63 protein-coding genes (1 of these 63 only partly in view) are annotated in these 56,598 nt (G+C 44.1%); 48 read left to right on the forward strand and 15 right to left on the reverse strand.

The window, feature by feature from the left end:
* Nucleotides 1-24: 24 nt before the first annotated feature.
* From meaB to CVN76_RS11290, 7 genes are all read left to right on the forward strand, one after another.
* Nucleotides 25-1,065 carry a methylmalonyl Co-A mutase-associated GTPase MeaB gene (gene meaB / locus CVN76_RS11260; RefSeq protein ID WP_100531586.1) on the forward strand — a complete coding sequence of 347 codons (1,041 nt, stop codon included), beginning with the start codon at nt 25-27 and terminating at the stop codon, nt 1,063-1,065.
* 210 nt (nt 1,066-1,275) lie between these two features.
* Nucleotides 1,276-1,713: a BrxA/BrxB family bacilliredoxin gene (locus CVN76_RS11265; RefSeq protein ID WP_061144385.1), complete on the forward strand. Its 438-nt coding sequence runs from the start codon at nt 1,276-1,278 to the stop codon at nt 1,711-1,713.
* Nucleotides 1,714-2,352: 639 nt separating this feature from the next.
* The gene (locus CVN76_RS11270) at nt 2,353-3,156 is read left to right on the forward strand and encodes a transporter substrate-binding domain-containing protein (RefSeq protein ID WP_442857569.1); all 804 of its coding nucleotides are present in this window, start codon (nt 2,353-2,355) and stop codon (nt 3,154-3,156) included.
* A 127-nt stretch (nt 3,157-3,283) separates the two neighbouring features.
* Nucleotides 3,284-3,943 carry an amino acid ABC transporter permease gene (locus CVN76_RS11275; protein WP_061144441.1) on the forward strand — a complete coding sequence of 220 codons (660 nt, stop codon included), beginning with the start codon at nt 3,284-3,286 and terminating at the stop codon, nt 3,941-3,943.
* A complete protein-coding gene (locus CVN76_RS11280; protein ID WP_100531320.1) occupies nt 3,936-4,658 on the forward strand; it encodes an amino acid ABC transporter ATP-binding protein in 723 nt (240 codons plus the stop codon). The genes CVN76_RS11275 and CVN76_RS11280 overlap by 8 nt, the downstream gene beginning before the upstream one ends.
* Before the next feature lie 191 nt (nt 4,659-4,849).
* Nucleotides 4,850-5,839, forward strand: a complete 990-nt coding sequence (locus CVN76_RS11285; protein ID WP_100531321.1) for an aromatic acid exporter family protein — start codon at nt 4,850-4,852, stop codon at nt 5,837-5,839.
* A 31-nt stretch (nt 5,840-5,870) separates the two neighbouring features.
* Nucleotides 5,871-6,386: a L,D-transpeptidase gene (locus CVN76_RS11290; protein ID WP_100531322.1), complete on the forward strand. Its 516-nt coding sequence runs from the start codon at nt 5,871-5,873 to the stop codon at nt 6,384-6,386.
* Nucleotides 6,387-6,426: 40 nt separating this feature from the next.
* On the opposite strand, the gene prli42 is transcribed toward CVN76_RS11290, so the two are convergent.
* On the reverse strand, nt 6,427-6,522 hold the full coding sequence (gene prli42 / locus CVN76_RS32095) for a stressosome-associated protein Prli42 (RefSeq protein ID WP_155645590.1): 96 nt from the start codon (nt 6,520-6,522) through the stop codon (nt 6,427-6,429).
* 157 nt (nt 6,523-6,679) lie between these two features.
* Here prli42 and mce point away from each other — a divergent pair, with 157 nt between their 5' ends.
* The 5 genes from mce (at nt 6,680) to gndA (ending at nt 13,165) form a co-directional block, all read left to right on the forward strand.
* Entirely contained in the window at nt 6,680-7,105 is a 426-nt protein-coding gene (gene mce, locus CVN76_RS11295) for a methylmalonyl-CoA epimerase (RefSeq protein WP_100531323.1), read from the forward strand.
* Nucleotides 7,102-8,655, forward strand: coding sequence for an acyl-CoA carboxylase subunit beta (locus CVN76_RS11300; protein WP_100531324.1), 1,554 nt, complete (start codon nt 7,102-7,104; stop codon nt 8,653-8,655). The genes mce and CVN76_RS11300 overlap by 4 nt, the downstream gene beginning before the upstream one ends.
* A 196-nt stretch (nt 8,656-8,851) precedes the next feature.
* On the forward strand, nt 8,852-9,970 hold the full coding sequence (locus CVN76_RS11305; protein ID WP_061144378.1) for a tripeptidase T: 1,119 nt from the start codon (nt 8,852-8,854) through the stop codon (nt 9,968-9,970).
* A 466-nt stretch (nt 9,971-10,436) separates the two neighbouring features.
* Nucleotides 10,437-11,711, forward strand: coding sequence for a DNA polymerase IV (locus tag CVN76_RS11310; protein WP_100531325.1), 1,275 nt, complete (start codon nt 10,437-10,439; stop codon nt 11,709-11,711).
* 41 nt (nt 11,712-11,752) lie between these two features.
* Complete coding sequence (gene gndA / locus CVN76_RS11315; RefSeq protein WP_100531587.1) at nt 11,753-13,165, forward strand: NADP-dependent phosphogluconate dehydrogenase; 1,413 nt, start codon at nt 11,753-11,755, stop codon at nt 13,163-13,165.
* 96 nt (nt 13,166-13,261) lie between these two features.
* Here gndA and CVN76_RS11320 read toward each other — a convergent pair whose 3' ends face one another.
* Nucleotides 13,262-13,435, reverse strand: a complete 174-nt coding sequence (locus CVN76_RS11320) for a hypothetical protein (protein ID WP_034308217.1) — start codon at nt 13,433-13,435, stop codon at nt 13,262-13,264.
* Nucleotides 13,436-13,999: 564 nt separating this feature from the next.
* Between CVN76_RS11320 and CVN76_RS11325 the strand changes: the two genes are divergently transcribed.
* Complete coding sequence (locus tag CVN76_RS11325) at nt 14,000-14,224, forward strand: hypothetical protein (RefSeq protein WP_100531326.1); 225 nt, start codon at nt 14,000-14,002, stop codon at nt 14,222-14,224.
* Between the two features lie 45 nt (nt 14,225-14,269).
* On the opposite strand, the gene zwf is transcribed toward CVN76_RS11325, so the two are convergent.
* A complete protein-coding gene (zwf, locus tag CVN76_RS11330; RefSeq protein ID WP_100531327.1) occupies nt 14,270-15,769 on the reverse strand; it encodes a glucose-6-phosphate dehydrogenase in 1,500 nt (499 codons plus the stop codon).
* A gap of 229 nt (nt 15,770-15,998) precedes the next feature.
* Between zwf and rnz the strand changes: the two genes are divergently transcribed.
* From rnz to CVN76_RS11355, 5 genes are all read left to right on the forward strand, one after another.
* Complete coding sequence (rnz, locus tag CVN76_RS11335; RefSeq protein WP_100531328.1) at nt 15,999-16,940, forward strand: ribonuclease Z; 942 nt, start codon at nt 15,999-16,001, stop codon at nt 16,938-16,940.
* 64 nt (nt 16,941-17,004) lie between these two features.
* Nucleotides 17,005-17,823 carry a squalene/phytoene synthase family protein gene (locus CVN76_RS11340; protein ID WP_100531329.1) on the forward strand — a complete coding sequence of 273 codons (819 nt, stop codon included), beginning with the start codon at nt 17,005-17,007 and terminating at the stop codon, nt 17,821-17,823.
* A 211-nt stretch (nt 17,824-18,034) separates the two neighbouring features.
* On the forward strand, nt 18,035-19,030 hold the full coding sequence (locus CVN76_RS11345; protein WP_100531330.1) for an ABC transporter substrate-binding protein: 996 nt from the start codon (nt 18,035-18,037) through the stop codon (nt 19,028-19,030).
* A gap of 32 nt (nt 19,031-19,062) precedes the next feature.
* Nucleotides 19,063-20,094: an ABC transporter permease gene (locus CVN76_RS11350; RefSeq protein ID WP_100531331.1), complete on the forward strand. Its 1,032-nt coding sequence runs from the start codon at nt 19,063-19,065 to the stop codon at nt 20,092-20,094.
* Nucleotides 20,069-20,863 carry an ABC transporter ATP-binding protein gene (locus CVN76_RS11355; RefSeq protein ID WP_100531332.1) on the forward strand — a complete coding sequence of 265 codons (795 nt, stop codon included), beginning with the start codon at nt 20,069-20,071 and terminating at the stop codon, nt 20,861-20,863. Before CVN76_RS11350 ends, CVN76_RS11355 begins: the two co-directional genes overlap by 26 nt.
* 98 nt (nt 20,864-20,961) lie before the next feature.
* Here CVN76_RS11355 and CVN76_RS11360 read toward each other — a convergent pair whose 3' ends face one another.
* A complete protein-coding gene (locus tag CVN76_RS11360; RefSeq protein ID WP_100531333.1) occupies nt 20,962-21,516 on the reverse strand; it encodes a MerR family transcriptional regulator in 555 nt (184 codons plus the stop codon).
* A 232-nt stretch (nt 21,517-21,748) separates the two neighbouring features.
* Here CVN76_RS11360 and CVN76_RS11365 point away from each other — a divergent pair, with 232 nt between their 5' ends.
* Complete coding sequence (locus CVN76_RS11365) at nt 21,749-22,180, forward strand: VOC family protein (protein ID WP_100531334.1); 432 nt, start codon at nt 21,749-21,751, stop codon at nt 22,178-22,180.
* Nucleotides 22,181-22,284: 104 nt separating this feature from the next.
* Here the strand turns inward: CVN76_RS11365 and proC are convergent, their stop codons facing one another.
* Nucleotides 22,285-23,130, reverse strand: a complete 846-nt coding sequence (gene proC, locus CVN76_RS11370) for a pyrroline-5-carboxylate reductase (RefSeq protein WP_100531588.1) — start codon at nt 23,128-23,130, stop codon at nt 22,285-22,287.
* A 499-nt stretch (nt 23,131-23,629) separates the two neighbouring features.
* Between proC and CVN76_RS11375 the strand changes: the two genes are divergently transcribed.
* Together CVN76_RS11375 and CVN76_RS11380 are read left to right on the forward strand one after the other, a co-directional pair.
* Nucleotides 23,630-24,598: an MBL fold metallo-hydrolase gene (locus CVN76_RS11375; RefSeq protein WP_100531335.1), complete on the forward strand. Its 969-nt coding sequence runs from the start codon at nt 23,630-23,632 to the stop codon at nt 24,596-24,598.
* A 24-nt stretch (nt 24,599-24,622) separates the two neighbouring features.
* On the forward strand, nt 24,623-25,414 hold the full coding sequence (locus CVN76_RS11380; RefSeq protein WP_100531336.1) for an SDR family NAD(P)-dependent oxidoreductase: 792 nt from the start codon (nt 24,623-24,625) through the stop codon (nt 25,412-25,414).
* A gap of 444 nt (nt 25,415-25,858) precedes the next feature.
* Here the strand turns inward: CVN76_RS11380 and CVN76_RS11385 are convergent, their stop codons facing one another.
* Complete coding sequence (locus CVN76_RS11385) at nt 25,859-26,257, reverse strand: GyrI-like domain-containing protein (protein WP_100531337.1); 399 nt, start codon at nt 26,255-26,257, stop codon at nt 25,859-25,861.
* Between the two features lie 211 nt (nt 26,258-26,468).
* Here CVN76_RS11385 and CVN76_RS11390 point away from each other — a divergent pair, with 211 nt between their 5' ends.
* A complete protein-coding gene (locus CVN76_RS11390; protein ID WP_100531338.1) occupies nt 26,469-26,993 on the forward strand; it encodes a hypothetical protein in 525 nt (174 codons plus the stop codon).
* Nucleotides 26,994-27,205: 212 nt separating this feature from the next.
* Here CVN76_RS11390 and CVN76_RS11395 read toward each other — a convergent pair whose 3' ends face one another.
* The gene (locus CVN76_RS11395) at nt 27,206-27,865 is read right to left on the reverse strand and encodes a C40 family peptidase (RefSeq protein ID WP_100531339.1); all 660 of its coding nucleotides are present in this window, start codon (nt 27,863-27,865) and stop codon (nt 27,206-27,208) included.
* Between the two features lie 423 nt (nt 27,866-28,288).
* Here CVN76_RS11395 and CVN76_RS11400 point away from each other — a divergent pair, with 423 nt between their 5' ends.
* From CVN76_RS11400 to CVN76_RS11410, 3 genes are all read left to right on the forward strand, one after another.
* A complete protein-coding gene (locus tag CVN76_RS11400; protein WP_100531340.1) occupies nt 28,289-29,551 on the forward strand; it encodes a Y-family DNA polymerase in 1,263 nt (420 codons plus the stop codon).
* A gap of 29 nt (nt 29,552-29,580) precedes the next feature.
* Entirely contained in the window at nt 29,581-29,916 is a 336-nt protein-coding gene (locus CVN76_RS11405) for a YolD-like family protein (RefSeq protein ID WP_100531341.1), read from the forward strand.
* 153 nt (nt 29,917-30,069) lie between these two features.
* Nucleotides 30,070-30,393, forward strand: a complete 324-nt coding sequence (locus tag CVN76_RS11410; RefSeq protein WP_061144360.1) for an iron-sulfur cluster biosynthesis family protein — start codon at nt 30,070-30,072, stop codon at nt 30,391-30,393.
* A gap of 19 nt (nt 30,394-30,412) precedes the next feature.
* Here CVN76_RS11410 and CVN76_RS11415 read toward each other — a convergent pair whose 3' ends face one another.
* Nucleotides 30,413-31,342: an alpha/beta hydrolase gene (locus CVN76_RS11415; RefSeq protein ID WP_100531342.1), complete on the reverse strand. Its 930-nt coding sequence runs from the start codon at nt 31,340-31,342 to the stop codon at nt 30,413-30,415.
* A gap of 132 nt (nt 31,343-31,474) precedes the next feature.
* Between CVN76_RS11415 and CVN76_RS11420 the strand changes: the two genes are divergently transcribed.
* On the forward strand, nt 31,475-31,732 hold the full coding sequence (locus CVN76_RS11420) for a YqkE family protein (protein ID WP_061144358.1): 258 nt from the start codon (nt 31,475-31,477) through the stop codon (nt 31,730-31,732).
* A 171-nt stretch (nt 31,733-31,903) separates the two neighbouring features.
* Nucleotides 31,904-32,341, forward strand: coding sequence for a MarR family winged helix-turn-helix transcriptional regulator (locus tag CVN76_RS11425; RefSeq protein ID WP_100531343.1), 438 nt, complete (start codon nt 31,904-31,906; stop codon nt 32,339-32,341).
* 59 nt (nt 32,342-32,400) lie between these two features.
* Here the strand turns inward: CVN76_RS11425 and CVN76_RS11430 are convergent, their stop codons facing one another.
* From CVN76_RS11430 to mciZ, 3 genes are all read right to left on the reverse strand, one after another.
* Nucleotides 32,401-32,826 (reverse strand): Ohr family peroxiredoxin, encoded by a 426-nt coding sequence (locus CVN76_RS11430; protein WP_061144356.1) that lies wholly within the window; start codon nt 32,824-32,826, stop codon nt 32,401-32,403.
* Between the two features lie 253 nt (nt 32,827-33,079).
* Entirely contained in the window at nt 33,080-33,988 is a 909-nt protein-coding gene (locus CVN76_RS11435; RefSeq protein ID WP_100531344.1) for an aldo/keto reductase, read from the reverse strand.
* Nucleotides 33,989-34,046: 58 nt separating this feature from the next.
* The gene (mciZ, locus tag CVN76_RS11440) at nt 34,047-34,208 is read right to left on the reverse strand and encodes a Z-ring formation inhibitor MciZ (RefSeq protein WP_081092573.1); all 162 of its coding nucleotides are present in this window, start codon (nt 34,206-34,208) and stop codon (nt 34,047-34,049) included.
* A gap of 75 nt (nt 34,209-34,283) precedes the next feature.
* On the opposite strand from mciZ, the gene CVN76_RS11445 reads away from it, so the two are divergent.
* Together CVN76_RS11445 and CVN76_RS11450 are read left to right on the forward strand one after the other, a co-directional pair.
* Nucleotides 34,284-34,835: an NUDIX hydrolase gene (locus CVN76_RS11445; RefSeq protein ID WP_100531345.1), complete on the forward strand. Its 552-nt coding sequence runs from the start codon at nt 34,284-34,286 to the stop codon at nt 34,833-34,835.
* Nucleotides 34,836-36,014, forward strand: coding sequence for an endonuclease Q family protein (locus CVN76_RS11450; RefSeq protein WP_100531346.1), 1,179 nt, complete (start codon nt 34,836-34,838; stop codon nt 36,012-36,014).
* A 218-nt stretch (nt 36,015-36,232) separates the two neighbouring features.
* On the opposite strand, the gene CVN76_RS11455 is transcribed toward CVN76_RS11450, so the two are convergent.
* A complete protein-coding gene (locus tag CVN76_RS11455; protein ID WP_100531347.1) occupies nt 36,233-36,796 on the reverse strand; it encodes a GNAT family N-acetyltransferase in 564 nt (187 codons plus the stop codon).
* A 138-nt stretch (nt 36,797-36,934) separates the two neighbouring features.
* Here CVN76_RS11455 and spoIIM point away from each other — a divergent pair, with 138 nt between their 5' ends.
* From spoIIM to lysA, 17 genes are all read left to right on the forward strand, one after another.
* On the forward strand, nt 36,935-37,582 hold the full coding sequence (gene spoIIM / locus CVN76_RS11460) for a stage II sporulation protein M (RefSeq protein WP_100531348.1): 648 nt from the start codon (nt 36,935-36,937) through the stop codon (nt 37,580-37,582).
* Nucleotides 37,583-37,701: 119 nt separating this feature from the next.
* The gene (gene fur / locus CVN76_RS11465; RefSeq protein ID WP_061144437.1) at nt 37,702-38,160 is read left to right on the forward strand and encodes a ferric iron uptake transcriptional regulator; all 459 of its coding nucleotides are present in this window, start codon (nt 37,702-37,704) and stop codon (nt 38,158-38,160) included.
* 182 nt (nt 38,161-38,342) lie between these two features.
* Nucleotides 38,343-38,573: a YqzK family protein gene (locus CVN76_RS11470; protein ID WP_370662551.1), complete on the forward strand. Its 231-nt coding sequence runs from the start codon at nt 38,343-38,345 to the stop codon at nt 38,571-38,573.
* 2 nt (nt 38,574-38,575) lie between these two features.
* Nucleotides 38,576-39,469, forward strand: coding sequence for a site-specific tyrosine recombinase XerD (gene xerD / locus CVN76_RS11475; protein ID WP_100531349.1), 894 nt, complete (start codon nt 38,576-38,578; stop codon nt 39,467-39,469).
* 297 nt (nt 39,470-39,766) lie between these two features.
* Nucleotides 39,767-40,954, forward strand: a complete 1,188-nt coding sequence (deoB, locus tag CVN76_RS11480) for a phosphopentomutase (RefSeq protein WP_100531350.1) — start codon at nt 39,767-39,769, stop codon at nt 40,952-40,954.
* 15 nt (nt 40,955-40,969) lie between these two features.
* Nucleotides 40,970-41,782 (forward strand): purine-nucleoside phosphorylase, encoded by an 813-nt coding sequence (locus CVN76_RS11485; protein ID WP_100531351.1) that lies wholly within the window; start codon nt 40,970-40,972, stop codon nt 41,780-41,782.
* A 64-nt stretch (nt 41,783-41,846) separates the two neighbouring features.
* The gene (locus CVN76_RS11490; RefSeq protein WP_100531352.1) at nt 41,847-43,151 is read left to right on the forward strand and encodes a pyrimidine-nucleoside phosphorylase; all 1,305 of its coding nucleotides are present in this window, start codon (nt 41,847-41,849) and stop codon (nt 43,149-43,151) included.
* A gap of 493 nt (nt 43,152-43,644) precedes the next feature.
* Entirely contained in the window at nt 43,645-44,811 is a 1,167-nt protein-coding gene (locus CVN76_RS11495; protein WP_100531353.1) for a D-alanyl-D-alanine carboxypeptidase family protein, read from the forward strand.
* A gap of 129 nt (nt 44,812-44,940) precedes the next feature.
* Nucleotides 44,941-45,291 carry an anti-sigma F factor antagonist gene (gene spoIIAA / locus CVN76_RS11500; protein WP_061144345.1) on the forward strand — a complete coding sequence of 117 codons (351 nt, stop codon included), beginning with the start codon at nt 44,941-44,943 and terminating at the stop codon, nt 45,289-45,291.
* A 1-nt stretch (nt 45,292) separates the two neighbouring features.
* Complete coding sequence (gene spoIIAB, locus CVN76_RS11505) at nt 45,293-45,733, forward strand: anti-sigma F factor (RefSeq protein WP_057914309.1); 441 nt, start codon at nt 45,293-45,295, stop codon at nt 45,731-45,733.
* 13 nt (nt 45,734-45,746) lie between these two features.
* Nucleotides 45,747-46,514, forward strand: coding sequence for an RNA polymerase sporulation sigma factor SigF (sigF, locus tag CVN76_RS11510; protein WP_100531354.1), 768 nt, complete (start codon nt 45,747-45,749; stop codon nt 46,512-46,514).
* 308 nt (nt 46,515-46,822) lie between these two features.
* Nucleotides 46,823-48,112 carry an NCS2 family permease gene (locus CVN76_RS11515; protein ID WP_100531589.1) on the forward strand — a complete coding sequence of 430 codons (1,290 nt, stop codon included), beginning with the start codon at nt 46,823-46,825 and terminating at the stop codon, nt 48,110-48,112.
* A gap of 137 nt (nt 48,113-48,249) precedes the next feature.
* Nucleotides 48,250-48,873, forward strand: a complete 624-nt coding sequence (locus CVN76_RS11520) for a stage V sporulation protein AA (RefSeq protein ID WP_100531355.1) — start codon at nt 48,250-48,252, stop codon at nt 48,871-48,873.
* Entirely contained in the window at nt 48,863-49,285 is a 423-nt protein-coding gene (locus tag CVN76_RS11525) for a stage V sporulation protein AB (RefSeq protein ID WP_100531356.1), read from the forward strand. Before CVN76_RS11520 ends, CVN76_RS11525 begins: the two co-directional genes overlap by 11 nt.
* A 40-nt stretch (nt 49,286-49,325) precedes the next feature.
* Nucleotides 49,326-49,931, forward strand: a complete 606-nt coding sequence (locus CVN76_RS11530; RefSeq protein ID WP_100531357.1) for a stage V sporulation protein AE — start codon at nt 49,326-49,328, stop codon at nt 49,929-49,931.
* The gene (locus CVN76_RS11535; protein ID WP_232732183.1) at nt 49,888-51,372 is read left to right on the forward strand and encodes a spore germination protein; all 1,485 of its coding nucleotides are present in this window, start codon (nt 49,888-49,890) and stop codon (nt 51,370-51,372) included. Before CVN76_RS11530 ends, CVN76_RS11535 begins: the two co-directional genes overlap by 44 nt.
* 289 nt (nt 51,373-51,661) lie before the next feature.
* Nucleotides 51,662-52,990, forward strand: a complete 1,329-nt coding sequence (lysA, locus tag CVN76_RS11540; RefSeq protein WP_100531359.1) for a diaminopimelate decarboxylase — start codon at nt 51,662-51,664, stop codon at nt 52,988-52,990.
* Nucleotides 52,991-53,073: 83 nt separating this feature from the next.
* On the opposite strand, the gene CVN76_RS11545 is transcribed toward lysA, so the two are convergent.
* Complete coding sequence (locus tag CVN76_RS11545; protein WP_232732185.1) at nt 53,074-53,943, reverse strand: DUF1002 domain-containing protein; 870 nt, start codon at nt 53,941-53,943, stop codon at nt 53,074-53,076.
* A 557-nt stretch (nt 53,944-54,500) separates the two neighbouring features.
* On the opposite strand from CVN76_RS11545, the gene CVN76_RS11550 reads away from it, so the two are divergent.
* Nucleotides 54,501-54,845 (forward strand): GNAT family N-acetyltransferase, encoded by a 345-nt coding sequence (locus CVN76_RS11550; protein WP_100531360.1) that lies wholly within the window; start codon nt 54,501-54,503, stop codon nt 54,843-54,845.
* A gap of 28 nt (nt 54,846-54,873) precedes the next feature.
* Here CVN76_RS11550 and CVN76_RS11555 read toward each other — a convergent pair whose 3' ends face one another.
* Nucleotides 54,874-55,410: a DUF309 domain-containing protein gene (locus CVN76_RS11555; protein ID WP_100531361.1), complete on the reverse strand. Its 537-nt coding sequence runs from the start codon at nt 55,408-55,410 to the stop codon at nt 54,874-54,876.
* Between the two features lie 159 nt (nt 55,411-55,569).
* The gene (locus CVN76_RS11560) at nt 55,570-55,662 is read right to left on the reverse strand and encodes a YjcZ family sporulation protein (RefSeq protein ID WP_072273196.1); all 93 of its coding nucleotides are present in this window, start codon (nt 55,660-55,662) and stop codon (nt 55,570-55,572) included.
* A 217-nt stretch (nt 55,663-55,879) separates the two neighbouring features.
* Between CVN76_RS11560 and CVN76_RS11565 the strand changes: the two genes are divergently transcribed.
* Nucleotides 55,880-56,598, forward strand: partial view of a segregation/condensation protein A gene (locus tag CVN76_RS11565; protein WP_100531362.1) — the 5' portion only. It continues 49 nt past the right edge of the window; only the first 719 of its 768 coding nucleotides appear in the window; it begins with the start codon at nt 55,880-55,882; its stop codon lies off the right edge, out of view.

Raw genomic sequence — 56,598 nt, forward strand, 5'->3', positions numbered from 1 at the left:
TCATCATTAAAACCAGGTGTTGAATTGGCCGCCGACCGCAACAAAGGATCAACAAGCAAATTCGTTAAAAAGCATGATGCCTCCGTATCGGTCCAAGAACTGAAAAAGGGAATCTTATCAGGGGACCGGGCAAGGCTAGCTAAAGGAATTACATTGATTGAGAGCAACGCTGCCCATCATTTTGATTTTGCACAGGAATTGCTGCATTCCGTCCTCCCCCATACTGGCCGGTCGATTAGAATCGGGATTTCAGGAGTGCCAGGTGCCGGGAAAAGCACGTTCATCGAAACGTTTGGAAGCTATTTATGTGACAGGGGCCATAAGGTTGCGGTCCTTGCGGTCGATCCGAGCTCATCCATTAACGGGGGGAGTATCCTTGGTGATAAGACGAGGATGGAGGAGCTGGCAAGGAATCCCCGCGCCTTCATCAGGCCCTCGCCTTCAGAGGGTACTTTGGGCGGCGTTCATCGCAAAACAAGGGAAACGATGCTGCTTTGTGAAGCGGCAGGATTTGATGTCATTCTTATTGAAACGGTCGGTGTCGGTCAAAGTGAAGCGATCGTCCGAAGCATGGTGGATTTCTTCATGCTCCTTGTCCTGACAGGCGCAGGCGATGAGTTACAGGGAATGAAGAAAGGGATACTGGAGCTTGTGGATGGAATTGTGGTCAATAAAGCGGATGGTGATAATGTCCCGCTTGCGACTAGAACGAAGTCTGAATATAACAGAATACTGCACTTTCTCCAGCCGGCAACGAAAGGGTGGGCAGGGAAAGCCTATACATGTTCTGCCATAACGGGAAAAGGAATACCCGAGCTATGGGATGTATTGACGGATTTTTCCGATACGACAAAGAAATCTGGTGTTTTCCAAGAACGGAGAAGGATGCAAGCTAAGGAATGGCTTTATTCGTCAATGGATCAACAGCTTAAAATGATGTTCTATAAAAATGAAACCATCAAGGAGCTGCTCCCTATCCTCGAAAATGAGGTGATGTCTGGTAATAAAACGGTCACCGCTGCCGTTAAGCAGGCATTCCAAGCCTTTATGGACACACTTAAGTGAAAAAAGGAGGGGGCACGCATGGTTTATGCATACCTCCTCCTTTTGTGTGAAGTGAAGCTTTCTCGCTGTTACCCATATGTTTCCCACTTCCATTTCTTTTTAAACTTGTTTGTCTGAACCTTTAGGCAAAATAGCAGGTAAATTTATTGAATCAGGATGTGGCAATTGTTATGATAGGATGGAAGAGAAAACTTGGAAGGGGCATAAACCATGAATATGGATTTTAATTTTTTGATGAACGATGTGGTCAAACAGGCTCGCGATGAGATTAAGACTGCTGGATATACAGAATTGACGACTCCCGAGGAAGTGGAAGAAGTATTCGCACAAAAAGGAACGACGCTTGTCATGGTCAATTCCGTTTGTGGCTGTGCTGGGGGAATAGCGAGACCGGCAGCAGCACATGCAATCCATAATGACAAACGCCCGGACCAGCTTGTAACTGTTTTTGCAGGGCAAGATAAAGCGGCAACGGAGAAGGCGCGCGATTACTTCGAAGGTTATCCGCCATCCTCCCCATCATTCGCATTGCTTAAGGATGGAAAGATCATCACGATGATAGAGCGCCATGAAATAGAAGGGCATCACCCGATGTCAGTGGTTGAAAAATTACAAGACTACTTCGATCAATATTGCGAAGAAGTGTAAGTCCTATACTTATGAAGCGAAAGGGGTTCGGGATTCCGGACCTCTTTTGCTGTTTTTTGAAAGAACCCATCTTTTATGCGAGGAAGTGCATAGGGGTATTCTTGTATTATTTCCCTGGCAGGCATGGGTTTATTTAAGAAAGCCACGGTACAAATTTTACATAGCTGCAAAAACTTTGACTGTGTCGCGTATGTTGTTGCTATTCACCAAGTAATGTAATGCGGTGTGGTTGATTTTCCTCGGGTGCTTAGTCCATGTGGGGTCTCACCTGCCCCGCTCCAATCATTTCTTTGTAAAATTCCGAAAAGAGCTTAAACTTAAGTAAAGGTCTGGGCCCAGCCGCTATCGGCGGGGTTTTCCATTCATGAATCTGCATAAAAAAGAAACATTTAGGAAAAAAGATAAACAAGGGTGCCAGATAGGCAATGATAGTGGAAATATAATGGAAGTTGCAACATGAATTATATCAATATTCTGAAAAATGAATCTATTATTTACGTTATTGAATAATTTTTAGAGTGTGTTAAAATACAAAATAGTGTATGAATATTAGTTGTTTAAATTAATTGATATTTCAACTAAAACCAAATTTTATAACAAAAAAATTGAAAATATCATCTTGGAGGAATAATTATGAAGTTGAAAAAACAGTTAGCTTTGTTGCTTGCTACCGTATTATTGGTTGGCATATTAGCGGCATGCGGGAAATCAGAGAAAGAAGATAAGAGCACAGCTGGCAATGGGGACAAAAAGGTACTGGTAATGGGTACATCTGCGGACTATCCGCCATTTGAATATGTTGAAACTTCTAAAAGTGATGAAATAAAAGGGTTTGACATTGATATCGCTAAAGCGATCGGAAAAAAATTAGGATACGAAGTCCAAGTGAAGGATATTGATTTTAACAGTCTAGTTCCTGCGCTTGAAAACAAATCCATCGATTTTGTCATTTCTGGAATGACTCCTACAGAAAAACGTGAACAATCCGTCGATTTCAGTGATATTTACTATACGGCTAAAAACATGATCATTACGACACAGGATAGTAAAATCAAAACGGCTGAAGATTTAAAAGGAAAAACGGTAGGCGTACAGCTTGCATCTATTCAGGAGACATTGGCGACAGACTTGAATAAGGACAAGAGTCTTGGAATGAAGATCGAAAAACGGAATCGGATTCCAGAGGTTGTTCAGGAAATGTCGACAGGTCGTTTTGACGCCGTCATCATGGAAGATACTGTGGCAAAAGGCTATCTAAAAGACAATAAAGATTTGGTTGGCTACTTAATCAAGTCTGGTGAACAAGATGCCGGTTCGGCCATCGCCTTCCAAAAAGGAAGCAAGCTGACCGACCAGTTCAATGCTGAATTGAAGAAAATGGAAGATAATGGTGAGATGGAAAAATTAATCCTGAAATGGTTCGGTGGCAGCGAAACTGAATAATACAGAGAGAAAGGAAAAGCGTTCAGAAGTATAGAGTAGGCCTTCTGAGCGTTTTTCCGCGCTTTGTTGCCGTTTAAATGAAGCAAGGAAGGTCAACGGAGACCGTCTTTTAGAGAGGATGAATGGAGTGAATCTGGAATTTGATAGGATTATGCCCTCCCTTCCATATATTATGGAGGGAATACCGACCACATTAAAGGTAGTGGCGGTTGCGGCAGTAATCGGATTTGTTTTGGGAATACTATTATCTATACTTAAAATCAGTAGAATTAAGCCATTGAATTGGATTGCGGACTTTTATACATCCATTTTCCGCGGTACTCCTTTAGTGCTGCAATTGATGTTAATCTATTTTGGTTCACCGCAAATACTTGGAATTCAAATCGAAGCATTCCAAGCTGCATTTTTAGCATTCGGCCTAAATTCTGCCGCATACATCTCTGAAATCATCAGGGGAGGCATTTTAGCTGTCGATAAGGGGCAGCGAGAGGCTGCATTGGCACTTGGGGTTCCTTACTCTGGGATGATGCTCAACATTATCCTGCCGCAAGCCATCAAGAATATCCTGCCATCCCTTGTGAACGAACTGATTTCCTTAACGAAGGAATCGGCTGTTGTCACGATCATTGGGTTAGGGGATATCATGCGCCGTTCCTATATTGTCGGCGGTGAGACCTATAAATTCTTCGAACCGATTTTATTTGCCGGTCTCATTTATTATGTGATGGTCATGATTCTTACCATCTTAGGCAAAGTGATTGAAAGGAGAATGAGACGCAGTGATTAAAATAGATGGACTCAAAAAAAATTATGGTAAGCTTGAGGTGTTGAAAGGAATCAGCACCGAGATTGCACAGGGTGAAGTGTTGGCCATTATTGGACCTTCAGGATCAGGGAAATCAACGTTCTTGCGCTGCATCAATATGCTGGAAACCCCCACGGATGGTCAAATTTCGTTCAAAGATCAAGTGATCACCGATAAAAAGACCAATATCATGAAGTTGCGCGAGAATGTCGGTATGGTATTCCAACACTTCCATTTATTCCCTCATAAGACCGTGCTTGAAAATCTGACATATGCACCGATGAAAGTGAAAAAGCTATCAAAGGCCGAGGCAGTAAGGCAAGCACGTGAGCTCTTGACCAAAGTGGGCTTGGCCGAAAAAGAATCTTCCTATCCAAATCGTCTATCAGGGGGGCAAAAACAAAGGGTTGCCATTGCACGGGCATTGGCCATGAATCCGGAGGTCATGCTTTTCGATGAGCCGACTTCGGCTCTTGATCCCGAGATGGTGAAGGAAGTGCTCGAGGTCATGAAGTCATTGGCGCATACAGGAATGACCATGCTGATCGTGACACATGAAATGGGATTCGCCAAAGAAGTGGCCGATCGCGTTCTATTCTTGGATGAGGGCCTGCTCGTTGAAGAAAGTGCCCCGAATGAATTCTTTTCGAATCCGAAAAGCCAGCGAGCAAAAGACTTCTTGGAAAAAGTTTTATAAGCGGAGAAAATAGGATATAATCAAGAAAAAAGGTGACAGGTAGGTTGCCTTTTTTTATTTTATTCCTATAACGTATTCTTGATGGAATGTATTTAGAAATATCGGAAATTTCCTGGTCAAAGGACTGTGAAAATTTCTGCAATCCTGATAGTATTATAATAGATAGCGAAAGAGCCAGGTGATACATAACAATGTTTAAAATCGGATACAGAACGATTAAAACTGCTTTAGGGGCTACCTTGGCAATCATTATTTCACAAATGCTTAATCTGGAAAATTTCGCGTCTGCGGGAATCATCACGATTTTATGTATCCAGGTTACGAAAAAGAAGTCGGTGTATGCTTCCTGGCACCGGTTTTTAGCTTGTTTAATCGCCATGGCCTATTCATTCCTTATGTTTCAATTCATCGCCTTTCATCCGCTGACCATAGGATTGATCCTGTTGATTTTCATTCCGACGACCGTTGCCTTGAAGATTAATGAGGGAATCGTTACGAGCTGTGTCATCATCTTACATCTATATGGATCGGGACACATCACTTTTTCCTTGGTGATGAATGAAACGATATTAATTGCCGTCGGGATCGGGGTGGCGCTTGTCATGAATCTGTACATGCCTAGTGTGGATGATAAGCTGCTGGACTATCAGGAGCGCATCGAAACGAACTTCAGTGAAATTCTGATGGGGATCGTCCGTTATCTGCGGGATAATGATCACACATGGGGGGGAAAGGAAATCACTGAAACGGCCGATCTGCTTAATGAAGCCAAAAGCCTTGCTTTCCGGGACGTGGAGAATCACTTTCTAAGGGAAGAGGACCTGTATTACCATTATTTCAAAATGCGTGAAAAGCAATTTGAAATAATTGAACGCATTCTTCCCCTAGTCACGAATATTCCGTTGGTCGTCAAGCAAAGCGGCATCGTGGCGAATTTCATACAAGACCTGTCCGAAAACGTCCATCCCCAAAATACGGCCATCATTTATCTGAACAAGCTTGAAGAGCTGGAGATCTTTTTTAGGGGGATGGCCCTTCCGCAGACACGGGAAGAGTTTGAATCCAGGGCCGCATTATTGCAGCTCATGAAGGAAATGGAGCGCTATTTATTGCTGAAGCATTCCTTCAAGGGATTGCCGAAACTTAGCAATCACCGAATGAAGAAGAGGCACTTGGCTTAAACTAAGCAAAAAAGTAAAGGAATTGATACAAATGAGATGGATCCTTTCTTTCATGCTTATGTTTTCGTTGTGGCCGCTATCTGTACATGCCGAACCTCACTCGGTTAAGCCTGGCGATCCTTTCATCATCATTAATAAAGCCAGCAACAAATTGGCGTTCATCAATGATAATGAGGTCAAGGAGATTTTGCCCGTCGGTACCGGGAAGAGTCAGGAGCTGACACCCGAAGGGATATTTACCATTAAGGTCAAAGCCGTCAATCCTTATTATCGAAAAAAGAATATCCCCGGCGGCGATCCAAGGAATCCATTGGGGTCGAGGTGGATTGGATTTGACGCAAGGAATACCGATGGGAGGATCTATGGCATCCATGGTACGAACCAACCGTCCTCGATTGGTAAATTCATTTCAAACGGCTGTGTGCGCATGCATAAATCCGATGTGGAACGCTTGTACGAAAAAGTGAATGCCGGTACAAAGGTGTTGATCACCCATTCATCCGAGGATTTCAAAACATTGGCAATGAAGAGTGGCGCAATCAAATAAAGAGAGGGAAGCCTAGGCTCCCCTCTTCATTTGATATCTATTACAAAAGAAATGCAATACCCGACAATAACGTTGTTAATATCATTGAGATAAGCATTAAATATACAACGATTTTTCTCATTTTTTTGTTTCCCATATGCTCTCTCCCCCATAACAGTTTAATTGATTTTATTTTAACGTGTACGTTTAGCAGAAACAAGTAAAAGTGTAATGTTCCTATTATTTTGAATCTTAGGTCTTTTGAATGATAGTCATATTTTAATAGAATCAACCAATATTGGTTAGGGGGATGGATGATGATTAAAAATATCGATCATATCGGTATTGCGGTCAAGTCACTGGACGAGTCGTTGCCGCTTTACACAGAAACGCTGAAGTTGAAGCTCGAAGGGATCGAGACTGTCGAAAGCCAAGGTGTGAAAGTGGCCTTTATTATGGCAGGGAATACCCGTTTGGAATTATTGGAAGCGTTATCACCGGAAAGCCCGATCGCTAAATTCATTGAAAAGCGTGGTGAGGGTATCCATCATGTCGCCCTTGGCGTAGTCGATATCGAAGCCCGAATCGAAGAATTGAAACAATCAGGATTACGGATGATCGATGATACATCGCGAAAGGGAGCGCACGCAGCGGATGTTGCTTTCGTTCACCCAAAATCTACTGCAGGTGTATTATACGAGCTCTGTGAACAAGCATTATCGAAGGAGGAGCAGGGATGACAGACGACATCTATGGAGCGATCAATGATTTATATGACAGACGCCGTAAAGTAGAAATGGGCGGCGGTGAAGAAAGAATTGATAAGCAGCATGAAAAGGGTAAACTTACGGCAAGGGAAAGGATCGATCTTTTAGTGGATCCGGGATCGTTCATCGAACTTAATCCCTTCATCAAACATCGTAACACCAATTTTGGCATGGAAAAGGAAGAAGGGCCGGGAGAAGGGGTCGTTACGGGCTACGGAAAAGTAAACGGGCGTGACATCTATTTGTTTTCACAGGATTTCACTGTATTTGGCGGTGCACTGGGAGAAATGCATGCTTTGAAAATTGCCAATGTCATGGATTTGGCAGCGGAAAATGGGGCGCCTTTCATCGGTTTGAATGATTCTGGCGGGGCGCGCATTCAAGAAGGTGTAGTTTCTCTTGACGGATATGGTCAAATCTTTTACCGCAACTCGATTTATTCAGGCGTCATCCCGCAAATTTCCGTTATCATGGGACCTTGTGCAGGAGGAGCCGTATATTCCCCAGCGATAACCGACTTCGTTTTCATGGTGGAAAAAACGAGCCAAATGTTCATTACTGGACCAAAAGTGATTGAGACGGTTACAGGGGAAAAGATATCATCAGAAGGATTGGGCGGAGCGACTGTACATAATACCATTAGCGGTAATGCCCATTTCAAGGGAGCATCTGAAGAACAAGTTCTGGCTGACGTTAGACGTCTCCTGAGCTATTTACCACAAAACAATGAAGAAAAGCCGCCGGTTCTGGAAAGTGACGTTGGAGATGACTACCGTCCGGATTTAACGGATGTTGTCCCTTTTGAAGGAATCCGCCCATATGATGTTCGGAAAGTGTTGGAGCAAGTCGTAGATGAGGGGTCCTTCATGGAAGTGCAAGAGGGCTTCGCGAAAAATATCGTGATTGGCTTGGCCCGAATCAAGGGGAAATCGGTGGGGCTTGTTTGCAACCAGCCAAAAGTGTTGGCTGGCGGCCTGGATATTGATTCATCCGATAAAGCTGCCCGCTTCATTCGTTTTTGTGACTCATTCAACATTCCCTTGATTACATTTGAAGATGTTTCAGGATTCTTCCCGGGCGTCAAGCAGGAGCATGGCGGGATTATCCGCCACGGAGCAAAGCTTCTCTATGCATACTCCGAAGCAACCGTGCCAAAATTGACGATCATCCTGCGTAAAGCATACGGCGGAGCGTATGTGGCCCTAAATAGTAAGTCCATTGGGGCGGATCTTACGTTTGCTTGGCCGAATGCCGAAATTGCGGTTATGGGCTCTGCTGGGGCGGCAAATATCATCTTTGCCCGTGAGATACAAAACAGTCAAGATCCAGAAGCTACTCGTGCGGCTAAAATTGAAGAATACCGGGAGAAATTCGCTAATCCATATGTCGCTGCCAGCCTTGGTATGGTGGATGATGTCATTGATCCCCGGGAAACCAGGATCAAGATCATCCAATCGCTTGAAATGCTCCGCAACAAAAAAGAAAAACGTCCATGGAAAAAACACGGCAATATCCCGTTGTAACCCTTACGAGAAAGAGCTTGAACGATATCTGTTCGGGCTCTTTCTGCTTTGGGGTAGAGAGCGATAACTACGTTCGCTCTTGATCTTTTTGGGACTGAAAAGCAAGGGAAGGCGCGATTGACTGTCACATTATTTGCCGGAGCGCCGCTTTTAGAAGTATAATTAAAGAGGAAAACTTTTTTGGAGGTTTTATTTTATGATTAATGAAGAACGTATCGTAAGTGAATTTATGGAATTGGTACAAATTGATTCCGAAACGAAAAATGAAGCAGCCATCGCCAAAGTCCTGAAAGAAAAATTCACGGCATTAGGTGTAGAGGTTTTTGAAGATGATACAACAGCCGTTACCGGTCATGGTGCAGGCAATTTAATATGTACGCTTAAAGGAACGAAGAAAAACGTAGATACCATCTATTTCACTTCCCATATGGACACGGTCGTGCCTGGTCAGGGCATCAAGCCATCCATTAAGGATGGATACATAGTGTCAGACGGTACGACCATTTTGGGAGCGGATGACAAAGCGGGATTAGCGGTCATGTTAGAAACGCTTAAAGTGTTGAAGGAACAGAATATTGAGCATGGAACAATCGAATTCATCATCACGGTCGGGGAAGAATCCGGCTTGGTTGGAGCCAAGGCGATGGATCGCTCTCTTGTAACCGCTAAATTCGGTTTTGCGCTTGATAGTGACGGAAAAGTGGGAAATGTAGTGGTCGCTGCACCTACTCAGGCGAAAGTGTCTGCAACCATTTTAGGCAAGACCGCCCATGCTGGTGTGGCTCCTGAAAAAGGAGTTTCGGCGATAACGATTGCGTCCAAAGCGATTTCAAGAATGCCATTGGGCCGCATCGACGAAGAAACGACAGCTAACATCGGCCGTTTTCAGGGAGGACAGCAAACGAATATCGTTTGTGACCATGTGGAAATCCTTGCAGAAGCAAGATCATTAATTCCTGAAAAGATGGAAAAACAGGTAGCAAGAATGAAAGAAGCATTCGAGACGGCAGCCATTGAAATGGGCGGACGGGCTGAAGTGGAAGTTACCGTCATGTATCCAGGGTTCAAATATGGTGCTGGTGATCATGTCGTCGAAGTCGCAAGAAAAGCAGCGGAAAAAATCGGCCGTCCATGCGAGCTAGTCAAAAGCGGCGGCGGAAGCGATGCGAATGTCATTGCCGGTTTTGGGATTCCTACTGTAAATCTTGCCGTCGGCTATGAAGATATCCATACTACGAATGAAAGAATTCCGGTTGAAGAATTGACGAAACTTGCTGAAATGGTCGTCAGCATCATTCAGGAAGTATCCGCGTAATAGCGAAAAATGGTTAGGGGATGTGGGGCTTTTCTTTTCCCTCGAGAAGATGCTTTCCCCAGAAGCACCCCCTGGGACGGATGAACGGACTTGATTTGAAGATAGAGATTGAGTGGATCGGATTAAGGCGGGTAACCGGTTTTATTGCGATGGGCGTTCAAGTATTGAGGGAAGACATGTACAGTCATCAATGAAATGATGGCTGTTTTTCTTGAAGCGACAAGCACCAACTATGGAAAGCTTAAATGGAATGGTTATTGTGTTTTTATTTTTGGCTCTTTTCGTATTTTTATATCGAAACGATTTAAGGGGGATTGGAGCAGCGTAACAGTTGCCGCCAAGGAGGCCAACCGCCCGCCCTTTGATAAGCGTGCATTCGAGGGGAAATCAACCACACCTCTTTGCTTGGTGAATGGCATGAATTATGCGAAAATAGCCTTATTTTTTCAAGGATGTGACGGTCAATATGAAGGATATGTACCCCAAAAATGGCAGGGTCATTCTCCATGTAGACATGAATAGTTTCTATGCTTCGGTGGAGATGTCCTATGATGTTTCTTTGAAAGGTAAGCCGCTTGCCATCGCCGGTAATGTCGAAGAGAGAAGGGGCATAATCGTTACCTGCAGCTATGAAGCGAGGAAGTTTGGGGTCAAAACGACGATGCCGATATGGCAGGCGAAAAAACTCTGTCCCCAATTGATCATTCAGAAGCCTAATTTTGAGCGTTATCGAAAGGCGTCACTGGCCATTTTTGATTTATTAAGGCAATATACAGGGATGGTTGAACCGGTTTCAATCGATGAAGGGTATCTGGATATTAGCGAATGCGCCGAATTGGGCTCACCTTTGGAAATAGCAAAAAGCATTCAGGAACGGATTTATAACACGATGGATCTCCCGTGCAGCATAGGGATTGCACCTAATAAATTCCTGGCCAAAACGGCCTCGGATATGCAGAAGCCAATGGGTATCACCGTTTTAAGGAAGAGGGACATTCCCGAGAAGCTTTGGCCACTGCAAGTCGGCGAAATGCATGGCATCGGCCAAAAAACCTCCGAAAAACTTCATGCGATCGGCATCATCACGATCAAAGATCTTGCCCATTCCCCGGACAGTCAGCTTAAACAATTGCTTGGGATAAATGGAATCCGTTTGAAAGACAGGGCAAATGGCATGGACTCAAGGATTGTGGATCCCGAATCGATTTTTGATCATAAGAGCATAGGAAACTCGACAACACTCCCGCATGATTCCACCAACCAAAAAGAACTGCTCGGTGTCCTGGAAAAGCTTTCGGGGAAGGTGGCTGCCCGTTTAAAAAATAAACGTCTCCTTGGCCAGAAAATAGGGGTGACGATCCGATACAAAGACCGTCGCACCATTACGAGAAGCAGGATCGTCTCCAACCCGGTGTTTGAAAAAAAGGACATATTGGCTGGAGCGACCGATCTTTTCATGAAAAATTGGAATGGCGAAGGAATTAGGCTTCTCGGTGTAACCGCCCATGATGTCATCGAGAAAGAATCGGCCTTCATGCAGCTGGATATTTTTTCTTTTCAAAAGGAAGCAGAAAAGGAACCGTTGTATGAAGCGATGGAACACTTGCAAAATAAGTACGGAGAAAATATTATTAAAAAGGGATTACCCTTGAAGAACGGTTCGATCGGAACAGACACGAGCTTCAGTAAAGATTTCTTCGAGCAATCAAGGAGGAAGGATCCTCCAGGTGGCAAAGAATAGCGTCTGGGCTGTGAAAAGATATAAAGAAGGGAAAGATGATCATGACAAAACAACAGATTGGCGTTATCGGACTCGCAGTAATGGGTAAGAATCTTGCATTCAATATCGAGAGCAGAGGCTATTCCATATCCGTTTATAATCGCTCAGGTTCGAAAACGGATGACATGATGAAGGAAGCGGAAGGCAAAAATGTAAAAGCGGCGTATACGCTTGAAGAATTCGTCGATTCATTGGAAACGCCACGCAAAATATTATTGATGGTTAAAGCCGGCGCGGCCACGGATGCAACCATCGAGCAATTAAAACCGTTACTTGAAAAAGGTGACATCGTCATTGATGGCGGTAATACGTTCTTCAAGGACACTCAACGCCGCAATGAGGAACTTAGCCAGCTTGGCATCCATTTCATCGGTACAGGCGTCTCGGGCGGGGAAGAAGGAGCGCTAACGGGTCCCTCCATCATGCCTGGCGGTCAAAAAGAAGCATATGAACTGGTTGCACCGATCTTGAAGGATATTTCAGCTAAAGTCGATGGTGATGCTTGCTGTACGTATATCGGGCCGGATGGAGCAGGTCATTATGTGAAAATGGTACATAACGGGATTGAGTATGGTGACATGCAGCTAATTTCCGAATCTTATTTCCTTATGAAAAATCTTCTTGGACTTTCTGCTGAGGAATTCCATGAAGTATTCACCGAATGGAATGAAGGGGAACTTGATAGCTATCTGATTGAGATCACCGCTGATATCTTCAAAAAGTATGATGAAGAAACAGGGAAACCGATGGTTGATGTCATTTTGGATAAAGCCGGCCAAAAGGGAACCGGGAAATGGACAAGCCAAAGTGCCCTTGATCTTGGTGTACCGCTGCCAATCATTACCGAATCCGTATTCGCCCGGTTCATTTCGGCCATCAAGGACGAACGTGTCGAAGCGAGCAAAATCCTCCGCGGTCCCAATGCCGAAAGCTTTACAGGCGATAAGAAGGCTTTGATCGAAAGCATTCGTAAAGCACTTTATATGAGCAAAATCTGTTCCTACGCTCAAGGCTTCGCTCAAATGAAAGCAGCGTCGGAAGAAAATGAGTGGAACTTGCAATATGGTGATATCGCGATGATTTTCCGTGGCGGCTGCATCATCCGTGCGCAATTCCTGCAAAAAATCAAGGATGCTTACGATCGTGAAGCGAACCTGAACAACCTCCTGCTGGACCCTTACTTCCAAGGAATTGTTGAAAGCTACCAAGGGGCGTTACGTGAGGTCGTATCAACGGCGGTAATGAACGGAATCCCGGTTCCTTGCCTATCATCTGCACTTGCTTATTTCGACAGCTATCGCACTGAAACGCTGCCAGCCAATTTAATTCAAGCGCAACGTGATTATTTCGGAGCTCATACGTACCAACGTATCGATAAAGAAGGTACATTCCATACCGAATGGATGGAAAAATAAATCATTATTGCCGGCTTAATAGGAGAGCTCCTTTCAAGCCGGCTTTTGTCTAGGCATGTAAAAAAGAGAGGGCGCAAACGGCGCCCTCTCTTTTCGTTATCTCCGATGCTCCACAAGGTCAATGACCCCTAACACAACATGTGCCAAACCGAAACCAAAGACGGTATTGGCGACCATTTTGTTTGATCCGCGAGTCTGCTTCATGGCATAACCCGCTGCTGTTACGGCTGTCCCTAACGCTGTTGGAATTAATCCTTCACGAATGTCCATCGTTTAATCCCTCCACATCGAAGTTGGTGCATCTCATCATGAAGCACCTTTCTTAGTGTAACCTCGGCAAGACCATACCATTCCTGTCCATTAAACAGGTTCATGGCTTCATTGTAGCATACCGGGAGCATTTACATGAGCCTACACAGTTCGCCACCTAGTTTTCTTTAGAAGGAACGGATTAACAACTCCAGTTGGCTGTCACCATTTAATGATCATACGGCTAAGCATGAACTCTGCTTCAATGGGGGGCGAGGAATTTTATTAACGCTAAAAACGACGAATTTTCACCAAAATTACATCTACGGCGGGACCAATTGCTAGGAGCACACGAACTAATGAGGGAAGAACAGAAGAGGTAGTAGTCAATAATAAGACGATCCCCTGTAACATACAATGAATAGTGGGCTGGGGTACAACCTGGCCAGGGATGGAGGCACAGCATAGAAGATGGAAATGGAATGGGTAAGAAATCCCTCCCTTTTTACTGGAAAATATAGTATGATATTTTCATGCTTTATTTCCGATAAGGTTTAAACACCATAATAACAAGGAATATAAACCATGAAAGCTAAGGACGCAATCCATGATACAGTCGGCAGTCAAGAGAGAAGGAGCGGGATGACCATGTTTATCATCTGGTTGGCTATTGCCATTTTTTTATTTTTTATTGCTTTAGAACTTGGTGTTTCTTATTGGCTCAATTCCGAAATGGATGAAAAACTGTCTAAACCTCAGGAAATGCTTCATAATATCCGGGAGAAATTAGTCAGGAAGCGTGTTTCATGAATGAAGAAGGGGATGCAGAGTTCACTCTGCATCCCCTTCGTTCGATCAATTGCTCTCGGTTGTATCTTTCTTGATTTGCCACCAAACATGTCCGTCATCGGCTAAAAGATCATCGGATGCAAGCGGACCTGTAGATCCTGCAGCGTAGTTCGGGAAAGACTCTTCTTTCGTATGCTCCCATGCATCGGAAATCGTGTCGACAAACTTCCATGAAAGGGCAACCTCGTCCCAATGCGTGAAGTTTGTAGCATCTCCGCGCATGCTATCAAACAAGAGCTTCTCATACGCCTCTGGGGAATTGATATGCTCGATCCCTTTGTTGGATACTGTCAGCTTCATTGGCTTCGTATTCGAAGTCGTTCCGGATTTCTTGACATTTAAGTATAGTGTGATGCCCTCATCAGGCTGGATATTGATAACGAGCAAGTTCGGGTTCAAGGTTTCTTCCGTTTTGTAATACAAATTCATCGGAATATCTTTGAATTGGACAACGATATTCGTTGATTTTACATCCATCCGCTTACCGGTGCGGATATAAAAAGGAACACCTGCCCAACGGAAGTTATCAATCAGCAATTTCCCTGCAACATAAGTTTCCGTATTGGAATCAGGATTTACGTTATGTTCGTTGCGGTAACCCGGCAGTGCTTTTTCATCCACCGTTCCTTCCCCATATTGGCCGCGGATGAAGTATTTATCGACTTCGTCGACCTTCATCGGCCGCAGCGAACGCAATGCCCGCACCTTTTCGCTGCGGATCTCTTCCGTAGTCAAGGCGATCGGAGGCTCCATGGCAAGCAAGGCTACCATCTGAAGAAGATGATTTTGGACCATATCCCGTAGGGCGCCGCTCGTTTCATAATAACGTCCGCGTTCTTCAACGCCTAGCGTCTCACTGGAAGTAACCTGGATATTGGAGATATATCGATTATTCCAAAGCGGTTCGAATAGCGCATTCGAAAAACGAATGACTTCGATATTTTGAACCATCTCTTTACCTAAATAATGATCGATACGGTAAATTTCATCTTCGGCGAATGCCGTGCGGATCTGCTCATTCAATTTTTGGGCAGTATCGAAACTATGTCCAAATGGTTTTTCAATGACCAGGCGTTTATACCCTTTCGATTCAGTCAGGCCTTGCGCCTTGATTTGTTCGGCAATCGTCCCGAAAAACTCAGGTGCCATCGCTAAATAGAAAATGCGGTTTCCCTCTAATTGATATTGACCATCCAATTCCTCGGCAATCCCTTTTAATTGCTGATATGACTCCGAGCTCGAAACGTCATGGGAATGATAATGGAAATGGGAAATGAATTCATCGACTTTTTCTTCCGCGTGACCGAACGTAAGAATGGAGTCTTTGACACTTGATTGAAACTCCTCGTTCGTCAAGGATCTCCTTGCTACACCCACTACCGCGAATTTGTTGATTTTATCTTTTTGAAACAGCCGATATATGGAAGGAAACAATTTCCTTTTCGCCAAATCTCCAGTAGCACCAAAGATCATGATCAATGCCGTTGGTTTATTATTTTCTGTCATGTTAAAACCTCAACTTTCCGTTAATTCTATCTCTAAAGTTGGAATTCCCGTATGTGTACCAATTTCTAATTTTACGGTTAGCTTTCCCTCAAAGCAATCAATTTGCGCATTTTTTCTTATATTTCATAAAAAGTTTAATCTGATCGCGGTTTTAGTCGGTCATAAATGAAAGAATCGCCATGGTTATGCTATAGTTAAGCTATTAACGTTGGCAACGGAGGTAGGATTAGTGGATTTTGTTTTATTGGGTACAGGCGCCGGTGTACCGGCCAAGGCGCGCAATGTGACGTCAATCGCCCTGCAATTACTGGAAGAGCGGGGGACCGTTTGGTTATTCGATTGTGGTGAAGCGACACAACATCAAATTTTAAAAACGGCAGTCAAACCGCGAAAGATCGAAAAGATATTCATCACCCACTTACATGGCGATCACATCTTCGGCCTCCCTGGGCTGTTAAGCAGCAGATCTTTTCAGGGCGGAGTGGATAAATTGACCGTATATGGTCCAAAAGGGATCGATGCTTATATTAAGACAAGTATACTTGTGAGTGGCACTCATTTGAAATATCCATTGGAAATTGTCGAAATCGAAGAAGGCATCGTGTTTGATGATGACCAATTCACCGTGACGGCCATGCCGCTGGATCATGGCATATTCAGTGTCGGCTACCGGATTAAAGAGAAGGACCGTCCAGGAAGTCTGCGTGTGGACCTGCTGCATCAAGCTGGCGTTAAGCCAGGTCCGCTTTATAAAGCATTGAAGGATGGGCAAACGGTCCGACTCGAGGATGGCCGTGTCTTGAACGGGAAAGATTATTTAGGGGCTCCGCAAAAGGGACGGATCATCACGATTTTAGGAGACACAAGAGTGTGCGATAATGCCCTGGTACTTGCTGATTCGGCAGATTACCTGGTTCATGAAGCTACATTTTCTGCAGAAGAAACGGAAATGGCCTCTAGTTATTACCATTCGACAACCGTTCAGGCTGCAACAACGGCCTTGAAAGCAGGAGCCAAGCATTTAATCCTTACCCATATCAGCTCACGGTATAGCATCGAGGATTCGGAGAGGTTAAAGGATCAAAGCAAGGCAATCTTCGCAAACACGATCATGGCAGAAGATCTGATGACGATCAAGATTCCTTTATATGCTGAGAGAGAGGGAAGCTGAAATCAACTCGAATGTTTGATATAATGATACAACTGTTCATTGGATATTTAAAGGAGTGTAACCTATGACTGATCAAAGCAACTTACATAATAAAGCAATGGATTTCCTTTTAAAGACAAGCCGTACTTTCTTCATTCCGATCAGCTATCTCCCAAAAGGATTACAAGAGGCGATTGGAGCTGCCTATCTGTGCATGCGTGCCATCGATGAGATCGAGGATCATCCAGGCCTCCCGGCAGACAATAAGATTTCCCTGTTACAGGCGCTAAGCGGACTGCTTAAGGTGGATTACCGTGAAGAAGAGCTTCAATCGTTATTCAAGCCCTATAAGGAAGATTTGCCCGAGGTGACCTTACTTTTGGCTGATTGGATTCAGTATTGTCCTCAAGGAGCGAGAGCCAAAGTTTTGGAGTCCACACGGGAAATGGCCGAAGGCATGGCGAAATGGGTGAAGAAGGACTGGCAAATACATGATGAAGAAGAGCTTGATGATTACACCTATTATGTTGCAGGTTTAGTGGGGGTCATGCTTTCTGATATGTGGAACTGGTTTGATGGAACCGAAACGGATCGTGAACTTGCCATCGCATTCGGCCGTGGGCTCCAAACGGTCAATATTCTCCGTAACCGGGAAGAGGATGCGGAACGCGGGGTGAATTTTTATCCGGATGGCTGGGGTTTCGAAGAGATGCTCTCGCATACGGAACGTAATTTGGCATTAGCGGATGCCTATATTGCGGAGATAGAAACGAAAGAAATCATCCATTTCTGTAAAATCCCCTTGGAATTAGCAAAAGCAACCTTGAAAGCGTTAAAACAGGGCAAAGAAAAAATTGATCGTGCGACTGTAACCGATATCGTGAACCAAGTTGTCGAACATTGACCATTGCAAAAAAGCTGCCGTGAAAAGGTGACATTCCCTTTCACGGCAGCTTTTTTGGCGCAAGACATCTGATAACTCCAAAAATTCTAAAAAGTTAAAAAATACATTGGAATAATTGGGACTAAACGATTATAATTTAGGACATAAACGCGAAAAAGCTGACAAGATTGGAAAGGCATGATCTTAAATAAGTAAAAAGCGGGGGGAAACCATGAAAAAGAAATTATATTCGACATTAGCTATGACTTTAGTAGCAGGATTGGCATTGGCCGGGTGCGGGAGTGATAAGGATAAAGATACGGCCAAGGAAGGAAGCAAAGCGGATACCTACAACATCGGGGTGACCCAAATCGTTCAGCATGACTCACTGGATCAGGCATATGAAGGATTCAAGGCCGCGTTGAAGGACAGTGACGTCAAGGCCAAATATGATCTTCAAGTTGCCCAGGGCGATCAAAACAACAATCAGACGATTGCCACTAACTTTGTTGGCGATAAAGTCGATTTGATTTTTGCCAATTCAACTCCAAGTGCCCTAAGCGCTTTAAATGCGACAAAGGATATACCGATCGTGTTTACATCGGTTACAGACCCTGTGGCGGCGAAGCTGGTTACCTCTTTGGACAAACCAGGCGGGAATGTGACAGGGACGACGGATTCACATCCGGAAGCGATTGCCAAATCCATGAAATTCCTTGCGGAAGAACTTGGAGCGAAGACAGTTGGTACCGTTTATAATACAGGGGAGCAAAATTCGGTCGTCCAGATCAAAAACGTGAAAGAAGAGGCGAAGAAAGCGGGATTGAAAGTCGTGGAAGCGTCGGTTTCGACTTCAGCGGAGGTTAAGCAGGCAACGGAATCATTAATCGGGAAAGCGGATGCTTTTTATATCATTACCGATAATACGGTAGTCTCGGCACTTGAATCGGTCATTTCGGTTGCGAATGACGAAGATATCCCGCTGTTCGTTGGCGAGCTTGATTCCGTCAATGCCGGCGGCTTCGCAGCCTATGGCTTCAGCTACTTCGATATTGGCTATGAAGCTGGGCAAAAAGCGGTTGAAATCTTGAAGGATGGCAAAAAGCCTGGAGATATCCCGGTTCAATATCCACAAAAACTGAAGTTGGTCATCAATGAAAAGGCAGCAAAAGAAATGGGTGTTGAAATAAAAGAAGAATGGAAAGCAGATGCTGAGTTTGTAAAATAAACGCTGCTTTTGTTCGGGGAAGGAAGAAGAATATGCCTACAGCCTTATTCAATTCTTTTGAGTCGGGAATGATTTACGCGATTATGGCACTTGGTGTCTATTTAACATTCAGGATCCTCGACTTCCCGGATCTGACAGTCGAAGGAAGTTTTGTGACCGGTGCCTCCGTATCCGCCATTATGATCGTTAACGGATACTCGCCGATCGTGGCCACCTTATGTGCGCTGCTGGCCGGATTCATCGCTGGGGCCATAACGGGGCTTCTTCATACGAAGGGGAAGATCAATCCGCTCCTGGCAGGTATCTTGATCATGATCGCCCTCTACTCCATCAATTTAAGGATCATGGGGGCCTCCAACATCCCTTTGCTGTCCCAGACTACCATCATTACGAAAATCCAGGATGCCTTTGCTGGCACTGGGTTGGACAATATGTTGAATGGTCTTTTATCGATCGTTGGCCTCGGTGACAGCCTGCCGAAAACGTGGTCGGTTTTGATCGTCATGCTGATCATGGCGTTAATCATTCAAGCGGGGATGTCCGCTTTTTTGAAAACGGAGATAGGTCTTGCGTTACGGGCGACGGGGGATAATGAAGCGATGGTCAACAGTTTTTCCGCCCATACCGGCAACATGAAGATTCTGGGGCTTGCAATCGGCAATGCACTTGTTGCTTTCTCCGGATCTCTTGTTGCCCAATATAACGGCTTTAGCGATATTGGCATGGGAATTGGTATCATCGTCATCGGATTGGCCTCCGTCATCATTGGCGAAGCGTTGTTTGGTGCAAAAACGATTGCCCGTGCGACGCTTGCCGTGATCGGTGGAGCGATCATTTACCGCATCGTCGTCACCTTGGCCCTTCGGGTGAAATTCCTTGATACAGGTGATGTTAAATTAATTACGGCACTAATTGTGATCGGGGCACTTGTCATTCCGAAAATTTCCGATAAACAAAAGGAAAAGAGCCGGAAGAAAAAGCGTCTCAAGGAAATTCAATTGCGCCATGGAGGCACTCTATCGAAAGGCGGGGAAGGATATGCTTCGGTTAAATCAGATTTATAAGGTCTTCAATGAAGGGACACCGGACGAGAAGCTTGCCCTTGGGAATCTTGAATTGCAGATGACAAAAGGAGAGTTCGTAACGGTCATCGGAAGTAATGGTGCCGGGAAATCGACATTGATGAATATGATTTCCGGTAAAATCCTTCCTGATGCCGGTGAAGTGTTCATTGATGGAGAGAACGTTTCTGCGATCGAGGAGCATGCCCGTGCCAAAATGATCGGCCGTGTGTTTCAGGATCCGATGCTCGGTACGGCCCCGCATATGACAATCGAAGAAAATATGGCCATTGCCTATGGCAGGACCAATAGAAGAGGCCTAGGCTTCGGCGTGACCAAAAAACGCAAGGAGCTATTTAAAGAAAGCTTGGCTACCCTCCATTTAGGATTGGAAAACCGCATGACTGCCAAGGTCGGATTATTATCAGGCGGGGAGCGTCAGGCCTTATCCTTGTTGATGGCGACCTTCACCGATCCGAAAATCCTGCTTCTTGATGAACATACAGCCGCTCTCGACCCATCCAGGGCGGAGCTTGTAACAAATCTGACGAAGGAAATCGTCGAAAAAAACCGGTTGACGACCTTGATGGTCACTCATAATATGCAGCAGGCAATCGATCTCGGAAATTCCTTGATCATGATGGATAAAGGGCAAATCATCTTTGAGGCAAGAGGGGCTGATAAGCAGAAGCTTACGGTTGAAAAACTGCTTAACGAATTCCAGCGGATTAAAGGCGAGAAAATGATCAATGACCGTGCCGTTTTAATCTAAGATGAAAAGGCCTGACCCAATGGTGAAGCGAACCTTGGGTCAGGCCTTTTCAATGTATGGACCGGTATGGAAATGGCGTCATTGTGCCAATCATGAATTTAATCGCTGTCTGCCGTGCTCCATGAAGCCGAATCGCTCTTTCGGCCATTGCCGAAAATCATTTTCATGAACGGTCTTTTTTTCGTTTTTTTGGTGGCGGCGGTTTCTTCAGCAGCAAGGAAGTATTCAAATGGCGGGACTGTTGGCGTTTCTAGCGCTTCGATTCGGGCTTCGAGCTTTTTAACGAGTTTGTGCATTTCCTCCATTTCACTTCTGTGCTGTAAAAGCTGATAGGATACCACATCATCCGCTTTTGTTTTCAAACCATTTTCAAGCCGGATGACCCGTTCCATCAGCTGTTCATGTTCTTTTGACATTTCAGGGTGTTTTTGGACGGTTGCTTTTCTGATTTTACTCTCTGATATGCTGACCTTCTGGAGAATGATGCCCTCGTTCAGCTGATTTTGGATTTTTCTTAACAAGGCAATGTCTTCCTCTGAAAACTGGTAGTGGCCAAGCTGATTCCGTTCTACTTCCATGTTCAATTGGCTAACCCAACGTTGGATTGTACTATGGGAAACATTCAGTAACCGGGCAACTGCACTTGTATTCATCGAAATTCCCCCTTTTGGTTGTTGAATTCGATAAGGAAGAAGCAATTCCTTTACAGTTGACAAAACTTGTATCCATTCGGCAAAGAAAGTGGATTTCCTACGTAATTTGCATGAAGGATCAATCAATGAGGCAATTTCCTAAGGAGATGGTGGCAGGCTGGCCCATTCTCAAAAAGGGTATTTGCTTTTGATGTCGAATACCCCTTGCATAACCAAAAAAAGGAGGAATACCATGAACAGGATTAACCTTATTACGTTAGGTGTAAAGGATATGAGTAAGTCTTTAACATTTTATCGGGATGGATTAGGATTTCAGACATCGATTAAAGAGGATGCGCCTTCGATTGTTTTTTTCAATAATGCGGGAACGAAACTTGCTTTGTACCCTTTAGAGGAGTTAACGAAAGATATCAACGAGCTGGAGCCACCGAAGCTGGGTGGATTTTCGGGCATGACGCTTGCTTACAATGCCAAATCGGTTGAAGAAGTGAATGAGGTGATGGAAAAGGCCGAAAAGGCAGGAGGGATAATCGAGAAAACACCTCAAGAGGTGTTTTGGGGAGGATACAGTGGCTACTTTTCCGATCTTGATGGGTACTATTGGGAGGTGGCGTATTCGAAGGATTGGCGTTTTGATGACCAAGATATGCTGATCATAGAATGAGCGTTTAAAAGATTGCACGCGCAGGCATTCGTGCATCGTGAAAAAAGCTGTTGCCTCGCCACTCCAATATAGGGGTGCGAGGCAACAGTTCATCCTCATCGGCCCTACTGGGGGACGACATATTTTGCAAGTTCTTTGCTTATTTGATCACCCATTCGCTTTGACTGCTCAGTCGCTTCCTGTACACAGGCAATGAAGGCTTCCTGCACTTGGTGTGCTTGCAGCTGTTTCAAACCTGCTTCAGTCGTGCCGCCTGGTGAGGTTACTTCCTTCCTGAGCATGGCAGGGGTTTTAGGGGACTTCTGCAACATATCGGCCGCACCCAACAATGTCTGAAGAATCAATTGTTTCGCCGTTTGCGAATCGAGACCAATCGTTTCGGCTGATCGTTCCAGTGCCTCGACCAAGTAATAAATATAAGCCGGACCGCTGCCTGATAAGCCCGTTACCGCATCGAGCTGAATTTCTTCAACGATTGCGACCGTTCCTACCGTTTCAAACAGGGTGATGGCCGTTTGTAATTGCGACTCTTTCGTATGGCCATTAGCGGCAAGTGCCGTTGCTGACTTTCCTACGGTTGCCGATGTATTGGGCATGGCTCGGACGATGGAGAATTGCTTGTTGGCGATTCCCTCCAAGCTAGATGTGTGAACGCCGGCCACTACGGAAATGAACAGCATTTCTTCACGAATGTATTCTTTTATTGATTGCATCGTTTCTAACATATCTTTCGGTTTCACTGCGAGGACGACAAGGTCCGCGTCCTGCAATAAGGCCTGCAGCGATCTTGTGGTAGTCACCTCATACTGTTCCTTTAAATAATTGAATCTGTCATCATTTGTTTTATTCGTTACGAAAATATTTGCAGGCTGTATTACCTGTTGCGTCACCAGCCCCGAAATGATTGCTTCTGCCATCGATCCAGCGCCGATGAATGCGATTTTCTTCATAATTTCCGCTCCTTTTCTTCTTTCTAAAAACAAAAAGACCCCTCATCCAATAAAGGACGAAAGGTCTCGCTTCCGTGGTACCACCTTTGTTCAGCGTTCCAAATAAACAGGAATGCTGCACTCGCATCCTCTAACGCGGGATTTACGTCAGGTTTTCCTGAAGGCTCATAAGGTAGGTTCAATCATGAGAGGGCGATGAAGCCTTTCAGCACATTCCGGGCTTCATTCTCTTTACGCCATCAATAAATTTACTTGGCCTTAATCAAAGCCATGCCGTCTTTAATTACTTGTGATTATGAAGGATATATCGTTACTCTGTCAATGATAATATATGTAGCGACGTCAAAAAATAGACATGAATTATGTGAAAATAATGACAGTATTAAAAAATATATGTAAAATGGTAATTATACATTGATTTACTTGTTATGTGTACTAAGAATTTGGTTTCATGTAAAAAAAAATTTATATAAATATAATTTCTAAGGTGGAAATGATTATGGTGAACTGGAATGGAGATATTGCAAAAATTGCTTTGCCCACACCGTTTGCAGTGGGTGATGTAAATGTTTATGTAGTGAAGGGGGATGCATTAACCCTCATTGACACGGGCGTTAAAACGAAACGATCAAAAGAAGCGTTGACTCAAGGACTTGCCGATTTGGGTCTGGAGTTGAGCGATATCGAACAAATCATCTTGACACATCATCACCCCGATCATGCCGGCGCACTCGACTTCTTTGCAAAGGAAATTCCGGTCTATGGACATAAAAACAATCAGCGCTGGCTCGCCATAAGTGATGATTTCCTTGAAAATCATAATCGTTTCTTCCTTGATTATGCCTCGAAGTTTGGAGTCGCCGAAGAGTTGCAAAATAAATTGATCCATCATCGCGACGATATCCGTTTCCTTAGTGAACGGAAGCTGCAGGGGTTTTTGGCTGAGGGCGATGAACTGCCTGGACTTCCAGGCTGGAAAGCGATTGAGACTCCAGGGCACGCCCAAAGTCATTTATCCTTTTATCGCGAAAGTGACGGTGTCTTGATTGCCGGTGATCACTTGCTTGCCAAGATTTCACCTAATCCACTGATGGAACCGCCTATCCTTCCTGGGGGGATAAGGCCGCGGCCATTACTGCAATATAATGCTTCACTTCAGAAAATATTGGGCTTTTCCATTTCGATGGTCTACTCGGGACATGGCGATGAAGTGAAAGGCGATGCGGTGGCCGACCTGATTCAATATAGATTCGAGCGGCAGCATAATCGGGCGATGCAGGTGAAAAGCATGCTTTCCGATAAGCCGTTGTCGGTCTTTGAGGTGTGTAAGCAGTTGTTTCCGAAAGTATATCTTCAGGAAGTGGGCCTTACACTTTCGGAAACGATCGGTCAGCTGGACTATTTGGAAAATCTGGGTGAAGTCGAAACGGAAATCCAAGCTGGGGTCATTCTCTATTCAATCGCTTAATGGCCTAAAAGGAGGGGAAACTTTTTGGAAAACTTGCAAGGGAAAGTAATCGTGATCACCGGTGCTTCCGGAGGGATTGGCAAGGAAGTGGCTATCGAAGCGGCAAAGCAAGGCGGCCGTCTTGTGCTTTTGGCGAGAAGCCTTGATAAATTACAACAGGTAAAGAATGAGCTAATCACTCGTTATGGGATCGATGCATATGCCTTTAAGCTTGACGTGTCAGATACCGATCAAATCACATCGGTATTTCATGACATTCATATGCAAATAGGTGAAGTGGACGTATTGGTCAATAACGCTGGCTTCGGGACATTTAAAGAAGCGCAGGATACGGGAATAGACGAAACGAAAGCGATGTTTGCCGTCAATGTGATAGGATTAATGGCCTGTACAAAGCAAGTCCTTCCCTATATGAAGCAGAGGAAATCAGGGCATATCATCAATATTGCTTCACAGGCAGCTAAAATTGCCACTCCTAAATCAACTTTGTATTCTTCGACTAAATTCGCCGTACTCGGCTATTCAAATGCTCTCCGGCTAGAACTCATGGAAGATCGTGTTTATGTGACCACCGTCAACCCAGGGCCGATAGAAACGAATTTCTTCGGCATTGCTGATGAATCGGGTACATATGTAAAGAATGTTGAAAAATTCATGCTTAAACCTGAGCGTGTCGCGACTAAAATCGTCGCGGCGATGCTGACGAATAAGAGGGAAATCAATCTCCCGGGCTGGATGGATTTTGCTGGGAAATGGTATACCCTGTTTCCGGGAATCACCGAATTTTTAGGAAAAAAAGCATTTTTTAAAAAATAATTCATGTACGGATCCATATCCAAGCGTTCAGACAAAAGGGTTTTGAAATGGAAACATTTCGAAGCCTTTTTTTTGAAGCATGTATAAGAAGGTCCTCATACATCTTCATTTCCACGTGGATTGGAAGGGAAAGGTATGAAACTCCTGCAGCAAATGCGAGTCACGGAAACCCCGCCATAGGCGCAAAAGCGCCGAGGAGACTTTCCTGGACCGCTGCTTAAAAGCGGGTGCCTGGGGAGGAAAGGAATGATTAAAGTACAAGCCTTCCAAATCTGTAAGCAATCGGGACGCCACTTTCGTTTTTAAGCAAAGCGGGAAGTGTTACGGTCAAACTGTAAAAATTAAAAAACAGCAGACAAACTCCATTTTGATCGGAGTTTGTCTGCTATATCGAAGACCTTATTTTGGTGTGATCGTTTTTCGTCATTCATCCATGCATGCATACTATCTTAATGCTATGTAAACTTCAATTTCTCCATTAGGGTAATATTTTTCAAAATCAAATGAATATGCCCTATCCAATGTACCCGAATCCTCACGCGCCCATATTTCTTTCCAGGTGTTGATGACTCCATGTTCTACCGTTGTATCCACGATGAAGATTTCATATTTTGCGTTATTCGGAATTTCCAGTGAAGGTTCCCCATCATCCTCTTCAACGGTTATACTTAATGAATAATCACCTTTATAGTCACTTTCATACTTATGATATACAGCGTAGGTAATTCCCTTTTGATCGGCCAGACGATCGGAAGCCTTCTGCCATAATTCCGTAATCCTTTGCATCAAACGTTCGTCATTAAAATTATTGGTTCGTATGCTGTTTATGACTTTTAATTTCATGTGTTTTCTTCCTTTCAAAAGTTATTATGTACTAATTCTATAAAAGCACGTGAATTCCCTTCCTCTGCTGACTGAATCATCAGGTATCGAGATCCCATTTTCCTTACAAAAACGAGGTGCTGATCCTCTTTTTTAGCGATGGGATATTTATTTTAAATCGATTGGTAACCAAATCATGGTGAATTGCGTCTATTTCTTAGGAGGGATTTTCATGAAGAAGATGGTGAACCTTTATATGTTTTTGCTGGTCGTCTGCATGCTGGGGGGCTGTCGAACCTCCGATTGGAACAAGGAGGACATTGATAAGGGAGAAGAAGGCTTCATTACAGATCTCGATGATAGAAGGCTCCTGATTAAAGGAACGTACTATAAGGTGACCAATGATACATATATTCAAGATCAACATGGAAAGAACCTCGATTATTCCGAGTTGGAGGTTGGGATGAAAGTGAAGCCGTGGCACAGGGGCGGGGTCACGAAAACATTTCCTGGGAAAGCGAAAGCGGAACTGATTCTTGTTCTGACGGACGAGAAAAGCGCAGCCGAGCAGCGGGCGGTCACTGCTGCCCTCGAGCATGTCAGCGAAGCCGAGAGTCAGCGATTCATCATTCTTGAAGTCACTCATCTGCCGTCAGAGCATGTGTACACGATCGAAATGATGAATCGTTCCAATATGGATTCTTCCTTCATGGTGACTGTAGAGGATGTAACGGATGAGATCTTATATTTAAAATAGTGTAGGAGCAACCGGGGCAGGTTCCTTTGTCAATGAGGTTATGAAGATCACGGATTGTGGATTCACGGTTTCTGAGTTCATTGTCATTCACTGCGATCCACCCCTAAAAGTACCCTTCAGGGGTCTTTTTTTGTTCGTTCTCGAACAATGAAATGGCCTAAACAAAAAAAGAGCCGGACAGAAGATCTAGCCGGTTCTTTGACGTATAGGGTTTATAAAGTTTTCGCACCTAAATACCTTGGTTTCCAATAAGAATTATCCATATCCGTAATGGTTACTCCTTTTGAAGTCGAAGCCTGAATGAATTGGCCGTTCCCGATATAGATGCCAACATGTGATACACCTGTTCTTCCGGAAGAAGTATCAAAGAATACAAGATCCCCCTTAGAAGGTGACGATACTTTTAAACCTGTATTGGAATAGAGCAAGGATGTGGTACGCGGAAGGGTGATTCCTTGTGACTTCTGGAACACGTAATAGATGAAGCCGGAACAATCGAATCCAGCAGGAGTCGTTCCGCCCCATTTGTACGGTTTGCCCATCAAGGTTTTTGCATAGTTGATCATGCTTGTATTATTGACTTTATAAACGCCAAGTGCATTGAATGTGCCTCGGCCGGCGATTCCGTCGGCTGTTAGCCCTTTAGCTTTTTGGAATTTTTTTACTGCTGATGTGGAATAGGTTCCATAATATGTAGTCAGTGAACCTGAATATGTGAAATAACCTTTGGTTTTTAAAAGTTGTTGTAGTTGTTTGACATCGCTATGTGTCATTCCGGGTCTGAGGGTTTGGTCTCCAATATTAGCAAAGGCTTGCAGTGGGGTTAGCATCATGGCAGAAGCAACAGCAGCTGAAGCGATCCATTTCTTCATTATTTTCATTTCCTCTCTATCTATCTCACGATTGTTCTTAACAATATTATCCTACAATACCATTATGACAATTAGACATATTTTTAGTTACAATTACATTACAAAAAATAGATATAAATACCTAATGAAATGTTAGGCGAAAGTCTATTGAAATTAAATGTGATATAGAAGAGTCAGTAAGCATTTGGATTCATTTCCGATAATTCAAGCTGCGAATTGATTGATTATAAAAAAACTATATGGATATAAAGGGAAAAATTTGATATTAACCCATTATTAGTATGAATATATTTTCTTGAGGAAATTGCAATAAAAAGTAGAAAATTGGCTGAAAACTTCCATTGAACAAGAACGTATATTCGGTTAAAGTAATGAGTATAATATAGGCGAACATATATTCTTGTTAGAGTGAATGGATGATGGATGATGGATTATGGGACGATGCCGGAACAATCAATTATGTGTATCGATATGAAAAGTTTTTATGCAAGCTGTTCAGCGGTCATGCTTGGGTTGAATCCGCTTGAGTGTTATCTGGCGGTGGTTGGTGATTTGCAGAGGACGGGGAGCATCGTGCTTGCTGCTTCCCCAAAGATGAAGAAGGAATTTGGCATCAAAACGGGTTCGCGGATGTTTGAGATTCCGAATGATCCAAGGATTGTCGTCGTTGAACCGAAAATGGCAACCTATTTAAGGGTCTCGACGGAAATCACCCGGCTGTTCAACCGTTATGTGCCCAAAGAAGCGATTCATGTATATAGCGTGGATGAAAGTTTTGTGAAAGTCGATGGGGCGGCTTCTTTATGGGGAGATGCCCGGATGATAGCCGGAAAAATAAGAGATGAAATCGAAAGGGAATTACAGCTTCCCTGTGCCATTGGAATTGGTCCGAACATGCTTATGGCTAAGCTTTGCTTGGATTTAGAAGCCAAGCATGAAGGGATTGCCGAATGGAAGTATGAGGATGTGCCAAACAAGCTTTGGCCGATTTCCCCGCTTCGTGAAATGTGGGGCATCGGCAGGCGTGTGGAAAAAACCCTTCATGGAATGGGGATATTTACGGTTGGGCAGCTGGCCAATTATGATCTTGAATTACTTGAATCGAAGTTCGGCATTATGGGCAATCAGCTTTACCACCATGCGTGGGGAATAGATTTATCGGAGATGGGGGCACCGATTATCGAGGGACAGGTGAGCTTTGGCAAAAGCCAGATTCTGCTGCGGGATTACAAGGAAGAGCATGAAATCAAGCAGGTGATGCTGGAGATTTGCGAAGAAGTCGGAAGAAGGGCACGCACCCATCACAAGGCAGGCAGGACGGTCAGCCTGGGCATTGGTTACAGCAAGGATGAATTTGGCGGAGGGTTTCAGCGCTCCCGTTCAATAAGCGAACCGACCAACATTACGATGGAGCTGTATAAAGTTTGCCTGGAGCTTTTCCGTGAAAACTATACAAAGCAAAAAACGGTTCGGAGCATAGCGGTCACACTCTCGAATATTGTCGACGATAACGAGATGCAGCTGACTTTATTTGATATGTCGCGCTGGAAAAAGCGGGAGCTGAGTTACACGGTCGATCGAATTCGCCATAAATATGGATCGAAAGCGTTATTGCGTGCCGTTTCGTATACAGAAGCGGGTACAGCCGTTTACCGAAGCAGGCTGCTTGGCGGACATAAAGCGTGAGGCTGGAATTTTGAAGGGAGAGGAAAAAGATGATTCGTGATCGAGGCCGTATCAAATGGACATCGATGATGCTGCCGGAGCATGTGAAAATGCTGCGGGATTGGGCGGGGGAGGATGGTTATGAAACGAAGCGCACCCTTGATGAGCAGCAGCTGGAGGAAATGAATGCCGTGATGGGGGAGGCGATGGAGGGGAGAAAGGATGTCACGATTGCTCATTATGAAGGAAACCGGTATCAGCTGTTAATTGGCCGGATCCATTATTATAATGAACTCAGCCAAAAACTCCATATCGTCGATCATTTCCAGCAGGCCCACTATATCAAGCTTTCTGATATAGCGGATGTGAGGATAATGGAAGGCTGATGCGGAGGGACAGCCACTTTTAGAGGGAGGCAAATCGCTTGAAGCAAAACAAATCGGCAATCCAAGAACATCAGTGGAGCAGGCAGATTCGTTAACAGCAGCGTTTTTATCGTTTATAATGGGGTCAGGCAAAGACACCGGGAGGCATGTAACATGTATATTGAATGGACGGAAAGAGCGGCAGGGAAAATAGCCGATAAGCTAGAGGGACAAAAAGGACATTTACAGTTGAAATATGACACGGATGGCTGCGGCTGCGTTGTAAGCGGTGTGACCGCGTTATGGCTGGTCAACGAAGCGGAGGAAGGGACCGAAAAGGTGGAAACGAACGGTATCCCTCTATTCGTGGAAACATCAAAAATGATTTTTCTCGATGAAAGCATGAAAATAGACTTTGTGCCGGAAGCGAACAGTTTTCAGTTGAAAAGTCCGAATCAAATCTTGAATCCTAGAATGAGCTTTTTTAACAAAATGTAAATGAAGAAAAGAGGGAGTATTAGATCCCCTCTGTTTCCTTTCTCCTTTTCAGATAAGTTTCTAGAAACTGATCGATTTGAGCTTCATATTCTTGCGGATTCTCATTATAAGATTGAGCATGGGCCCCTTTTTTAGCGATGTACAGCTGCTTCGGGCCCTCTTTTGCTGCATATAATTCCATCGTCATCGAAACGGGAATGAAGGTGTCCTTTTCACTGTGAATGAAGAGCACCGGGCTGCGGATGTTTTTAATATACTTGATCGGGGACACTTCATTGGTCCAATATCCGTCCCGGAGTTTGATGAACATACGTCCAAGCGGAAATACGGTCCATGAAGGAATGGGGATTTCCGCCTTGAGCTGATGTTGAATCTGATCCTCGAAAGTTGAAAATGGACAGTCGGCAATGTAAAAGTCAGCGCCATCTTCAAGCATCCCGGCATATAAAAGCAAGGTTGCGGCCCCCATGGACTCCCCGTGAATGCCGATGGTAAGATCGCGGCCTTTACGCCGCTTCAATTCATCGATTACGGCCTTCAGGTCGAGCTTTTCATAATGTCCATAGCTGCTCGTCTTGCCGCCGGAATCCCCGTGGCGACGGTGATCATAAATGATGGCATTAAAGCCCCGCTTAAGAAAAATATTCATATACTTAATCGAATTGACTTTATTTTCCGTCACACCATGGGAAATGATAACCCACTGATTGGTTTCATGCGGTTCGACAAACAAGCATTTCAATGCATAGCCCGAGGGTGAGGATACCCAGATTTCCGTTTTGGGCAGATTATCAAAATCCTCCCTGATCAGGCGTTTGGCCAGGATTTCACGATTTTGGATAAAAGCATCTTCCTTCTTTTTCATGTACATGATCCGATTGGAGAAATAAAGGCCTACGCCGATGATATAAGTTAGAATTCCAACTAATGCAAGCCACCATTTTTTCATGAAGGATCCCCCTCGTTTGATTTTCTTTATTTTACCATGAGGGAAGTGGGAAAACACGGTTTGAAAACCGTAACGGGAAAAACGGCAATCATGATATAATCAGGTCATAATAAGGGCTAGGAGGTTTTAAGGATGAAAAAGAAACAGCCACGCAAGCAAAATCCGAGTAAAAACCAAGAGAAAGATTCATCATTGAAACTTGGCGATATGCTCAATCAGGATATCATGTCCCAGCTTCGTCAAAAGCAAAAAGAACTGAACGAGGCGGAAGTTGAGAAAAAGGCCGCTGAAGAAGAAAAGAAACGCGCAGAAAGAAAGCAGCGGGAGAAAAATAAATCATTCGAAGAGCTATTGGGCGAAAGCAATCTGAACTGGAAGAATTATAAATAAAGACAAAACGGAGTGAAGGATGGAGCTGTTCCTATTTTCGGGATTATTTAAAACGGAAAGAGCTGCCATTCATCCATCCGGATAGTCCTTTATTTTATAAAGCAGAACGATTATAGTAAAGATACGTTCCGATAAGGGTGAAAATCGGACTGACTAAGACTAGCTGGTGATATGATGCAAAAACTGGAAAATGTGCTTGAAAATCAATTATGTTTCCTGCTTTATGCAAGCTCAAGGGAAATGACGAAAAAATATAAACCGCTGCTGGATAAACTTGAAGTGACGTACCCTCAATATCTCGTCCTTCTCCTGCTGTGGGAACAGGATACACTCACGGTCAAAAAATTAGGGGAGCTGCTTGCCCTTGATTCAGGAACGCTTACCCCGATGTTGAAACGAATGGAGCAGAATGATTTGATTGTCCGTGAACGTTCCACCCAAGATGAGCGTTCGGTGCTGATTTTGCTGACGGAAAAGGGACGCGGCTTGCAGGCAGAGGCCTGCTTCATACCCGATCGCATTTCAGCTATATCAGGCGAAGATAAGCGGGTGGTCGAAGATTTGAAAGCTTCGTTGTTGCATCTGCTGAAAACTTTACAGCAATTTTAAAGAAAAAACGCTTTGGGTGAGATTTCACCCGAAGCGTTTTTGTTGTTGGTGGATATTCATTAATCTACATCGATCTCAATGGCGACGTCGACATTGCCATTGATTGCTTTTGAATAAGGACACATTTGATGTGCTTTATGAACAAGGGCTTCGAACGTCTCTTTATCGATGCCCGATCCTTTCACAGCCAAAGTGACAGCCAAGCTGTACTGATGCATCTCACCCATCAATAAACTGACGCTCGCAGTGACCTTTGAAGCGAATGAAACACGTTCGACTTTCCCGACTGATTGCAACGCACTATCGAAGCATGCTGCATACCCAGCAGCAAAAAGCTGCTCCGGATTGGATGCTTCAGGCATCTGTTTGGCCCTCGGTGTTCCTGGCATCGCGATATCAACCGTAAAGTTACCATCTGCAGAAATGGCCGTTCCTTCTCTTCCGCCGTCAACCGTTACAGATGTAGTGAATAATGTTTTAGTCATTGTCATTCTCCTTGATTTTTGTATTTTTAATTGTGTACAACTGAATTGTACAACATCTATTTGGGGATGGCAATAAAAAAGATTGATTGAATGACTGGGCGTGACCTCATCGTTTCCGGGCATGTTAGAAAAAAATAATCGTGTTGACACTGCAGGGCGGGCAATCCGAAAGCAAACGGAAACAGGCTGCCCCCTCCCGCTGGTTAAACGTGGATGGGGCAGCCTGTTTCCGTTTAGTTCACGATTTCATCTATCAATCGCGATGGCTTTCATATCGGCTCGCTTTGGACAGCTGCTTCAAGATGTCAAGCTCGGTTTTTGACAAGGAAGGGCCGCTGGCGGCCCGGCAGTTTTCACGGAGCTGCTTTACTGAGCTTGCACCTGGGACAACGGTAGCGACGCTTGGGTGTGACAATATATATTGAAGCGCCGTTTCATTTAATTTCCGATCAGAAAGCTTGTCCTTTAATTGCGGAAGCAAATCTTTCAGTTCGTGATAGCTATAATCAAGATATCCATCCTCATTTGCCTTTTCGAGCATTTTCTCGCTAAGCAGGCCTTTGGCAAGGGGGCCTCGTGCGATGATGCTGATCTGTTTGCTTGCCAAAAGGGACATCCACTCTTCCGGGCGGCGGTCAAGCAGGCTGTACTGCATCATTACGGAATCAAGCTCGGACTTTTCAGTGAATTCCTTGATCACGTTCGGGCGGATCGAGGAGATGCCATAATGACGAATATAGCCTTCCTTTTTTAGCTCTTCAAACGCTTCTACCGTTTCTTCGATATTATCTGCGAGAGTTCCTCCATGCAGCTGGTAAAGATCGATGTAATCCGTTCCGAGCCGCTTTAAGCTATCTTTTACAGCAGTTTTGATATAGGTGGCAGAAGGGTCCCAAGACCAGGAATCCTTATTTTCATTCCAACGGTTCCCGACCTTGGTGGCTATGTATACCTGTTCGCGAACCGACTTTACATTCCTTCCGACGATTTCTTCATTCACACCGAAATCATAAAGATCTGCGGTATCAAAATAATTGATCCCTTCATCTAAAGCGGCTTGTATGATTCCGGATGCCCGTTTTTCATCAGTCCCCAATGACATGCATCCGAGCCCGATTTCAGAAACGAGCAACTCAGAATGGCCAAGTCTGCGTTTTTTCATAGTATCCACACTCCCTTTACGTTCATTGTAAAGGAGAAATCCATTTCACTCAAAGAATTCACTTGATTCTTTTTAAAGGAGTTTGGGGAACCTGATGGTGTATGTCGGCAATCCAATCATTGATATAGACATATTGATCTTGCAATTGTTTTAGCTTTTGCAGGATTTCCCAGCTCTTGCCAGATAAAGTAACGCTTTTTTCCAACACATAAATCTTCATTAAATCGCCCTCCATCTCTAGTATGGTAAAATGTATGAGAAATCATGCTGCAATTAGAACAGAGGAGTGTTCAGGATGAAAAAATTTGAAGAAAAAACGCTGTCATCGGAAAAAATCTTCACAGGTAGGGTAATCAGCCTGCAAGTGGATGAGGTGGAGCTTCCCGATGGGAAAACAGGTAAACGTGAAATAGTCAAACATCCGGGCGCCGTTGCGATCATAGCCCTTACGGATGAAAATAAAATCATCATGGTTGAACAGTATCGTAAAGCGCTGGAAAGAAGCTTGATAGAAATCCCTGCCGGAAAGCTTGAAAAAGGAGAGGAACCGGTTCTATCAGCAGAACGGGAGCTGGAAGAAGAGACAGGCTATGAATGCGAAAAAATGGAGCATATCATCTCTTTTTACACATCGCCAGGCTTTGCTGATGAATTGGTCCATTTGTATGTGGCCCATAATTTGAAGAAGAAAGAAAATGCGGCACCGCTGGATGAAGATGAATTTGTCGAGCTGATCGAACTTACGCTGGAGGAAGCTCAAAATTATTTACTGGAAGGGAAAATCCAGGATGCCAAGACGGCATATGCCGTTCAGTATCTGTTGCTGAAAAAGGCGATGACTTCATAAATGAAAGAGTTTTACGCTGACCTCCATATCCATATAGGCAGGACGGGAAGCGGGAAGGCCGTGAAAATAACCGGTGCTAAAACGTTGACCTTCAGCAACGTCCTGCAGGTGGCAAGTGAGAGGAAGGGCCTTGATTTAATCGGGATCATTGATTGCCATTCGCCGGAAATCATCGAAGAGATAGAAGCGGCGATTGTGGATGGGGAAATCATCGAGAAGCGTGAAGGCGGTCTTCTGTACCGGAATACGACGGTCATTCCCGGCTCGGAGATAGAAATTCATGATCACCATTGCAAGGGACCGATCCATGTTCTTGCCTATTTCCCCAGCTTAACGGCGATGAAGGAATTCTCCGCATGGATGAGCGGCCATGTTAAAAACATTACATTAAGTTCGCAAAGGATTTATTGTGATGGCAGGACGCTGCAAAAAATCGTAAAGTCACTCGGCGGTCTGTTCATCCCAGCCCATGTTTTCACCCCATTTAAAAGCTTATATGGAAAAGGGGTGCGATCCAGTCTGACGGAAGTATTCGATCCAAGGCTGATTGATGCCATCGAGCTTGGTCTAAGCTCGGATACAGAAATGGTCGAGGATATCGCGGAGCTGGAGTCCTATCCCTTCGTGACGAACTCCGATGCACATTCGCTTGGGAAAATCGCTCGGGAATATCAAAAAATCCAGCTCGAGGAACCAACCTTCGCTGAGCTGGAAAAAGCGTTTCGAGAAGAGGGGAATCGTAAAGTCCTCGCCAATTATGGTTTGAACCCTCTATTGGGGAAGTATCATAAAACCGTATGTTCAGCATGTTTCCACGAGGTATTGAACGGAAATGGGCCATGTAGCGAATGCGGAAATGCATCAATCATAAAAGGGGTATCTTCCCGCATCAAGGAACTGTCCATGCCGAAAGTGGATGGAGGATGCAAAAGGGAAAGACCGCCGTATATCCATCAAGTGCCACTCGACTTCATCCCTGGACTTGGACCAAAAGCCATGGAGAAACTGCTGGAGGCGTTTGGAACGGAAATGAACATCCTTCATGGAGCTACGCTCGAACAGCTTAAGGAAATCGTCCCCGATAAGCTGGCAGGCTACATCGATGCAGCCAGGAAAGGGACGCTAATCTTGGAAGCGGGGGGCGGAGGGAAGTACGGAAAGGTTAAAAAGGAAAGCTGAAGGGTTATGGGCAAAACCAACCTGATGGGATGCTGTCTGTCTAGTGCAGGCGGCATCTTTTTTTAGATTCCGGAGCTAGAGCCACGAGAATGAATTTCCGTTTACAAGGCAGGGTGCTGGAACGGAACATTTTCTTCTTTTAAATAAAAGGACCCTGCAGGATAGACTTTTTTAAAAGTGTCCATTCCATAGGGTCCATGTTCACCTGTCAGGGTTAGTTAATTTGTCGTTTTGGCATAGACCGAGGTGCTCCGCAATTCCTTGCCATCTGCACTAAGGCTGTCATTTTGCAAAATTCCTTCAAGCGTATACCCCAGCTTCTCGGGAATGCGTGCGCTGGCAATGTTATTGGGATCACAGCGAATTTCAACTCGCTTGGCTCCATAATGGTAAAAAGCGAACTTCGTCAACTTTTCTATCGCCTCCGTAATGTACCCTTTTTTACTGTACCTCGTATCAATCCAATAGCCGATTTCAAATTTAGGAATATCCCAATCAATTCGGTGCAGGCCGGTGGAACCGATGAACTGGTCGTCTTCCTTCCTATAAATAAGCAGCCTGATATCCTCTTTTAAAATAAAGTCAGCTAAGGATTTCAGGATGTTCCGCTCGGAAATTTCCGCTGAGGCATCCTGATGGGCAAATGGGAGCCATTGTTTAAGTTCATGTTCAGAATGGATAATGGCTTCGTAAACATCAAGGCCATCGCCTGGCTGGCATGGCCTTAAATATAATCGCGGGGTTTCGATTTTTTCTGGAAAATCCATCAATATCGCTTTCATAACGTACCTCCATCCAATGATTATGGGAAATTATAACACGAATTCCAGTTCAATTGTTCGCTCGCAGCGAAAGTTTTCTTGGCATAAATGAGAGAGTGAAAACATAGATTCTAGTAAGCGGAGTTGGGAGGATGAAAGATGAAAAAAAAATCTGTCGTACAAAATGCCGTAATGAAACATGTTAACGAACATTCCTCATTATATGTCTTTATCACTGTGCTTTTTTTGATGGGTGTCATTTTTGGAGCGGTGCTGGTGAATAGTTTGAGCTTTACCCAAAAGGAGGACTTGTTCTATTATTTATCGCAATTCTTCGGACAAGTATCCAAAGGTGAATTTGCCTCTTCGCATGATATGTTCAGCCAAAGTATCATGCATAATATAAGATATATCGGCTTCATTTGGATACTGGGAATTTCCGTCATCGGGTTGCCGGTCATTTTGGTATTGTTATTCATAAAAGGGATGGTAGTCGGATTCACAGTCGGTTTTTTGGTCAACCAAATGGGATGGAGTGGGTTCTTATTATCTTTCGTCTCCATTTTGCCTCAAAATATCTTCATCGTGCCGATCTTCATCGTGATAACGGTCCTTGCAGTGTCACTATCGATGAAAATGATCAGTCGGATTTTCCTTAAGCAGGTTCGTGAGCCGCTTAAGCCAATCATATCAAGGTATATTTTCTCATTGGTCCTGTCTGGTTTGTTTTTGGTAACAGCTGCAGCATTTGAAGCGTACCTATCACCTTCCTTGATGAAAAATGTCGTGAGTTTATTGGGGCATTGACGGAAATTTGCCTTTATCGCAAATTTTTTTATCATTAACAAGAAATCTATTTTGACAGTTTTCCCTCATTTGATATAATGGATAAGATAGCGGCGCGGGAGGGAATATTAGGTATGGAAATAGAAAACAGAATCGATAGGATAAAAAAGCAGTTGCACTCGTCCAGCTACAAATTGACGCCTCAGCGAGAAGCGACCGTCCGCGTTTTACTTGAGCACGAAGAGGATCATTTAAGCGCAGAAGACGTTTACCTCCTTGTCAAAGAAAAGTCGCCGGAAATTGGATTGGCAACAGTATACCGTACGCTAGAGTTGCTGACTGAATTGAAAATAGTGGATAAAATTAACTTTGGGGACGGGGTTTCCCGTTATGATTTAAGACAAGAAGGAGCTGCGCATTTCCATCATCATCTTGTTTGTGTGGAATGCGGTGCGGTGGATGAGATCCAGGAAGACTTACTTGAAGACGTGGAATCCATCGTGGAACGCGATTGGAACTTCAAGATAAAAGATCATAGATTAACCTTTCATGGCATTTGTCATCGCTGTCATGATAAACAAGAAAATAAAGGTGAATGAAGACGGACCTTTTCCATTTACTGGAGAAGGTTTTCTGCGTTTTAAATAGATCCGAAACCTGTAACGGGCAAGTGGATGTCCGCAAAGGAGAGGCGTTTTTTTCCTTCTTCCCATCGAAACACGTATAAAACTTGTCCTGTTGGGCATAGATTGATACAAGGGATCGAATGGGGAGGGGAAAGATGATGAAAACATCATTATCGCTTGTTTTACATACGGCAAAAGTGATGGTGCTCTTCGTAAGCTTCACTGTCCTTTTTTATATAGGGATGGTATGGTTAAATCAGGAATACCAAAGTTATCATCGTTATGACGAACCGAAAGGGATGGCCGTGAAAGTATCGAAGGCCGTCGACACGGGTGATGATGCATGGCTGGAACGGTTAATGCTGTTTTATTTAAACGGGGAGTGACTATGGAAAATCAAATCAGGGATTTCATTCATTTTTTAACGATTGAAAAAGGTCTTGCCAAGAATACGCTCGTTTCCTATGAGCGAGATTTAAGATCCTATTGGAAGTATCTGATGGAAGTTGAATCCATCGGTGACTGGAACGGTTCACGGCGTGTGAATATCCTGCATTTTCTCATTCATTTGAAGGACCAAGGGAAATCATCGAAAACGGTAGCTCGCCATATTGCCTCGATTCGGTCTTTTCATCAATTCCTTCTGAGGGAAAAAGTGACCGATCAGGATCCGTCGATACATATAGATACACCGAAACCGGAGCGTACCCTGCCGAAAGTGCTGAGCATGGAAGAGGTTGAAGCGTTATTGGAAGCCCCGAAAGCGATGGACGAATTCGGCTTGCGCGATAAAGCGATGCTTGAATTGATGTATGCGACGGGAATGCGGGTCAGTGAGCTGATATCGTTGGATGTGAGTGATGTTCATGCTTCGATGGGGTTTGTCCGTTGTGTCGGGAAAGGAAATAAAGAGAGGATCATTCCGATTGGACAAACGGCATTGGGAGCCATCGAACATTATTTAAAGAGTTCCCGAGGGAAATTGGCAAGCCCAAAGCACAGGACGGATTCACTTTTTTTGAATCATCATGGCAACAGGCTGACAAGACAGGGGTTTTGGAAGATTCTAAAGAAACTTGTAAAATCGGCCCATATAGAAAAAGAAATCACACCGCATACGCTCAGGCATTCCTTTGCGACCCATTTATTGATGAATGGTGCTGATTTACGAGCCGTCCAGGAGATGCTGGGACATGCGGATATTTCGACAACGCAAATTTATACACATATTAGTAACGTTCGCATCAAGGATGTGTATTCAAAATTCCATCCGCGGGCATAATAGAATGGTAGAATGATAGAGCGGTTGCTTCCTTCCTGCAGATCAGGGAGGGAAAGCGGCCTTTTTACGGTAGGTGCGAGGAGCGAAAACCCGGCTGGGAATTCCTGCTCATGCTTATCATCACTTCGTTGTTTTTTTTGAAATATATTATTTGTCTCCATCTAGGTAATCGTTTACAATATAGAGAGGTCAGACTTCTGACGTTCTCGCGATTTGATTTTTTTACAGAGTAACTAAGCTGGATAAGGGTAATATAAAGAGTATAAAAAGCGATTTACTATTTTAGGAGGAATGAGCATGGAAGGGAATTCAGCTTTTAAACGTATATTTGTAGTGGTCATGGATTCGGTTGGAATCGGCGAAGCACCCGATGCGGATTTATTCGGCGATAAAGGGTCCGATACACTCGGGCATATTGCAGAAGAAATGAATGGGCTGCACATGCCGAATCTTGCAAAACTCGGTTTAGGCAATATCCGTGAAATAAAAGGGATAGATAAAGCTCAGCAACCTCTCGCATACTATACGAAAATGAAAGAAGCATCAACGGGAAAAGATACGATGACCGGGCATTGGGAAATCATGGGGCTGAACATCTCCACGCCATTCCGTGTGTTTCCAAACGGATTTCCTGAATTGTTGGTCAATGAACTTGAAGCGAAAATGGGCCGTGGAATTATAGGAAACGTCCCAGCAAGCGGAACGGAAATCATGGAAAGGCTTGGCGAAGAGCATATGAAGACGGGCGCATTGATTGTTTATACATCAGCTGATTCCGTTTTGCAGATCGCTGCACATGAAGATATCGTTCCGATTGAAGAATTATACAAGATTTGTGAAATTGCACGTGAAGTGACAATGGCTGATGAGTACAAAGTCGGACGCGTGATCGCGAGACCTTTCACTGGGGAACCGGGCAGCTTCAAAAGGACGTCTAATCGTCATGATTATGCATTGAAGCCTTTTAATCGGACAGTGATGGATGAATTGAAGGATTCGGGATTCGATGTACTGGCAATTGGGAAAATCTCGGATATTTTTGATGGGGAAGGCGTAACTGAATCACTGAGGACCGTATCCAATATGGACGGAATGGACAAATTGATCCAAACGATAGACCAGGACTTCAGGGGAATGAGCTTCCTTAACCTAGTCGACTTCGATGCATTATACGGCCACCGTCGCGATCCGGAGGGGTACGGTAAGGCATTGGAAGAATTCGACGCCAGGATGCCGGAAGTCCTTGAAAAGCTGAAAGAGGATGACTTATTGATCATCACTGCCGATCATGGAAATGACCCTGTACATGAAGGAACCGATCATACACGTGAATATGTGCCATTACTGGTCTATTCCAAACGATTTAAAGAAGGAACCGAGCTTCCAATAAGAGATACATTTGCAGATATCGGGGCGACAGTTGCTGCTAATTTCGATGTGAAAATGCCTGCCTTCGGGAAAAGTATATTGGGCGATTTAAAATAAGGGGGAGAGAAATAGATGTTCAATAAAATAGAGACAGCTGCAGCATTCATAAAAAATAAGATAGAAGGCTCTCCGGAAATAGGACTGATACTTGGTTCCGGACTGGGAGTATTGGCAGATGAAATAGAAAATCCGATCACGATTCCTTACCATGATATCCCGGAGTTTCCGGTTTCGACGGTTGAAGGACACGCAGGTCAGCTTGTCATTGGACAACTAAGCGGTAAAAAAGTGGTGGCGATGCAAGGTCGTTTTCATTTTTATGAAGGTTACTCAATGGAGAAGGTCACCTTCCCTGTACGTGTAATGAAACTTCTCGGTGTGAAGCAGTTAATCGTAACGAACGCTGCCGGAAGTGTTAATGAAAGCTTCGCCCCAGGAGATTTGATGCTCATTACCGATCATATCAATTTTATGGGGACAAACCCGCTGATCGGTCCTAATGAAGATCGTTTCGGGCCAAGGTTTCCTGATATGTCTGAAGCTTATAATAAAGATCTTCGGGCAAAAGCGAAAAAAATCTCATCTTCACTTGGCATGGATATTAAGGAAGGCGTCTATGTGGGGAATTCAGGGCCGACCTATGAAACACCTGCAGAAGTGAAAATGGCAAGGATCCTTGGAGGGGATGCTGTTGGAATGTCCACTGTTCCCGAAGTCATCGTGGCTAGACATAGTGACATGAAAGTTCTCGGGATTTCATGCATAACCAACATGGCCGCAGGCATTCTGGATCAGCCGTTGTCACATGAAGAGGTAATCGAAACGACTGAAAAGGTGAAAAGCAGTTTTCTGGAATTTGTTAAGCAAATCGTTAAGGACATATAAACCGATCAAAAAAATATAAGTGCACCCGAGAACGACGGTGCCTTTAAGAAGTGGGGATTCTAATATGAGAATGGTAGACTTAATTGAGAAAAAACGTGATGGAAAGGCCCTTTCAACAGAGGAAATCCAGTTCATTATCAAAGGCTTCACGGATGGAACGATTCCTGATTACCAAATGAGTGCTTGGTCAATGGCTGTTTATTTCAAAGGAATGAATGAGCAGGAGCGCGCTGATTTAACGATGGCAATGGTTGAGTCGGGTGATCAAATTGACTTATCGATGATTGAAGGGATCAAGGTCGATAAACATTCAACAGGCGGTGTTGGCGATACGACGACGCTAGTGCTTGGACCATTGGTCGCTGCGGTAGGTGTTCCCGTTGCAAAAATGTCAGGACGAGGTCTTGGCCACACGGGCGGCACGATCGATAAGTTGGAGTCTGTTTCGGGTTTTCATGTAGAAATTGAAAATGATGAATTCATTCGACTTGTGAATAAAAATAAAATCGCAGTCATCGGACAAAGCGGGAACTTGACCCCAGCCGATAAAAAACTGTATGCCTTGCGCGATGTGACGGCCACCGTTAATAGCATCGGTTTGATTGCCGGCTCGATCATGAGCAAGAAAATAGCTGCCGGTGCCGATGCAATTGTCCTTGATGTTAAAACGGGAGCAGGGGCTTTCATGAAAACCCTTGCAGATTCGGAAGAATTGGCGCATGCGATGGTGAGCATCGGGAACAACGTCGGAAGAAATACGATGGCTGTCATTTCCGACATGAGCCAACCGCTTGGATATGCAATCGGAAATGCCCTGGAAGTGAAGGAAGCAATCGATACGCTTAAAGGAGAAGGACCGGAGGATTTAACGGAACTTTCTTTAACACTGGGAAGCCATATGGTATACCTAGCAAAAAAAGCAAGCTCATTGAAAGAGGCAAGAACATTGCTTGAAAATGCGATCAAAGATGGATCTGCACTTAACTCGTTCAAGATATTCTTGGAAGCGCAGGGTGGCGATGGATCGGTTGTCGATCATCCGGAAAAACTTCCGCAGGCGGCTTATACCTTTGAGCTTGAAGCGAAAGAGGACGGATATGTATCGGAGATCATCGCTGATGAAGTGGGGACGGCAGCCATGCTTTTAGGCGCAGGCCGGGCGACGAAAGAATCGGAAATCGATTTGGCAGTCGGGCTTGTACTCCGTAAAAAAATTGGGGAAACCGTGGCAAAAGGTGAATCCCTTGTAACGATTTACAGCAACTTTGAAGATGTTTCAAAAGTGAAAGATAAATTGTATGAAAGCATTGCGGTTTCAAAAGCGAAAGTTGAAAAACCGACATTGATCTATAAAGAAATCATGGAATAAATACATTTGCCAAAAACACTCTTTTAAGGGTGGTCACTGTAGACAAACTCGATAGCCATTGAGTTTGTCTACAGTTTTTTTAGGTTTTTGGAACATTCCACTCCGATCCATTTTGTGTGAAAACGAAGATGGAATCCCGATTCTCCTCATATAGCTGGCGAGAACGGTACAAAAAGCATGATTTTTTTATGAGAATGCACCTCAAATTCGATGGAACAGCCTAACTCGCGAGTAAAGCCGGTAAATTGGCGAGTAACGACATCTTAGACTGTCGCTTTCCACTAACAAGCACTCCTTTCCGCGCGGCGGTACGTGAGCCTCCTTGCCTTTCAGCCTGCGGGGTCTCACGTAGACACGCATTTCCCGCAGGAACCTTCCGTTCTAATCCGCTTCAGGCACTCGCGCATTGAAGTAAATTCAAAATTGATCATTATTTGTATAAAAATGGGTTTTGTGGAAAAAATAAATGATATAAAGATTGGAGGGTATGGAGATGAAGCGGGTTCTTTCTCTATTTTTAACGGTATTAATAGCAATAAGTTTTGGCATCCCACATACAAAGGCAGCGGAAAATAAAGGAGTGGACTTGGCAGCGAATGCTAAATCCGCTATTTTGATTGAACGGGATACAGGTGCTGTTCTATATGATAAAAATTCGGATGTTCGCCTTTCACCGGCAAGCATGACGAAAATCATGACGATGCTGCTGATCATGGAAGCGATTGATAAAGGCGAGCTTAGCATGAAGGAGAAAATCAGGACGAGCGAGTATGCAGCATCGATGGGAGGATCCCAAATTTTCCTCGAGCCAGGTGAAGAAATGACCACAGAGCACATGCTTAAAGGCATTTCGATTGGTTCGGCGAATGACGCATCGGTGGCGATGGCTGAACACCTTGCCGGTTCGGAAGAAGAATTCGTTAAGAAAATGAATGAAAAGGCAAAAGAACTTGGTTTAAAAAATACAAAGTTCCAAAACGCAACAGGCCTTCCGGTTAAGGATCATTACAGTTCCGCCCATGATATGTCAATCATGGCGAAGGAGCTATTGAAATACGATACGATTACAAGGTTCACGGGTACATATGAAGATTATCTCCGTGAAAATACGGATAAGAAATTCTGGCTTGTGAACACGAACAGATTGGTGAAATTTTACCCAGGCGTGGATGGTCTGAAGACAGGATTCACGAATGAAGCGAAGTACTGTTTAACAGCAACGGCCAAAAAAGGGAATATGCGGGTCATTGCCGTCGTATTCGGAGCTGCTTCCCCAAAGGAACGGAACGCACAGGTTACGAAGATGCTGGATTACGCATTTTCACAATACATCACCTATCCGATTTATAAGCGCGGAGAGGTGCTAGGGGAAACGAAGGTAAGCAAAGGCAATGAGAAATCTGTTGTTGGTGTGACAAGCGAGCCTATTTCAGTTTTGACGGCCAAGAACGGAACGGCCAAGGACTTCACTAAAAAAATCACACTTAATAAAGATCTGAAAGCTCCGATTCAAAAGGGTGATGAAATCGGGACGCTTGAATTGAAGAAAAACGGAAAGGTATATGTGAAATCGCCAATTGTTGCGAAGAAAACGGTTAAAAATGCGAGCTGGTGGCAATTGTACAAACGTGCTTTCGGCATGTTTACCAAAGCCAAATAAGAAAAATGTCGCAATGGCTGGTAATAGTACTAATTTAGGCGAAACTGCACTAGTTTTGTTGCTAAGAAGGAATCGGCAGGTGAAAAAGAGAATTTGACTCTTATAAGACAGTGAAGGAGGCTGTATATAGTGAGTCTTACGATTAATATGGAGGCGAAGAATCGTGTATTGTGCATTCGTCTCAAAGGTGATTTGGATCATCATACAGCAGAAAGATTGAAAAACCAGGCAGAGGCAGCCATTCAAAAGCATAACATCCAGCATATCATCCTCAACATGGAAGAATTGCATTTTATGGACAGTTCAGGGCTCGGCGTCATTTTAGGGCGTTATAAGCAAGTCAATAAAAAGCAAGGCGAAATGGTGGTCTGTGCAATATCTCCAGCAGTAAAGCGGTTATTTGAGATGTCAGGGTTGTTTAAAATTGTTAAAATGGAACTATCCGAAAAAAACGCTTTGCAAAGACTGGGGGTTGCCTAATATGAAAAATAAAATGGAAACGAAATTTTCTGCACTAAGCCAAAATGAATCTTTTGCCAGGGTAACTGTTGCGGCTTTCATCGCCCAATTGGACCCGACGATGGATGAATTGACGGAAATCAAGACGGTCGTGTCTGAAGCGGTTACGAATTCAATCATTCATGGGTATGAGAGTGACCCGGAAGGTTGGGTATACATTTCAGCGGTCATCGAAGGCGATACCGTCGAGTTGACCATAAGGGATGAAGGACTGGGCATTGAGGACGTCGAAGAAGCCAAACAACCATTGTTCACGACGAAGCCGGAGCTTGAACGTTCTGGCATGGGATTCACCATTATGGAAAACTTCATGGATGAAATCAATATCGTATCCCATAAGGGCGAAGGCACGATCATTCGATTAAAAAAGCACTTAACTACAAGCAGAGCTTTGTGCAATTAAGGGAGACTTGCATATGGATGTGGAGGTTAAAAACGAGAAGAGCAAAAAAGGCCAGCCCCATTTAAAAGATGAGGAATTGCGGAGTTTAATCCAACGCAGCCAAAGCGGTGATCAAGACGCAAGAAACCTGATCGTCAATAGCAATCTTAGGCTTGTATGGTCAGTGGTGCAAAGATTCCTCAATCGAGGTTACGAACCGGATGACCTTTATCAAATTGGCTGTATTGGTCTGTTGAAGTCCGTGGATAAATTTGACTTATCGTTTGAAGTGAAGTTCTCAACGTATGCTGTGCCAATGATCATTGGTGAAATCCAACGTTTTATCCGCGATGACGGAACTGTAAAGGTCAGCCGGTCCTTAAAGGAAATGGCGAATAAAATCCGCAGGGCGAAAGAAGAACTTTCCAAGACGTATGGCCGTGTCCCGACTGTCAATGAACTGGCGGAACACCTCGACCTATCGCCTGAGGAAATCATCATGGCCCAGGAAGCAAGCAGGAGCCCTTCATCCATCCATGAAACGGTTTACGAGAATGATGGGGACCCGATTACGCTTCTTGATCAGATTGCCGATAATAATGAAACATCATGGTTCGATCAGATCGCATTAAAAGAAGCAATCCATGAATTGAATGAACGAGAAAGGCTGATCGTTTTCCTGAGATATTACAAGGACCAGACACAATCGGAAGTGGCTGCGAGGCTTGGAATATCGCAAGTTCAAGTTTCTAGGCTAGAAAAAAAGATTCTTCAGCAAATGAAAAACCACATGAATCAATGATTCATGTGGTTTTTCATTTTTTTATGGAGATAAATCTCGTTTTTGGAAGAAAGTGAAAGTGATTAACTCCCTTTCATCCGGGAAGGATAAAAAAATATGAAATTATCGCTGTCCATCAAATTTTTTTATTGAATTTAGAATTAAAAACGAATATTATAGTAAAGGTCGCGCTTTTCATTCGTTTTTTTCGTTCATTCAAGAATGTTTCAACAGCAAAAGCGGCGTTGCAGTATAATTCTAGGGCACCAAGTCTTTGCATGCAAACGGTTGTCGGTGTTTCCTTTAGATCTGGAGGTCTAAATATGTTTATGGAAAAGTTTTTCTCCCTGAAAGAAAATGGGACGGATATCCGTACGGAAGTCATGGCGGGTGTTACGACATTTTTGACTATGGTTTATATCCTGATTGTGAATCCCGCTTTGCTGTCTTCAATCGGAATTCCGTTTGAACAAGTTTTCATGGCAACGGTCATATCAGCTGTGATAGGTACCCTTTTAATGGGGCTGGTCGCGAAATATCCAATTGCAATAGCGCCGGGCATGGGTTTGAATGCTTATTTTGCTAGTGTTGTGGGAGCGCAGGGCCTCTCCTATCAGACGGTATTCGGCACTGTTTTCATCGCAGGCCTGCTATTTTTATTAATCAGCGTGACGAGCTTGCGTAAAATGATCATTGATGCCATTCCTAATTCTTTAAAGTATGGCATCACATCCGGAATCGGTTTATTCATCGCGTTCATCGGATTGAAGAACGCAGGGATCGTTGTCCCCAATGAATCAACGATGGTGACTCTCGGTGATTTGCATCAGCGAGGAACCGTTTTAGCTTTAGCTGGCTTGTTCATTACTTTGATTTTGATGGCGCGCAATATTAAAGGGGCCATTTTCATTGGGATGATCGTTACGGCCGTAATCGGCTATTTCATTGGATTGCTCGATTTCAATGGCGTCTTATCGGTGCCGCCGACACCGGTATTTTTTGATATCGATATTGCTGGGGTCTTCACCCATTCTTTATATTCGGTTGTTTTTGCCTTTCTGCTTGTAACGATCTTTGATACGACAGGTACCTTGATTGGTGTGACGGAGCAGGCTGGGCTCACGAAGGACGGTAAAATCCCACGTGCCAAGAAGGCATTTTTGGGTGATGCAATTGCAACGACAGTGGGTTCCATGTTTGGTACAAGCCCATCGACTGCTTACGTTGAATCAAGCACGGGTGTGGCTGCAGGCGGGCGTACCGGTTTAACGGCAACAGTCGTGGCAATCCTGTTCGCTGCATCGATTTTCTTTTCTCCTCTTATATCTGCAATCTCGTCAGTTGCTGCGATCACGGCTCCTGTTTTGATTATCGTCGGATGCTTCATGATGGAAGGTCTGGCGAAAGTCAATTGGAAAACGTTCGATGAGGCATTTCCGGCGTTTGCGATCATTTTGACAATGCCGCTTACGTCAAGCATATCGACTGGGATTGCAATTGGGTTCATTACCTATCCCCTTATGAAGCTTTTCAGCGGAAAAGGGAAATCGGTTCATCCGCTCATTTATATTTTTGGAGTGATCTTTATGGTGCAACTCATTTTCTTCCCTACTCATTAATTACGAAAAAGACATGCTGTCATTGCAGCGTGTCTTTTTTTTGTAATTAGTAATATATGGACATGCGTCACTTCCTGCATTTTCATTCTGTTTGGAATCCATACTACTAGCATAAGGAAATAAAAGGTCGGGATGTGATGAACGTGGCGGTTGTATATATCAGGATGAGGAACCGTGTACAAGTAAAGGGAAATCAGACGGTGAGGATAAAAGATATAGCAAGGATAATCGGGCCTGAAGATGAGATTGGAATGATTGAAGAAATCTTGTTACTGACCGTCAAGAAGGAAGACAGGAATATCATCGTCATCGATCTGGCCCAAGTCATCATGGCCATTCGAAAAGTGGATGCATCCATTGAAGTGGAAACCTTCGGGCCATCCCAAACGATCATCGAAATCATTCTCACGAAGAAGAAAATGTCATTTCTCACATTCGCGCTAGTTTGGTTCTTGCTGTTCATCGGCGGTGCGATGACCATCATGAATTTTCATGTGGATGTGAGCATGGGGGAAGTGCATCAAAAAATCTTTACGATCATTACGGGGAAAGTGGAGGAAAAACCGTTATTGATCCAAATTCCATATAGCTTTGGTCTTGGGATAGGGATGATTTTATTTTTCAATCACTTCTTTAAAAAACGCTTCAATGAGGAACCTAGTCCGCTCGAGGTTGAAATGTTCAACTATCAGCAGGACTTGGACCGTTATGTCACCATGAATGAAAACAAGGAGAACGTGCGTCATCTTGATGACAGGTAGAATTATCTTTGGGATTTTTGCCGGTTTAGCAGGTGGTTTCGCGACAGGTGCAGGTTTTGTAGCGTTTTTAACTGTACTTGGCGTGATTCCGAGACTGACTCAGCTGACAAAAACAATGAAAATGATCCATTACTATGAAGGAGCCATCATCGCCGGTGTTGTCGCGGGCACATGGTTCGGACTACAAGAGACGGAGTTTTTCCTGCCGCAATTCTTATTGATTCCGATCGGCTTGGCTGACGGGGTCTTCAATGGGATGCTGGCAGCCGCCCTGACCGAGGTTCTCAACGTTTTCCCCGTTTTGTCAAAGCGAATCGGCATTCAAGAGAAAATCATTTATCTATTGATGGCACTCGTTTTGGGAAAGATAGCCGGGTCGTTATTTCAGTGGATTTATTTTGTCGATATGTAAATTTTTCAAGTAACTATTCCGGATGAAAGGTAGGCCCAAGATGGTGACCAAACGAAATGTGATATTGATTACGGATGGAGATGAATATGCGAAAAGGGCTGTGGAAATTGTAGCCAAGGAAATTGGGGGGCGATGTATCTCCATGTCCCAAGGTAATCCATCACGATATACGGGCTTGGAGCTAGTTGAATTGATAAAAAAGGCGAAGTATGATCCGGTATTGGTCATGTTTGATGATAGCGGCTTTATCGGGGAAGGATCCGGTGAACAGGCGATGAAGGTGGTTGCCGGGCATCCCGATATGAATGTCCTTGGAGTGATAGCGGTCGCTTCAAAGACTAGAAGGGAAGAATGGACCAAGGTCGATGTTTGTATCGATCGTGATGGGAATTTGACACCGAATGGCGTCGATAAGTTCGGTGCGGAGGAATTCGAGTTGGGAAAGATTACAGGAGATACGGTGTATTGCATTGATGGCTTGCATGTCCCGATCGTAGTGGGGGTAGGGGATATCGGTAAAATGTCCCGCCAGGATGACTGCAAAAGGGGTGCGCCGATCACGAAGCTAGCAGTGGAAATCATATTGGAAAGGAGTGGTCATGATGTCTTCAGAAAAACCGCAAAACATGAAACCGATTCCGAATAAGGTAGCGGAAGTAGACGCGTACATGAAAGAGAGAGTGGGTCTTGGCGTCAGCTTTGACTTGGGCGTAAGAAAGATCAAAGTCTTAAAAAAAGATGTACACCTTTACTATATAAACGGTCTGACCGATACGGAGTACATCATAGAGATCCTTGACTCGTTGATCCATAATAAAAACACGGAAATCATGACTACGAAGATTTTTGATGTAGTCAAAGGGTTGCTCGTTCACCAATCCGTTGAAGAAATAAGCACGATGGATGAGCTTGTCGATCAAGTATTATCCGGTTTGATCGTCATCGTTGTCGATGGTAAACCAGTAGGCTTGGTCGTAGATGTCAGGAGTTATCCTGGAAGACAGCCCGAAGAACCGGATACCGAGAAAGTCGTGCGCGGTTCCCGGGATGGTTTTGTCGAAAACATCATCGTCAATACGGCAATAACGAGACGAAGAATCCGGGATGAACGATTGCGCTTTGAAATGCTGCACGTTGGCGAACGCTCCAAAACGGATATTTCTATTGGATACATTAAAGGGATCGCCGACCCCGATTTGATCGATATCGTTCGTAAGGAATTGGAAAGCATTGATGTCGATGGATTAACGATGGCTGATAAAACGATCGAAGAATTCATCGTCAAGCAAAGATATAATCCATATCCGCTCGTCCGGTATACCGAACGTGCCGATGTTGCGGCAACGCATTTACTTGAGGGGCACGTCCTGATATATGTGGATACCTCCCCGAGTGTCATTATCACCCCGTCGACTCTTTTCCATCATATGCAGCACGCCGAGGAGTATCGGCAGGCACCCGCTGTTGGAACGCTGGTACGCTGGACACGTTTTTTCGGAATTTTCGTTTCGCTATATTTGCTGCCGATTTGGTTGTTGTTTTGTTTGGAACCGTCGCTTTTGCCGGATAAGTTCGAGTTTATCGGACCGAACGAAAAAACGCATATTCCCATTGTGGTCCAAATCTTCATTTCCGATATCGGGATCGAGTTCCTGAGGATGGCAGCCGTCCACACTCCGACGCCGCTTTCGACGGCAATGGGCTTGGTTGCGGCTGTGCTCATTGGGCAGATAGCGATAGATGTCGGCCTATTTGTCCCAGAAGTGGTCCTCTACGCTTCCGTGGCGACAATCGGCACCTTCGTCACCCCGAGCCTGGAACTCGGTGTGGCGAATAAGATTTCCCGTCTGTTCCTGCTGGTGTTGGTCGCTTTGTTTAAAGTGCCTGGCCTAGTCATTGGCATCACTCTCTACATTATTCTATTGACGGGCATTAAAGCTTTAAATACACCGTATTTATGGCCGCTTATCCCATTTCAACCGAAGGCTCTGTCACATATAATATTCAGAAGACCTTTTCCAGGATCAGTGGAGCGTCCAAGTATTGTGCATCCCCAGGATAAATATAGGCAGCCGAGAAAACCTTAAGGTTGATGTTGTCGAAAAGTTGTGGTAATTTAATTTTATTCGGATAAAGCGGTAAAGTTAGGTTTCACAGACAGATAGAGCCTTCATGACTCTTTGACGTTAAACCAATCTGGCTTTCCCTTCGAACTACTGAGCAGTCATAGATAACAATACTTAAATGGGATGATCGATTGATTCGGATGAGGCTTGTCGATATGGAGGACCCTACACGTGCATAAGGGGTTCTTTATTAGAGGCTGCCTCATTTCTTGTTAATCTTTAGTTTCTAAGTCAGGAAGGTGAGGCTATCATGCATTTGTACGGAACCAGCGGTGTCAATGAGCGGGGGCATCTGGAGATTGGCGGAGTGGACACGATCGAGCTGATCGAGCAATTCGGGACGCCATTATATGTTTATGATGTAGAACTGATACGTGAACGGGCAAGGGGATTCAAAAGGACTTTTGAAGAATTGGGGATTTCAGCACAAGTTGCTTACGCAAGCAAAGCCTTCTCTTCGATTGCCATGATCCAGTTGGCAGATCAAGAGGGACTTTCTCTCGATGTTGTCTCGGCAGGGGAATTGTACACGGCCATCAAGGCGGAATTCCCGACTGAACGCATCCATTTCCATGGAAACAACAAAAGTGAAGAAGAGCTACATATGGCTTTGGATTATAAAATTGGCTGTATAGTAGTCGATAATTTTTCAGAGTTGACCCTTTTAGAAGAGATTTGTACAAACCGTGAACAAAAGATGAAGATCCTTCTTCGTGTTACACCGGGAATCGAGGCCCATACGCATGATTATATCTTGACAGGGCAGGAAGATTCCAAATTCGGTTTCGATCTCATTAATGGCCAGGCGGAAGAAGCCCTTAGACAAGCGTTGCAGAGCGAATGGCTGGAGGTCCTGGGTCTGCACTGTCATATTGGATCGCAGATCTTTCAAACGACAGGCTTCTTGCTTGCTGCACAAAAAATCATCGGCAAGCTTGATAGCTGGCATGGCTCGATAGGGTATCAGCCCAAGGTTTTGAACCTCGGCGGCGGCTTCGGGATTCGCTATACACAAGAGGATGACCCGCTTCCGGCTTCTCAATATGTTGAAGAGATCGTTAGGGAAGTCCAGAATTTGGTTGCTGATTCTGATTTGCAAATGCCTGAAATCTGGATTGAGCCCGGCCGGTCATTGGTCGGGGATGCGGGTGTGACTTTATATAAAGTGGGCTCTGAAAAGCAAGTGCCCAATGTCCGTAAATATATTGCGGTTGATGGAGGCATGAGTGACAATATACGTCCAGCTCTTTATGAAGCCAAGTATGATGCCATTTTGGCGAACCGGCCGCTTGATCCTGTAGAAGAAACCGTGTCCATCGCTGGTAAATGCTGTGAAAGCGGGGATATGCTGATCTGGGATTTACCTTTGCCAAAAGCTGGGCGCGGGGATGTGCTGGCAGTCTTTTGTACAGGGGCATATGGATATTCGATGTCCAATAATTACAATCGAATTCCAAGACCGGCTGTCGTCTTCGTTGAAAATGGGGAAGCCCGGCTTGTCATCAAACGTGAGACCTTCGAGGATCTTATTCATTTGGATTTGGCCCTTCATGAAGCGGCTGTCACGAACAAAGAATAAAAAAGAGGCGGCAAAAGCCAACCTCTCAAGCTGTTGGGAAATCCGATAATGGGTTTCCTGCAGTTTTTTTCATTTGGTTAAAATCAGTTGAAAAGTGATTTGATAGCGTCTATTAAACTGCTGAAAACTTCTTTCAGTTTATCCAAAAATGTTTGACCCTCTTCGGATTCAAGAAAATGGGATAGCTTATCTTTTGCTGCTGTTAACTGATCACCGACCGCGTTCCAATCAATGTTCAATTCTTTTAGCTTGTTGAATAGGTCAATAAGACTTTGAATTTGGGCATCATTCAAGGATATTCCAAGTTCTTTCGCCGAAGATTCAACCACATCGCGCACTTCTTCGGTATTGGCTGGCGGATTTTCAGCCATATTTTCTTTAATTTTCGTTACCAGTGCAGATGCTTCCTCTGTACCGATTTCATCCCCCAATTTAGCCGTTTTCACCATTTCTTCATTGGCGGCCTGCTTCACGTCTTCCGGAATCTTCTTATCGGAAGACAGCTCATATGCTTTAATGACACCTGTCAAAGCTGCTGTACCGGAAACGGGAATCGGCGCCGTTACATAAACGGTAGCATCTTTCACTCCAGCAGTGGCCAAGGCATTAATGTACATTTCATCGGTGACCCAGTTAATATTTTTCGACTCGAGTTTGAGGCCAGTGCCCTTTTCCTCCAATGTAATGGCGGAAGAGGAAATCGCCTTTATACCGATTAACCGGCTGGCGATATAATCTCCTAGATATTCATGTTCCTCCGCATTCGTAACGGTTAGAACCTCTACATCTTTGGGGGCTTTCATTTCCGACAAAATCATATTCTTTTGTTCATTTGACAAGTTTTCTCCAAGAGTGACGATCATTTCACCGACAGCTGCATCTGCAAAAGCCTTATATGGCAATAATAGACAAAGCAATATGGTCAAAATGACCCATTTATTCATTTTTTTCATCGTAATCCTCCTTAACATTTTCCTGCTGAATTCAAATCTTCATGTAAAGGGATGCGCTTTATATGAAGATTCATAGTAATGGACGAAACAAAGGACAAAAAAGATACATATTTTCATAAAAAAATATTCTCTAGCCAAAAGCCTGCCAATGAATTCTCAAGACGCGGCGGTAGGTTTTGTCCCCAGCATGCCCGATATGAACGAAGAGCACTTTATCAATGTAGTAAAATCGAAGCAAGATTGCAAGGGATATTTGTCAGATTGTGTTAAGTTATAGTAAAATGAATTCGGTATTCGAAAATTTGTACCGTTCATAAAAGGAGTATGGGATGACGAAACGGAATAGGACTCTTTTACTTATGATGCTTGCAACCGCTTTAATTTGGGGGATCGTTTATTGGCTATTTATCGTGTAGTACATAGCACAAGGCATATCCATAAATCAAGTGCTGAAAGTGATGTTGAAACGAACGAGGTTTTTATGTATGATGGAAATGTTATAAATTCAAAGCGAATCAGGTAGATAATAAAAACGTTATTTAGTAACGAGGGATATTATGTTGATTAAGTATAAGAAAAGCTATGAGAAGTTTGCCATGGGATTATTATCTTTCATGCCAAATGAAAAAGAGATAAAAGTGCTCCGGAATACCATGAAGAATTATGAAACAGCTGAAAATCTACAGCTGTTCTTATGGAAAGATGAAGAGATTACAGGTTTGATCGGAATAGAAATTTCTCAACACCACATTGAGATACAACATATATCTGTAAATCCATCTTTTCGGCAGCAAGGAATCGGTAAAACGATGGTCAGGGCTATTAAGGAGCAATATCCTGACAAGGAATTAAAGGCAAACGAATTTACGGAGAGCTTTCTTGACCGGTGTGAAGAGGTCTGAATGGGAAAGTGAGAATGGAGGGCCGCCTTTAAGGGCGGTCCTCCGTTTTTGATTGTCGCAGGGATAGTTGCCGGGCCCTTTCAGAAATGACATCCGAACGATCACGGAGCAGATGCTTATTGATTAAAGCTGCATTACCCATATCGCTTTTCCTGCACCATATGTATCCTTCCTTCACGCACATGGACTGGCATATCTCGATCAACCGAAGATCGGCAATCGGAAGGCTGATGCTTTCATATGGGCTTCCGGATAGCATCCGTTCATGGATAGCGCCGAGCATCTTCAACAGCTTTTCGGGATCAAGTCCCAAGGTGAGGAGCTCAGGCTTCTTAGCATGGAGATTTGCGATCGCTTTTGCCATTGTCCGAGCTGCCCCTTTTTTATTTCCCCTTCGATCATGGTACAGGGCAACGGCTATTTGGATGAGGCCGACCCAATGGGAGTCACGCTCTTTTGGGGCGGTTTCCTTCCAATATTCCTCGAGAATTTCATGACATTCGAAGTAATCCCTTGAACCGTGGAAATGGACCAGGAAAGAAACGTAGTCTTCCGCGTAATTCATTAGGAGCCCCCCTTTTATTTGATGAATCACATAAGGACATGATGCCAGTTTCAAAGCATAACAATCTCGAAGTATCTGTCTAAGTGTAGCATAGAATTTTTTCTTGGAAAATAAAGAAAGCCGATTGCTAAGCAATCAGCTTGATTCATCAGCCTTCCATTAACACCAAGAAGCACCGACGATAACTAACAAAATGAACAATACTACGATAAACGCGAATCCGCCGCCGTTTCCGAAACCACCTGCACCCATAATGAGTACCTCCTTTGTGTTCTGCTATTCTTACATTTCTAGGTTATGTTGGTTTTAAGAAAGTGATTGGGCATAGACCCAATTGTTTCAAATCCGTTTAAGAACTTTCTAAGTACCAAAATTATTATTATTGGATAAAGGCCGGCAATCCACTATACTTGAATAGTAAAAGAAAATAGCCTGATCTAGGCCAATTAGATTTAAATGGGGTAATTTAATGGGTTATAATATAAAAATTGATGCGTTCGAAGGTCCGATGGATTTACTCCTGCACTTGATTAATCGCCTGGAAATTGATATCTATGATATTCCGATGGCGGATATTACAGATCAATACCTAGGTTATATCCATACGATGCAGCATCTTGAATTGGATGTCGCCAGCGAATACTTGGTAATGGCTGCAACGCTGCTTGCCATCAAGAGTAAAATGCTGCTGCCAAAGCATGAAGATGAACAGTTGATCGATGAAGATGGGGAACTATTTGAAGAAGATCCACGGGATGAGCTTGTGGAGAAACTATTAGAATATAAAAAGTATAAACATGCCGCAGAAGAGTTCAAAGAGCTGGAGGAAGAACGCAGCTTGATGTTCACGAAGCCTCCAAGTGATTTATCGGTATATGCCAAGGAGGCTGAAGGCGATAAACAGGAATTGAATATAAGTCTATATGATATGCTGGGAGCCCTGCAAAAACTGCTCCGACGGCAAAAGATACAAAAGCCGCTTTACACGAAAGTGACAAAACAAGAGATATCGATAGAAAAGCGGATGGATGAAATCATGTTGGAGCTACAATCGATCAAAGGGAAGAAGAGCTTTTTCGAACTGTTCCCCGTTCCGGTTAAAGAACATATCGTCATCACCTTTATGGCGGTGCTGGAACTGATGAAGCTGAATGAAATCATCGTTGAACAGGAAGATAATTTTTCCGA

This window comes from Bacillus sp. mrc49 (assembly GCF_002803435.1).

Bases quoted from the DNA above. Each gene is read 5' to 3' on its own strand.
- CVN76_RS11265 (WP_061144385.1), top strand. From the start codon at position 1,276: ATGAATATGGATTTTAATTTTTTGATGAACGATGTGGTCAAACAGGCT.
- CVN76_RS11285 (WP_100531321.1), top strand. From the start codon at position 4,850: ATGTTTAAAATCGGATACAGAACGATTAAAACTGCTTTAGGGGCTACC.
- CVN76_RS11290 (WP_100531322.1), top strand. From the start codon at position 5,871: ATGAGATGGATCCTTTCTTTCATGCTTATGTTTTCGTTGTGGCCGCTA.
- prli42 (WP_155645590.1), bottom strand. From the start codon at position 6,522: ATGGGAAACAAAAAAATGAGAAAAATCGTTGTATATTTAATGCTTATC.
- mce (WP_100531323.1), top strand. From the start codon at position 6,680: ATGATGATTAAAAATATCGATCATATCGGTATTGCGGTCAAGTCACTG.
- CVN76_RS11300 (WP_100531324.1), top strand. From the start codon at position 7,102: ATGACAGACGACATCTATGGAGCGATCAATGATTTATATGACAGACGC.
- CVN76_RS11305 (WP_061144378.1), top strand. From the start codon at position 8,852: ATGATTAATGAAGAACGTATCGTAAGTGAATTTATGGAATTGGTACAA.
- CVN76_RS11310 (WP_100531325.1), top strand. From the start codon at position 10,437: ATGAAGGATATGTACCCCAAAAATGGCAGGGTCATTCTCCATGTAGAC.
- gndA (WP_100531587.1), top strand. From the start codon at position 11,753: ATGACAAAACAACAGATTGGCGTTATCGGACTCGCAGTAATGGGTAAG.
- CVN76_RS11320 (WP_034308217.1), bottom strand. From the start codon at position 13,435: ATGGACATTCGTGAAGGATTAATTCCAACAGCGTTAGGGACAGCCGTA.
- CVN76_RS11325 (WP_100531326.1), top strand. From the start codon at position 14,000: ATGAAAGCTAAGGACGCAATCCATGATACAGTCGGCAGTCAAGAGAGA.
- zwf (WP_100531327.1), bottom strand. From the start codon at position 15,769: ATGACAGAAAATAATAAACCAACGGCATTGATCATGATCTTTGGTGCT.
- CVN76_RS11340 (WP_100531329.1), top strand. From the start codon at position 17,005: ATGACTGATCAAAGCAACTTACATAATAAAGCAATGGATTTCCTTTTA.
- CVN76_RS11345 (WP_100531330.1), top strand. From the start codon at position 18,035: ATGAAAAAGAAATTATATTCGACATTAGCTATGACTTTAGTAGCAGGA.
- CVN76_RS11350 (WP_100531331.1), top strand. From the start codon at position 19,063: ATGCCTACAGCCTTATTCAATTCTTTTGAGTCGGGAATGATTTACGCG.
- CVN76_RS11355 (WP_100531332.1), top strand. From the start codon at position 20,069: ATGCTTCGGTTAAATCAGATTTATAAGGTCTTCAATGAAGGGACACCG.
- CVN76_RS11360 (WP_100531333.1), bottom strand. From the start codon at position 21,516: ATGAATACAAGTGCAGTTGCCCGGTTACTGAATGTTTCCCATAGTACA.
- CVN76_RS11365 (WP_100531334.1), top strand. From the start codon at position 21,749: ATGAACAGGATTAACCTTATTACGTTAGGTGTAAAGGATATGAGTAAG.
- proC (WP_100531588.1), bottom strand. From the start codon at position 23,130: ATGAAGAAAATCGCATTCATCGGCGCTGGATCGATGGCAGAAGCAATC.
- CVN76_RS11375 (WP_100531335.1), top strand. From the start codon at position 23,630: ATGGTGAACTGGAATGGAGATATTGCAAAAATTGCTTTGCCCACACCG.
- CVN76_RS11385 (WP_100531337.1), bottom strand. From the start codon at position 26,257: ATGAAATTAAAAGTCATAAACAGCATACGAACCAATAATTTTAATGAC.
- CVN76_RS11390 (WP_100531338.1), top strand. From the start codon at position 26,469: ATGAAGAAGATGGTGAACCTTTATATGTTTTTGCTGGTCGTCTGCATG.
- CVN76_RS11395 (WP_100531339.1), bottom strand. From the start codon at position 27,865: ATGAAGAAATGGATCGCTTCAGCTGCTGTTGCTTCTGCCATGATGCTA.
- CVN76_RS11400 (WP_100531340.1), top strand. From the start codon at position 28,289: ATGATGGATTATGGGACGATGCCGGAACAATCAATTATGTGTATCGAT.
- CVN76_RS11405 (WP_100531341.1), top strand. From the start codon at position 29,581: ATGATTCGTGATCGAGGCCGTATCAAATGGACATCGATGATGCTGCCG.
- CVN76_RS11410 (WP_061144360.1), top strand. From the start codon at position 30,070: ATGTATATTGAATGGACGGAAAGAGCGGCAGGGAAAATAGCCGATAAG.
- CVN76_RS11415 (WP_100531342.1), bottom strand. From the start codon at position 31,342: ATGAAAAAATGGTGGCTTGCATTAGTTGGAATTCTAACTTATATCATC.
- CVN76_RS11420 (WP_061144358.1), top strand. From the start codon at position 31,475: ATGAAAAAGAAACAGCCACGCAAGCAAAATCCGAGTAAAAACCAAGAG.
- CVN76_RS11425 (WP_100531343.1), top strand. From the start codon at position 31,904: ATGATGCAAAAACTGGAAAATGTGCTTGAAAATCAATTATGTTTCCTG.
- CVN76_RS11430 (WP_061144356.1), bottom strand. From the start codon at position 32,826: ATGACTAAAACATTATTCACTACATCTGTAACGGTTGACGGCGGAAGA.
- CVN76_RS11435 (WP_100531344.1), bottom strand. From the start codon at position 33,988: ATGAAAAAACGCAGACTTGGCCATTCTGAGTTGCTCGTTTCTGAAATC.
- mciZ (WP_081092573.1), bottom strand. From the start codon at position 34,208: ATGAAGATTTATGTGTTGGAAAAAAGCGTTACTTTATCTGGCAAGAGC.
- CVN76_RS11445 (WP_100531345.1), top strand. From the start codon at position 34,284: ATGAAAAAATTTGAAGAAAAAACGCTGTCATCGGAAAAAATCTTCACA.
- CVN76_RS11450 (WP_100531346.1), top strand. From the start codon at position 34,836: ATGAAAGAGTTTTACGCTGACCTCCATATCCATATAGGCAGGACGGGA.
- CVN76_RS11455 (WP_100531347.1), bottom strand. From the start codon at position 36,796: ATGAAAGCGATATTGATGGATTTTCCAGAAAAAATCGAAACCCCGCGA.
- spoIIM (WP_100531348.1), top strand. From the start codon at position 36,935: ATGAAAAAAAAATCTGTCGTACAAAATGCCGTAATGAAACATGTTAAC.
- CVN76_RS11470 (WP_370662551.1), top strand. From the start codon at position 38,343: ATGATGAAAACATCATTATCGCTTGTTTTACATACGGCAAAAGTGATG.
- xerD (WP_100531349.1), top strand. From the start codon at position 38,576: ATGGAAAATCAAATCAGGGATTTCATTCATTTTTTAACGATTGAAAAA.
- deoB (WP_100531350.1), top strand. From the start codon at position 39,767: ATGGAAGGGAATTCAGCTTTTAAACGTATATTTGTAGTGGTCATGGAT.
- CVN76_RS11485 (WP_100531351.1), top strand. From the start codon at position 40,970: ATGTTCAATAAAATAGAGACAGCTGCAGCATTCATAAAAAATAAGATA.
- CVN76_RS11490 (WP_100531352.1), top strand. From the start codon at position 41,847: ATGAGAATGGTAGACTTAATTGAGAAAAAACGTGATGGAAAGGCCCTT.
- CVN76_RS11495 (WP_100531353.1), top strand. From the start codon at position 43,645: ATGAAGCGGGTTCTTTCTCTATTTTTAACGGTATTAATAGCAATAAGT.
- spoIIAB (WP_057914309.1), top strand. From the start codon at position 45,293: ATGAAAAATAAAATGGAAACGAAATTTTCTGCACTAAGCCAAAATGAA.
- sigF (WP_100531354.1), top strand. From the start codon at position 45,747: ATGGATGTGGAGGTTAAAAACGAGAAGAGCAAAAAAGGCCAGCCCCAT.
- CVN76_RS11515 (WP_100531589.1), top strand. From the start codon at position 46,823: ATGGAAAAGTTTTTCTCCCTGAAAGAAAATGGGACGGATATCCGTACG.
- CVN76_RS11520 (WP_100531355.1), top strand. From the start codon at position 48,250: ATGAACGTGGCGGTTGTATATATCAGGATGAGGAACCGTGTACAAGTA.
- CVN76_RS11525 (WP_100531356.1), top strand. From the start codon at position 48,863: ATGACAGGTAGAATTATCTTTGGGATTTTTGCCGGTTTAGCAGGTGGT.
- CVN76_RS11530 (WP_100531357.1), top strand. From the start codon at position 49,326: ATGGTGACCAAACGAAATGTGATATTGATTACGGATGGAGATGAATAT.
- CVN76_RS11535 (WP_232732183.1), top strand. From the start codon at position 49,888: ATGTCTTCAGAAAAACCGCAAAACATGAAACCGATTCCGAATAAGGTA.
- lysA (WP_100531359.1), top strand. From the start codon at position 51,662: ATGCATTTGTACGGAACCAGCGGTGTCAATGAGCGGGGGCATCTGGAG.
- CVN76_RS11545 (WP_232732185.1), bottom strand. From the start codon at position 53,943: ATGAAAAAAATGAATAAATGGGTCATTTTGACCATATTGCTTTGTCTA.
- CVN76_RS11550 (WP_100531360.1), top strand. From the start codon at position 54,501: ATGTTGATTAAGTATAAGAAAAGCTATGAGAAGTTTGCCATGGGATTA.
- CVN76_RS11555 (WP_100531361.1), bottom strand. From the start codon at position 55,410: ATGAATTACGCGGAAGACTACGTTTCTTTCCTGGTCCATTTCCACGGT.
- CVN76_RS11560 (WP_072273196.1), bottom strand. From the start codon at position 55,662: ATGGGTGCAGGTGGTTTCGGAAACGGCGGCGGATTCGCGTTTATCGTA.